Raw genomic sequence first — 43077 nt, 5'->3', positions numbered from 1 at the left:
CTCGCGGGCCTGACGGTCGTGGACCATGCGCACGGCACGGTCACGGAGCTCTGGGCTGAACTTCTTGGGCATACTCCGATTCTCCTTCGTGAGACTCGGAACGGAACCCAGGGCGCTTCAATGAATGCCGTGACCACATGCGCGATACCGGCCCCCAATGTCCGCTGCAGCACTAGCGAGACCACCGAGGTGTATGCCTGGGAGTCCTGGTCGAGCATCTCCCGCCAATCCACCACTCCCAGCACACCGATCTGCAGCGCCAGGTAGATCGCCATGATCGCGACCACGGAGACCACGATGGAGACGGGGATCGTCCGCGACGGACGGCGCATCTCGGCCCCCATGTACGAGGACGTGTTGTAACCCAGGTAGTCGTAGATCCCGATGGTCAGACCCGAGATGAAACCGACCCAGAACCCGCCGTGGGTGATGTCGAAGGCGTGCGCCGGGAAGTCGACCACCTGTGCACCGTGGAAGTGCGTGAAGCACGCGAGGATCACCGTGATCACGGTCGCGATCATGATGACCCAGAGGGCGACCGTCAGCTTGCCGAGGGATTCGATGCGGCGCCAGAGCACCACCACGATCAATGCGATAAGCCCGAGCCCGACGAGTGTTCCCGCCCCCTTCCCCATTCCGGGCGCGAGGTATCCCAGGTACTGCACGAACCCGATCACGCCTGTCGACATCGTGAGAGGGATGAACAGCACTGCCGACCACACGAAGAGGAACGGCATCAGACGACCCGTGCGCCGGGAGAACGCCTCACGGAGATAGACGTAGGTGCCGCCCGACCCGGGCATGGCCGCACCGAGCTCGGCCCACACGAATCCATCCGCCAGGGCGAGGATCGCTCCGGCGATCCACCCCACGATCGCCTGCGGTCCGCCGAACGCGACGATCATCGTCGGAATCGTGATGAACGGGCCGATGCCCACCATCTGCGACATGTTCATCGTCGTCGCCTGGAACGGGCCGATGCGCCGCCTCAGGCTCGGGACCCCCGTGCTCGTCTCCTGCATGGTCGCCTCCTCGCCACCGTGCACCACCCGACCGGTGGATGCGCGGTGCGAGCCTAAAAGAAAAGTCTTTTCTTAACAAGAGCTCACGCGACCCGCGGGCGTGCGCGCATCTCCATCGCCGACCCGCTCCTGGAAGAGCTCCCGCCTAGACCACGGGAGTGACGGCATCGCGCTCGAGCTCGCCGAGCAAGCTCGTGCGCGCGAGTTCTCGCGCTCGAATCGCCGCACCGCGCAGGACGGCATCCCGACCCACGGCGCTCACGCGGACCTCGGGAGGGGGGAAGGGGAGCGAGCACGAGAGCTGTTCCTGGATCTGCGTCGCGAGCACCTCGCCCCCCGCCAGACCCACGCTGCCGGTCAGGACGACGACCTTCGGGTCGACGCCGAGGATGAGAGCCTCGATGCCGCAGGTAAGCAGCCACCCCTCCATGCGGACGACCTCATGCGCAAGCGGGTCTCCCTCACGCGCAGCCCGCATCAGCGACTCCACATCGCTGTGCGGCGCGCCCCGCGACTCCGCGGCCGCGAGAAGTCCCGTGCTCGATGCCGCATCCTCGAGTGTGAGGCGCTCCGGATCATCGGATGGCGCGCGCATGGTTCCCGACCCGTCAGCATCCTCCCCGACTCCGGGGACGGTGACAGTGAGGTACCCGATCTCGCCTGCGACATCCCGATGCCCCCTCCTCAGCTCACCTTCGAGGACGATCGCGGCGCCCACTCCTCTGTCGATGGTGAGCACGACGAAGTCGCCCTGCACGCCCGGAGCAAGGACCTCGGCCTCGGCACGTGCGGCGAGATGCACATCCTTCTCGATCTCCAGTCCCTCACCGAGCAGATCGCGCAGCGCATCGACGACTCCCCCTCCGGACCAGCCGAGGAGGTTCGGGGCGAGGTCGATTCCACCGTGCCCAGCTTCGACGACGCCAGGGGAACCGAGCACCACCGCACACAGGTCACTGACCTCCAAGCCGGTGTGTTCGCGATACACCTGCACGCAGCGGCTGATGGCGTCGAGCGTCGATCCGGCGCTCGGCTCCTCTGTGGGCTCCTCGTGATGGAGGATGACCTCTCCATCGGCCCGATCGACCTGGATACGGATCTCGCGCGCTGCGACATCGACACTCATCACCACGCCCGCCGTCTCCGCGATCCCCCAGACCATGGGCGGCTTTCCGGGACCGCCCGACCGTCTGCCGCGGGACTCGACCAACCCTGCGCTCACGAGCTTGCGGAGCCCCGCGGCGACGGTCGGCGGAGTCATTCCTGTCGCGCTCGCGATCTCGCGCGACGACTGCGGCCCGCCATCCAGGAGCCGAGAGAGGACTGCCCGGTCGTTAGAGACACGGACGTCCCGAGCCCGAACCCCCCGGACAGACGTCGACATGCTGCGACCTTCTCCCACTCCCGACTTCACGCCCCGCGCGACTCCTCGTCGCCGACGACGCCCTTGCGGATCATGATGCAGCCGTACTTGCGGACCTCGGCTGTGCGGATGACGGCGAACATCGAGCCCGCGCGCTCGTAGAAGGCGAAGCGGTCGATCCACTCGAAGCGATCCTCGCTCGGCGCGGCGATCGCTTCTTTGAGCTGCTTCTGGACCTCCTCGCCTGTGCCGGGCTCGGGGTTCATGAGCGTGGCCGACGGACCCGCGTAGAGGTCCAGGGGCAGTACGGTGCGGATCGCGCGCACGGCCTCGGGCGAGGTCACGGGCAGGTCGATGACCGGCGCCCCCGAGCGGTACGAGGGGTAGTGCGCGTCGGCGACCAGCAGGGTGTCGTCGTGGCCCATGTGGTCGAGCAGGCGCAGCAGGTCGCCGCTGAGCAGGGGGTCGATTCCGGTGAGCATCTTCGCGTCCTTCCGTGGGTGGAGACTCGAGCGTAGCGACCTCTCAGCCGTCGATCACGTCGGTGATCGTCTTCGCATCCGACGTGATGTCGTCGCTGCTGACCAGGTCGCTCGCGTCCTTTGTCAGCAGCGAGGACAGCGCCTTCACCCGCGCGGTCGCGTCGCCGGAGGTATAGACGGCCTTGCGCACCGACGCGAGCGTCGACTCGTAGAGGTCGGAGAAGGTGTCGTCGTCCATGAAGCGCTCGGCGAGGATGTTCCCGCCCATGCCACCGCCGCCTGCGCCGCTGCCCTGGCCCCCGCCCTGGGGCATCTCGCCCTGGTCGGGCTTCTGGCCGCCGGCCGCGTCGTCGCTGTCGCTGGCGTCGTCCCCGCCTCCGTCGCTGGCCGCGGCGCTGTCCCCGGCGCCGTCCCCGCCGGGCGCACCGCCTCCGCCGCCCATGCCCATGCCTCCGAAGGAGAGGTTCTGGTCCCAGGCGACCACCGACCACTTCTTCGACGAGGGGTCGTAGTGGAGGTAGGAGTTGTTGCCCGGGCCGTCGATGTCGTCGGTGTTCTGCACGAGTTCCTGGACCGCGAGGTAGGTCGCGAAGCCGTCGACGTCGAACCTGTCGTCCAGGCCGGAGGCGAACTCATCGTCCTCGGAGTCGTTGACGAACGTGAGGAAGCTGCCGAGCGCGGCGAACACGTCGTCCTCGTCGAGGTCGTCGGCCACGAACTTCGCGTCGAAGGCGTCCTCGTAGTCGTCGGCCGTGTCCCCGCGGTAGGAGTAGTCGCCCTCGGAGTCGGCCTTGAGGGTCGCGCCGGTGCCGTCGAAGGCGTCGTCGTTCCACTGGTCGTCGTCCGGGACGTCGAGCACGAGGCGCAGCTGCGCGTCGGCCCCGTTGGCGCTGAACCGCGTGAAGGCGTACTTCTCGGCGGGGACCTCGGCGAGCGCGAGCACGTCCAGCGCGACCGCCTCGTTCATCGAGGTCTCCGTGTTGTTGCCGCGCACCACGAAGCGGCTGCGGCCGCTGTAGCTCTGGCCGTCCGTGTACTTGTCCAGGCGGATCATCCAGGGCAGCCCAGTCGGATCGTCCTTCGAGATGCTGCCGTCGCCCTCGTCGCCGCCGGGCGCGCCTCCGGCCGCGGCGCCGCCGCCGTCGGACGCGGAGTCGCCGCCTCCGTCGGACGCGGCGGCTCCGCCGGGCCCGCCGCCCTGCCCCTGCCCGCCGGCGAGGCTGCGCAGGCTGGAGTTGCCCTTGAGCTTCATGCCGGCCTTCGTGAAGACCTTGCCGTCGATCTCGACGTCGGCCTCGATCCAGTTCTTCTCCTGGCTCGAGACGTAGGCCTCGATCATCTCGTCGTAGTCGTCCTCGTCGAAGACGACGGACAGCGTGTGAATGCTCTTCTCGTCCCAGAAGTCGCCGTCCACGGCGCCGCTGACGGAGTCGCCGTCGAGCGTCGCGGCCGCGGTGGAGGACGACGAGCCCCTGCAGCCGGCGGCGAGGAGCGCGATGCCGCCGATCCCGCCGGCGGCGAGCAGGCCGCGCCGGGTGGGCCGGGTGAGGGACGTGGTGAGACGAGGCGTCGAGGTGCTGGAGCGGTGTGAAGACATGACGGCGACGCTACGGAGCCCCCTTAGCCCTCCCGCAGGGCCGCGCTGTGCGTCGGCTGTGCCTGCGCAGACTCCCCCGACGAGCGCCGACGTCCCCAGCACCTCACCCCAGCGCGCGCACGGCGTCGACCACGAGCCGCCAGAATCCTTCCGCGTCGAGCACGGTCGCGACCTGCGTATGGCATCCCGCGAGGTCTGTGCCGGGTCGCAGGTCGGCGACGGTCATGCCGCGGGTGAGGTCCCCGCGGGTCTCGACGTGCAGGGGTGCGCGGCGCGTCTGCACCACGGCGGGGTCGATGAGGTAGGCGATCGTGCAGGCATCGTGCACGGGCGGGTCGTCGAAGCCCTGGTTCTCCTGGTAGGCGCGGCGGAAGAACGCCATCAGCCCCAGGAAGAACGCGGCGAGGTCGGTGCCGATCTCCGCGATCCGCTGCTCGACGTCGGCGGTGGCGAGGGCCTGATGCGTGAGATCGAGGCCCACCATGGTGAGCTCCCAGCCGGCGTCGACCACGATCGCCGCGGCCTCCGGATCGGCCCAGATGTTGAACTCGGCCACCGGCGTCACGTTGCCTTCGTGATAGCCGCCGCCCATGATCACGACCTCGCGTACGCGGTCGATGATCGCGGGCTCGAGTCGCGCGGCGAGCGCGAGGTTGGTGAGCGGACCGGTGCCGACGACGGTGATCTCCCCGGGCTCGGACTCCATCACGGTCTGCACGATGAACTCGACCGCGCGCTGCGCGGCGACGGGCACCGTGGGCTCGGGCAGCTCCACGCCGTCCAGGCCGCTCTCGCCGTGGATGTCACCCGCGACGTGCACCTCGCGCAGCAGAGGCCGGGCGCTCCCCCGGTGCACGGGCACGTCCTGGCGCCGGCACGCCTCGAGCACGCTCTGGGCGTTGCGCGTGATCTTCTCGACCGTCTGGTTCCCGCCGACGGTCGTGACGCCGAGCAGCTCTATCGCCGGGGAGCCGAGCGCGAGCATGATCGCGACGGCGTCGTCGTGGCCGGGGTCGCAGTCCAGGATGATCCTGCGGGGGTGGTCGGTCATGGACAGGGCTCCTTCGTCGTCGGGCGCGTGCTCCGGACGATTCTCCCCCGGCTCCGCCGGTCGCTCAGCCCCGTGGCGCGATCAGCCCAGCCGGTCGATCGCCGCTTCGACCGTCGGGCGCAGGACCTCCTGGTCGACCATCGTCTGGAAGGCGTCCATGTCGCTGCCGATGGTGACGTCCTCGCCGTCGACCGTGTACCGGCTCTCCGCCTCGTGGAGGTACTGGCCGTAGGGGCGGGCGTCGAGGGAGATCGTGAAGGCGATGTTCTCCAGCGTGCACTGGTACTCCAGGCCGTTCGGGGGCCTCCAGCAGGTCGCGTCCCCGATCGTCTCCTTCTGCCCGCCGTGGCTGCCCGCATTGCGCGAGACGAACTCCTCCGAGCCGGCGGAATCGATCGTGCTGCGGAAGGCGAAGGTCACGTCGCCCTGCCCGATCCCCATCTCCTCGGGGAAGCCGACGCCGGTGGCGCACTCGGCGTCGGGGATCGTGACCTCGTCCTCGCCCTCGTCCTCCCCGCCGCCGAAGCCCATGGACAGCAGGCTCACGTCGCGGTCCTGCGTGCCCACGGACAGCTGGTCGACCTGCGGGAGGATTCCGGAGATGGTCGCCTCATCGGTGAGTTCGCAGGCCGACGGCCACTTCTCGGGCTCGAACATCCCCGAGTCGTGCAGAGGCCGATCCAGGTCGATCGGCTTCCCTGTCGATTCCGGGTCCGAGACGATCTCGATGCTCTGCGGCGCATCCTTCTCCTCCGCCCCGGAGCCGACACTGCCTCCCGACGAGCAGCCTGCGAGGGTGATCGCAAGGCCTCCGGCGCTCACCGCGACGACTGCCCGCGCCCTGGACGTTCCACTCCGCATTCCCCTCATGCGGATGAACCCTAGAGGAACTCGACCCACGTCTCCATCGACGACTGCTCCGCGGCTCCTGACGCCTCTCGACAGCGATGTGAGCGCTGCTTACACTGGCCGTGCAGTCGAGCGCCCCGCCGTCCGGCGAGCGCGAGGCGCCACGACCGGAAGGGGCCACCTGGTGCAGACGATCCTCGGAGCGAGCGGACAGATCGGCACGGAGCTCGCCCGCGCCCTCCATGACGACTTCACGACGGACCTGCGCCTGGTCAGCAGGCATCCGAAGCCGCTCCACGAGACCGACTCGACCCTCGCCGCCGATCTTCGGGACGCCGAGCAGACCGACCGTGCCGTCGCCGGCAGCGAGATCGCCTATTTCACGGCCGGTCTGCCACCGGACGGGAAGGTGTGGGCGGAGCAGCTGCCGGTGATGATGCGCCACGTGATCGATGCGTGCGCCGCCCATGGCACGAAGCTCGTCTTCTTCGACAACACGTACATGTACCCCAAGACCTCGACCCCGCAGACCGAGGAGACGCCGTTCCGGCCCGTCGGCCGCAAGGCAGTGGTCCGCGCGAGGATCGCCGACATGCTGCTCGAGGCCATCGACGAGGAGAGGGTCGAGGGCGTCATCTGCCGGGCCCCAGAGTTCTACGGCCCCGGCAGGACCCAGTCCTTCACGACGTCCCTGGTCTTCGACCGGATCGCTGAGGGCACGACGCCGCGCGCGCCGCTGACCGACGACACCCTGCGCACCCTCATCTGGACGCCCGACGCGAGTCGCGGCATGGCCCTGATCGGGAACACGCCCTCGGCCTTCGGTCGCACCTGGCACCTGCCCGTCGACCCCGCGCCGCTGACCTACCGCACTCTCATCGCGGACCTCAGCGCGAAGGCCTGGGGCCGCGACATCGACTATGCGGTGATGCCGGCCTGGCAGTTCCGCCTCGCCGGCCTCGTCTCGAAGCCCGTGCGGGAGATCTGGGAGCTGCTCCCCCGCTACGCGGTGAACAACATCTTTCTGTCCGACGCGTTCCGCAGCGCCTTCCCCGACTTCCGCACCACTACCTACGCCGAGGGCGTGCAGATCCTCGCCGAGGCCACCACCTCCGCCTCCGCCCGCAGCTCGTCGGCCACTGAAAGGACCTCCCGATGACCTCCGTTCTCATGGTGCTCTCCGGCACCGACCACTGGACCCTGCGCGACGGCACCGAGCACCCGACGGGGGTGTGGGCGGAGGAGTTCGCCGTCCCCTACGAGACCTTCCGGGACCAGGGCTTCGACGTCACCGTCGCGACGCCCGACGCGAGAGTCCCGACGATCGACCGGCTCAGTCTGGGCATCTCCGGCGGGATGCCGTGGACCACGAAGAGGATCGCGCAGAAGATCGAGGCTCTCCGCCCCGTCCTGGACGCGCCGGCGAACCTCTACGAGGTCGATCCAGACGCCTTCGACCTGCTGTTCTACTCGGGTGGGCACGGTCCGATGGAGGACCTCGCGCACGACGCGGCCGACGGGCTGATCCTCACCCGCCGCCTCGCGCAGAACCGCCCGCTCGCGCTGCTCTGCCATGCCCCCGCCGCGATGCTCGCCGCCAGGAGCGAGGACGGCTCGTGGCCGTTCGCGGGCCGTCGCCTCACCGCCCTCTCGAACACGGAGGAGCGCCTGAACCCCTTCGCCCGGAAGGCGACCTGGTGGCTCGAGACCCGGCTGAAGGAGAAGGGCGCCGATTACTCGGCGGGGCTCCCCCTGCGTCCCCACGTGGTGGAGGACCGCAGCCTGCTGACCGGCCAGAACCCGCAGAGCTCGCGGCGCCTGGCCGAGCGCTGCATCGAGATGCTCGGCCGCTGAGCCGACCGACGACCGACGACCGACGACGCACGATCCACAACGCGCACCGCGCACCGCGCACATCGCAGAGGAGACACGATGTCGAACCTTCCCGATCCGATCACTCCCGTCCTCGAGCCCGAGGCGGCGCAGCTGAGCGCCGGCACGGATCCCCACCCGCGCATCTACGAGGTCCCGCCGGAGCAGGGGCGCGCGATCCTCGCCGACCTGCAGAGCGGCGAGGGCGTCGAGCGGCCCGACGTCGAGGAGGAGTGGGTCGAGGTCGATGCCGGGCAGTGGGGCACGGTCCGCACCCGGATCATCCGCCCCGCCGGGGCCACGGGCGATCTGCCGGTGCTGTTCTACATCCACGGCGCGGGGTGGGTGTTCGGCGACGAGCACACCCACGACCGCCTGTTCCGGGAGCTCACCGTGGGTGCGAACGCCGTGGGCGTCTTCCCCGTCTACGACCGGGCGCCCGAGGCGAAGTACCCCACGCAGGTCGAGCAGAACTATGCCGTGGGCCAGTGGGTCCTCGCGCACGGCGCCGAGCACGGCATGGACACCTCGCGGATCGCCGTGACCGGCGAGTCCGTGGGCGGATGCATGTCCACCGTGTTCGCGCTGATGAACGCCGAGCGCGGCGGCATCGACCTGAGGGCCCAGTGCCTGCTCTACCCGGTCACGGACGCGGACTTCGACACCCCCTCGTACTTGCAGTTCGCCGAGGGCTACTACCTGACCCGCGAGGGCATGCAGTGGTTCTGGGACCAGTACACGACCGATCCCGCTCAGCGCACCGAGAAGTTCGCCGCGCCCCTGCGGGCGCCGGGCGAGGACCTCGCCCGCCTGCCCCGCACGCTCGTCATCACCGATGAGGCCGACGTGCTGCGCGACGAGGGCGAGAAGTACGCGAACCGTCTGCGCGAGGTCGGCGTCGACGTCACCTCGGTGCGCGTGGCCGGCATGGTCCACGACTTCCTGCTCCTGGACAGCCTGCGCGACACCAGGGCGGCGAACGTGGCCCGGGGCCTCGCGATCGACTTCCTGCGCGACGCGCTCGCGGAGTCCTGAGGGCGGGCGACCCCTGCTCGCCTGATCAGCGGGTGCGCACGCCGACGGTCGCGGCGACCGTCGTGCGCACCCGCTCGGCGATCTCGTCGTCCGTCGCAGGGACCAGGTTGCCGTACAGATACAGGCAGGCCATGCCGTGGACGAGCGACCAGAGCCCCGTCGTCACCGGGGCCGGGTCGTCCACGCCGAAGACCCTCTGCACGGCCGCGTCGAGATGCGCGTGGATCTGGTCGGTGATCCGACGTCGGGCGGGTTCGGTGCGTCCGCCCTCCCCCAGGAACATGACGCGGAAGAGGCCCGGGCGGCCGAGTGCGAAGCGGACATAGGCCACGGCGCCGTCGGCCAGCTGCGAGGCGTCCTCGGGCTGGGGGTGCTCGGCGGTCAGCGCCGCCATCAGGTCCTCGAAGCCGACCGCGGAGACCGCGTCGAGCAGGGCACGCCGATCCGGGAAATGCCGGTACGGCGCGGCGCTCGAGACGCCCGCCTCGCGGGCGACGGCGCGCAGCGACAGGTGGGTGTCGCCGTCGGCGTCGAGCATCGCGATCGCCGTGCGCACGAGCGTGGCCGGCAGATCACCGTGGTGGTACCTGGGCTGATGCTGCGCTGCCGAACCTTCACTCACGGCTGGAGGGTACCAAGGGCCGGGCGCCGGGATCCGGGGAGAGCGTCCTGTCGACTCACCATGACCCGCGCGAGGCCGCCGCGTGGAAGTCGGCGCGCACACGCTCGAAGCCACGGGGCTCGCGCGTCGGGTGCACGCGATTGGTCAGGAGACAGAACCAGCGGTCCCGGCTCGGGTCGATCATCAGGCTGGTGCCCGTGAAGCCGGTGTGGCCGTACGCGCTCTCGTCGAACGTGCCGTCGAGGAAGCTGCAGCGCTCGCGCGGCCACCACCCCAGAGGGCGACCATCCCTCCGCCCGGTCATCGCGTCCTGCAGCGCAGGCTCGAGCAGACTCCCCCGCAGCAGGGCCGCGCCGAGTCTCCCCAGGTCCTCGGCCGTGCCGAACAGGCCGGCGTGACCGGCGACGCCGCCCAGCATCTCTGCGTTCTCGTCGTGCACCGTCCCGCGCACGAGCCGTCCGCGCCACGGGCAGGCTTCGGTGGCGACGGCATCGCCCCGATCCACCGGACCGTAGCGGGTGTCACGCATCCCGAGCGGACCCGTGATCTCGCGATGCACCAGATCGTCCAGTCCCGCTCCGCCCACTCGCTCCGCCACGAGTCCCAGGGCGATGAAACCCATCGAGGAATAGCACCACTGTCCCGGGGCCGTGAACTCCAGACGCGCGAGGGCGTGCAGCAGGGACTCCCGGTCGCCGTGCTCGCGGAACAGAGGAGTCGGTCCCGGTGCTCCTGAGGTATGCGTGAGAAGCGATCGGAGATCGGCATGCGCCATCGGCCCGTCCGGCCAGTCCAGGAGCACCTCGCCCACGGTCGTATCCAGGGCGACGAGACCGCGGTCCACGAGCCGCAGCAGGGTGAGTCCCACGATCGGCTTGGTCACCGACGCGAGGTCGAAGAGGGTGCGCGGGCCGATCCCGACCTCGTCGCTCTCACTCGGCGTGCCGAGCACGCAGCTGCCGAGCGTACTCGTCGACGATCCGACCGCCCATGAGGCGGCGCTGAACTGCCCCTCGGAGCGAGCGCTGTCGAGGAGGGACTCCAGCTCCGCGGCGGTGTCAGCCGGCATCGCGAGCCCGCGATCCGATGTCCCGCAGTGTTCTCGCGTGCGCGGCCAGGAGGTCGGAGGCGCTCGCGCTCTGCGGGCGCATGAAGGCGAGCCCCACGAGCGCGAGCCGCTCCTGTCCCTGGTCGTCGATGGGAGCGCTGAGCATCCACAGGGAGCGGGACGGGTACTCGTCCACCGGATCGGCCTGCTGCCGCCCTCCGCCCCCGTCGGCCCAGATCCGATGTGCAGGGAGCTCCTCCCCCACCTGGACGCCGAGCGGGATGTTCTGGGGATTCTCGTAATCCAGGACCACGGCCCGTTCGTCGATGACGCTGACGCGCAGCGCGATGTGTCCAGTGGCGCGGGCGAGGGCGCCGAGCGATTCCCGGATCACGCCTCCCATCCGGTCGCCGCGCACCACGGCGGCCGCGAGACCCTGCAGTCGCGGGCCCACCGCGTACATGCCGCGCCGCGGAGAACGCACGTATCCCTGGGTGCTCAGGTCCAGCAGCAGTCGTCGGCACGTCGACTTGCTCGTGCCGCTCGCGGCCGTCAGCGCAGCGAGACTCATCGGTTCTTCGGCGGCGCCCACGGCGCGCAGGAGCGCCGTCACCTTGTCCGCGACGGACCGCGCCGCTTCGTTGACCTCTTGACCCATGACAACTATGGTAATCGACATTCGTGCCACTGAGTGGAACAACCGCACCGTTGAATGGCATTCCTCATCGAGGAGGGATCTGCGAGCCATGAGCATGACCGCCCCACCCATGACCACCCGGCGCACCGCGCTGCGCCTCGGTGCGGCCGGTTCGCTGCTGGGCGCCGTCGGGCTCACGGCAGGATGCGGCTCCGCAGCGGATTCGGAGGGAACCGGCGCCCTGAGGATCGCCCAGCCGAGCGAGCCCACGGGACTCGACCCCCACCTGGAGAGCGGCCTGGACGGCATGAACGTGCTCATCAACATCTTCGACACGCTCACCATGCGCGACACGAAGAACAAGCTGGTCCCTCGGCTGGCCACCCACTGGGAGGCCACGGACGAGCACCACTGGAGGTTCCGCCTCCGCAAGGGCGTCACCTTCCACAACGGCGAGCCCTTCGACGCCCGCAGCGTGAAGTTCTCGATCGAGCGACTCATCGACCCGGACACCGGCTCCACGATCGTCGAGCTGCGCTCCGTGGACCACGTCGAGATCATCGACGACCACACCGTCGACATCGTGATGGCCGAGCCGGACCCGGTCATCCCCGAGAAGGTCTCTCTCTTCGGAGGGGTGATGCTGCCCGCGGACCACTTCGCCCACGTGGGTGCGAAGGGATTCGCCGCGCACCCCATCGGCACGGGGCCCTTCCGCTTCGTCTCCTGGCGCAAGGCCCAGCTGCTCCGCCTCGCCGCCTACGCGGACCACTGGAACGGCAGGCCCGCGTTCGACGAGCTCCACTTCACCGCGATGCCCAACCCGGCCTCCGCACTCGCGGGCATCCAGAGCGACGCCGTCGACCTGGTCTCCGCCCTCGATCCCGAGGCGGCCCTCCAGCTCGAGGGCTACAAGGACGTCTCCCTCACCACGCACCCGGGGATCCGCATGTACTTCGTCGTGCTCGACACCGAGCACGATGTCCTGAAGGACGCCCGCGTTCGACGCGCCCTGAACCACGCCGTGGACGTTCCTCTGCTCATCAGCGCGGTGCTCAACGACTCAGGGCGAGAGGCCGCCACGATCGTGCCGCGGGAGGCGTTCGGCTACGACCCGGACGTGAAGCCACCGAAGAGGGACCCCGACGAGGCCAGGAGGCTGCTCGCGGACGCCGGCCATGCCGACGGCCTCACACTGAGCTTCACCGCCTCGAACAAGGACCAGCTCGTCAGTCAGGCACTCGCCGGAATGCTCGAGGACGTCGGCGTGACGCTCGAGCTCGAGATCCTCGAGCCCGGCACCTTCGCCGAACGGCTCGCCTCGGACGATCCCTCCTCGCTCGGATCCATGTATCTCACCGGAAGCACGGGCTGGACGCTCGACGGAGAGGCCACCATGCAGTCGTACATCCGCTCGGATCGCAAACGCAGCAGGATCCGCTCGCCGGAGGCCGACGAGATGATCGACGCGCTCGAGCAGACCATCGACCCGGACGCCCGCCTGAAGACGTTCCGCCGCATGCAGGAATGGCTGCACGACGAAGCACCCTTCCTGTTCCTGTACCAGGCGGATCAGAACTTCGCCTCGAACAAGCGCATCGAGTGGACACCCAATGTGAACGGCACGCTCGCGATGGAGACCGCCCGATGAGCCGCGGCCGGACCCTGCTGCTGCGCGCCGCCGTCACCCGTCTGCTCTCCTCCCTCCTGGTGCTCTGGGCCGCCGTCACGGTCGTGTTCGTGCTCTCGCGCGCCTCCGGCGATCCGGTGGCGCTGCTCCTGCCCGACGATGCGAGCGCCGATCAGGTGGCGCAGATGAAGCAGACGCTCGGACTCGATCGCCCGCTGCCCCTGCAGTACCTGGACTTCCTGGGTGGCCTCATCCATCTCGACCTCGGCGACTCGCTGGTCTACAAGGAGCCCGTGACCTCGTTGATCATCGAGCGGATCCCGGCCACAGCACTGCTCGCCGCCACCGCTCTGCTGATCACCGTCGTGGTCTCCTTCCTCGCCGGCAGCATCGGCGCCATGCGCCGCGGCACCGCCCTGGACAGGGTCGTCATGAGCGGGGTGCTGGTCGGACAGTCCACCCCCGCGTTCTGGGTGGGGATCCTGCTGGTCCTGCTCTTCGGCGTCACGCTGCGAGTCCTGCCCGCCGCCGGCTACGGCACACCCGCGCACCTCATACTCCCCGCGACGACGCTCGCGATCTTCTCGGTCGCCGTGGTCTCCCGGCTCCTGCGGTCCTCGCTGATCGAGGTGATGGGGCAGGACCATGTGCGCACGGCGCGCGCCAAAGGCGCGAGCGAGGCCCGGGTGCTGATGAGTCATTCGCTGCGCAACGCGTCCATGCCCGTCATCACCGTGCTCGGGCTGGAGCTCGGCTCCCTGCTGGGCGGGGCGATCCTCACCGAGCAGATCTTCAACTGGCCCGGCATCGGCCGCCTCACGATCGACGCCATCAGCGCCCGCGACTTCCCCCTGGTCCAGGGCACCGTCGTGCTGTTCGCGGTCACCTTCATCGTGGTGAACCTGCTCGTCGATCTGTCCTACGCGATCATCGATCCTCGAGTCCGGAGTCACGCATGAGCTCCCCGCAGATCTCCCTGACCACCGCAGAGCCCGCGGACGCCTCCTCCGACGCCCCTGGACGCCGTCGCCTGGACATCACTCTGGTGCTGTCCGCCGGGTTCCTCGGCCTCGTCGTCCTCCTCGCCCTCTTCGGGCCGCTGCTGGTCGGCGATCCCGAGGAGCAGAACCTGCTGCAGCGACTGGCGCCGCCCGGATCAGCGGGCCACCTGCTGGGCACGGACCAACTGGGACGGGACGTGCTCGCCCGGCTCGTCGTGGGCAGCCGCGTCTCGGTCCTCGTCGGGATCACCGCGGCGCTGCTGTCCGGCGTCATCGGGTCCGTGATCGGGATCGTCGCCGGATACACGGGCGGGTGGACGGATCGCGTGCTCATGCGCCTGACGGACGTCCAGCTGGCCTTTCCCACCCTGCTGCTCGCTCTCGCAGTCATCGGCTTCGTGGGCCCGGGCCTGTGGAACGTGATCCTGGTGCTCGGCATCACCGGCTGGGTCTCCTACGCCCGCGTGCTCCGCTCCGAGGTGATCTCGCTGCGCACCCGGGAATTCGTCGAGGCCGCACGCGTGATGGGCGTGCCGGGGCACCGGATCATGGTGCGCCACATGCTGCCCAACGTCACCGGTCCCCTGGTGACCATCCTGACGCTGCAGGTGGGGACGGTGATCCTCGCCGAGGCCGCCCTGAGCTTCCTGGGGCTCGGTGTGCCTTCGAGCATCGCGACGTGGGGCTCGATGCTCTCGGACGGGCAGCTCTACATGGGCACCGCCTGGTGGCTCGCCGTCCTGCCCGGCTCCGCCCTGCTGCTGACCGTGCTGTCGATCAACGTCGCCGGGGATGCCGTCCGCGACCGGTGGGATCCGAGGACGTACACCTCATGAACGCACTGCTCACGATCGAGGACCTCCACATCTCCTTCGCCTCTCGCCGCGGCCGGGTCGCCGCCGTGCAGGGCATCGACCTGACCGTCCACGAGGGGCGCACCCTCGCGCTCGTCGGCGAATCGGGATCCGGGAAGTCCAGCACCGCACTGTCCGTGCTGCGACTGAACCCCGAGCCGCCCGCCGTCTACCCTCACGGCCGCATCCTGCTCGACGACCGCGACCTGCTGCGTCTCACACCCCGACAGCTGCGCGCCGTGCGGGGGCGCGACATCTCGATGGTCTTCCAGGACCCGATGACCACGCTCAACCCCATGCGCACGATCGGCAGCCAGCTCATGGAGGTCATGGCGATCCACCGCACGGGATCCCGCGCAGATCGCAGACGGCGTGCTCTCGAGGCGCTCGAGCAGGCACGGGTTCCCGACCCGGAGCTGCGATCCCGGCAGTTCCCCCACCAGCTCTCCGGCGGCCTGCGACAGCGCGCGATGCTCGCGATGGCGCTGATGAGCCGGCCGCGGCTGCTGATCGCCGACGAGCCGACGACGGCACTGGACGTGACCACCCAGGCCGAGATCCTGGCCCTGTTCCGCACGGTCCAGGAGGAGACGGGCATGGGGATCCTGCTGATCACGCACGATCTGGGAGTCGTCGCCTCCATCGCCGACCAGGTGGCGGTGATGCACGAGGGCCGGCTGGTCGAGCAGGGCGAGGTGCTGCAGGTCTTCGAGCAGCCTCGCGACGACTACACCCGCACGCTGCTCGAGGCCACCCCTCGGCTGACGACAGGACAGCCCGCATGAGCGCGCAGAGCACCGAGCCCCTCGCCCCCGAGGCCCCTGTGGTGACCCTGCGGGGCATCTCCAAGACGTATCGACAGCGCCGCAGCCAGAACGTCGTTCTCGATGCCGTGGACCTCGACATCCTCCCGGGCGAGACCCTTGCCCTGGTCGGTGAGTCCGGATCCGGCAAGACGACCCTGGCGCGCGTCGTCGTGGGGCTCACCGATCCGGACGCGGGTCGCATCCTCACGCTGGGCAAAGACCTCGACCGTCGTGACAAGCAGGCGGCCGCAGCACGGGCGCAGCTGGTCCAGATGGTCTTCCAAGACCCCTACGCGAGCATGAACCCGCGCATGCGCATCCGCGATGTGGTCGCCGAGCCGCTGCGCACGCACCGGCGCACCGCCCTGGGGGCAGCGGGCATCCGGCGTCGCGTCGACGAGCTCCTGGAGAGCGTCGATCTCGAACCGTCGATCGCGCAGCGGTATCCGCACGAGTGCTCGGGCGGACAGCGCCAGCGCATTGCGATCGCCCGAGCACTCGCCCTCGAGCCGCGGCTGCTGGTGCTGGACGAGCCCACGAGCGCACTCGACGTCTCGGTGCAGGCGAAGATCCTGGACCTGCTGGCCGAACTCCAGGAGCGCACCGGAGTGGCTCTGCTGTTCGTCAGCCACGATCTGGCGGTGGTCTCCGGGATCGCCGACCGGATCGCGGTGATGGCCGATGGCCGTCTGCAGGAGGTCGGGCCCTGCCGTGAGGTGCTGACCTCCCCGTCCTCCGAGGTCACGCGACGGCTCCTGGACTCGGTCGCCCATCCGGATCCGCGCCGTGCGAATCCGCGGCTCACCGAGCGGGCCGGCAGGCGGCGCGCATGATCGTCGTCCCGCCCAGGTCAGGACGCGGGCAGGATCCCGCGGTGCAGCAGGTAGGCGACGCCGCCCAGCAGCGTCGCGTCGTCCTCCGGGATCGGGTTCGTCCTCAGACGCGGCTGCGTCTCCCCGCCCGTGCGCGAGAGGTCCCGCAGCGTCGCAAGGATGCGTGCGCGGAAGCCGTCGGTCGCCTGCGCCGCCTCCCCGTGCAGCACGAACAGGCCCGGCGTGCACAGCTGCTGGATGTTGGCGAGGCCCACCGCGATGTTCTCCGCGTACTCGCCGACGACGGCCGCTGCGCGCGGGTCCTCCGCCGCGTATCGCTCCCACTCCGCCAGCCCGGTAGCGGGAATGCCCAGTTCTTCGGCGCGCTCGTCGAGCCAGGCCGTGGTGGCGATGGTGCGCCAGCAGCCCCGCTTGCCGCAGCTGCACGTCGACTGCCCGCGCGCGACGGTCATGTGGGCGCCGCTGCGCCCGCCGTCGGGCGCGAGGATCGTCCCTCGGTAGAGGATGCCGACGCCCAGGGTCGAGCCGGTGGCGACGGAAGCGAAGGTCTCCTCGCCCTGACCTGCACCGAAGTAGTGGTCCCCGTGCACCTGGAGGCGCGCACGGTGCTCGAGCAGGGTCTGCGCGCCGATGAGCTCCCTAAGCCGCGAGGCGATCTCGCATCCCTCGAGGGAGGGCATGTCCACGACCTGGAGCATCCGCCCGCCCACGGTGTCCAGGACGCCACCGGCCGAGACGACGCAGCCGCTCAGCATGCTGCCGCGTGCGAGCACCAGGGCCACCCGGTCCACCTGCGCGAGGATCTGCTCTCGCCCGGCCGACGGGTCGAAGGCGAGTTCCCGTCGAGTGCGGAACCTGCCGGTCGCGTCGATGAGCGCACCCTGCACGCGTCCGGGCAGCAGCTCGAGAGCCAGGAACGAACCCTCGCGAGAAGCAGGGGGTTCGAAAGGCAGCACGCGAGCGGTCATCCTGTCACAGTAGCGAGACCGATCGCACCAGGGGAACGCGCACGGACGGCGGCGCCCGCCCGCACGAGAGAGACCGCCACGACGCAGGAGGAGAGCCCATGCCACGACTCGCCGAGATGACACGGGAGCAGGTCGCCGACCTCGCTGCGCACGGTGTCGCCGTGCTTCCCATAGGTTCCCTCGAGCAGCACGGGGACCACCTCCCGCTGGGCACCGACTCGCTGCTCCTCCAGGAGGTCGTCGAGAGGGCCCTGGACGATCGCGCGGACGTGGCGGTGTGCCCCGCACTCCCCTTCGGATTCAGCGGTCACCACCAGTTCGCGGTGGCGCTCAGCCTCCCGCCGAAGACGCTGCTGGACGTGCTCACAGCGCTCCTGGACTCCCTGGTCGCCGCTGGGTTCCGCCGGGTCCTCGTGGTCAACGGCCACGGCGGGAACACCGAGATGATGAGCCAGGCCGTCAAGCTCGCCGCTCTGGAGCACGCGATCCTCGCGGCCTGCTGCAGCTACTGGGAGCTGCTCGATCCCCGCCCCGGAGCTCCGGGACACGCGGGCTCCTTCGAGACCTCCCTCATGGCCTCCGCGCATCCAGCGCTCGTGCGCCCGTCGATGGAGGGGCCCGGGGAGCTGCCGCTGTTCGATCGCCGGCTGGTTCGCGGGCTCCATGTGGAGAGGCACGGCGAATGGCCGCGCTCGGGAGGCATCACGGACGACCCCGGCGACGGAGATGCCGCCGCGGGGGCCGCCGCGCTCGCGGAGGCGGCGGCACGCCTCGGGGAGTGCGTGGACGCCCTCCTCGACCTGGACCTCCCCTTCGACGACCCGACCCCCGACACCCCTGAAGGAGCTGCCCGATGAAGATCGTCGACCTCGAGGTCCACGTGGTGAACCTTCCGATGAAACAGGGATTCACCTCCTCGTTCGAGACCAAGCGCGGCGAGACCCGCACCATCGTTCGACTGCGCACCGACGAGGGCGTCGTCGGCTGGGGCGAGACCATGTGGGGCGCACCCGTGGCGCGCCTCGTGCGCCAGCTGGCCGATGACGTGATCGGCACCGACCCGCGCGAGCTCGAGGCCTTCCACGCGCGCCACCGCATGCTGCCGTTCTTCCACGGATACCTCGGCTACGCGGCTCTGGCCGCGGTCGACGTCGCCTGCTGGGACGCCATCGGCAAGGCCGCCGGGATGGGCGTGGTGGACCTGCTGGGCGGCCGGGTGCGCGAGAAGGTGCCGCTCACGGCGCTGATCACCCGGTCCGACGGCGATGCCCGCGACTATCCGGGCTCGCTGGCGGACGCGACCGAGCGGATCGTCGCGGAGAACAGCTTCACGGCGGTGAAGCTCAAGGGCAGCACCGATGCCCGGGCCGACGTGGCGATCATGGAGGCGCTGCGCGAGCGCCTGCCCGAGGTCGAGCTGCGCGTGGACCCGAACGCCGCGTGGAGCGTCCCCGAGTCCGTGAGAGCCGGCCACGCGCTGGAGCCGCTGGGACTGGAGTACCTCGAGGACCCCTGCCAGGGACTCGAGCAGATGGCCCAGGTGGCGCGAGCCGTCCGGATCCCCCTGTGCACGAACATGTGCGTGGTCCGCTGGGAGGATCTCGCCCCGGCCGTGCGGCTGGACGCCGTGCAGGTGATCCACGGGGACGTGTACAAGTGGGGCGGCATGGCGATCACCAAGCATCTCGCCGCCCATTGCGAGGCCTTCGGCCTCGGCATGAACCTGCACAGCGGCGGCGAGATGGGCATCGCCACCGCGGCCCACCTCGCGATCGCCGCGAGCACCCCTGTGCTCTCCGGCGCGATCGACTCGATGTACTACCTGCACGACGACGACATCATCGACCCGCTGCTCTTCGAGGACGGATGCCTGCGCGTGCCGGACGGTCCCGGCCTCGGAGTGGTCGTGGACGAGGACAAGCTCGCGCACTACGCGGAGCTCAACGCGCGCGAGGGGGACTTCACGGGATGACACGCGATCCGTCCCTGCGCTCGCTCCTGGCCTCGCTGCTCGTCGTCGGATGGGATTCTCCGGAGCTCACTCCTGCGATGGAGCGTCTGCTCGATCAGGGGCTGGGAGGGGTCATCCTCCACAGCCGCAACGTGCGTTCGGCGGGGCAGCTCCGCCGCACCCTCGCCACGATGCGGGAGCACCAGGGCGATCTCGTGGTCGGCGTGGACCAGGAGGGAGGGCGCATCAGCCATCTCACGAGGGCCGACTGCCCGGAGTCACCGGGGGCGGCTGCGCTCGGAGTCGTGGACGACGTGCGGATGACGCGCGATTGCGCGCGGGAGCTCGCCGCGCATCTCGCGGGACTGGGCATCGACGCCAGCTACTCGCCGGTGGTCGACGTCCAGAGCGATCCGGAGAACCCCATCATCCGCACGCGCTCGTTCGGGGCGGATCCCGCGCTGGTCTCCCGTCACGCCGTCGCCTGGATCGAGGGGACCCAGGAGTGCGGCGTCGCCGCCTGCGCGAAGCATTTCCCGGGACACGGCGCGACAGCAGTCGACTCCCACCTCGGCGATGCCGTCGATCGACGGGACTGGAAGCAGATCGAGGAGATCGACCTCGCACCGTTCCGCGCAGCGATCGACGCGCGCGTCGCCCAGATCATGACCAGTCACGTCCGGTTCCCCGCGCTCGATGACACGCCGACCACCCTCAGCAGGCGCCTGGTCACGGATATCGCCCGCACCGAGCTCGGCTTCACGGGCGTGATCATCAGCGACGCGCTGGAGATGGCCGCGATCGCGGGCCGTGTCGGTGTGGCCGAGGGCGCGGCACAGGCTCTCGCCGCCGGCGTGGACCAGCTCTGCATCGCCGAGCCCGACCCCGCTCTGCACGACCGGGTGCTCGACCGGCTCGAGGAGGCCGTGGGGAGCGGAGAACTGGACGTCGCGGCGCTCGAGACTTCCTCGGAGCGCGTACGAGCGATGCACCGTGCAGCGCGCAGCGTCCGGGAGAGCGCGAACGAAGGATCTCCCCCGGCACCACGCGTCTCGGAGGACGGTGCAGGCATGACCGCTGCACGGCGCGCGGTCGACTCGACCGATGCGCTGTCGACGCTGACGCGGCCCGTCGTGGTCGACCTCTATCGGCGTCCGAAGGCGGCGCTCGAATGGGACGGCTGGGACCTCGCGACCCTGGTGCGCGATCGGTGCGACGGGGCCGACGGGCTCAGCACCACGACGAGCGAGGACCTGGACATCGAGAGCGCTCTCGAGCTCGCCACGGGCCGCAGCCTGGTGCTCGCCGTCCAAGACCCCTTCCTGAACTCCTGGCAGCGGCCGATCGCCGAGGAGATCCGCCGTCAAAGGCCTGATCTGACGCTGGTCTCCACCGGGCTTCCCGACCCGGGGGCACGGCTGTGCAGCTTCGGGCGAGGCTCCTCCAACCTGGTCGCAGCGGCCGAAGCCATCAGCAGGGCGTGCCGTCCCGGCACTGAGCACCCTGCGTGATCGTCACCTGCGCCTCCTAGGAGGTCGCCCGTTCGCAGCCGATCACGGGCTTCGCCCGGCGCCCGGCGCATCCTTCGACGCCTGGATCAGACCGAGAACGTGTTCCGCCTGCACCTCGAGCGTTCCCTCGGGGTTGCGCGTGTGAGCGCTGCTCCCCGGCAGCAGCGCGAGGAGCCAGAACACGGCCCACAGCACGCGGTGCTCGGCGAGGTCTGTGCGCTCATCCCCCGTGAGGCCGACGGCTCGCGACAGTTGCGCTTCGTCGTACAGGTTCCGAGTCCTAGCCGAAAGGTGCTCGAGGTGATCGGCCAGGTCGAAGGCTGGTGTGGTCAGCCCGCCATCCTCGAAATCGACCAACCTGCACCTGTGACCGTCCCAGAGGACATTGGCCGGGTTGAGGTCCGCGATCCCGACCGCAGTGGAGCGGGGATTCGGAGCGTCCTGAACGCTCGAGACGCGGTCACGAGCAGCCTGCAGTGCTCTCCGCACGACATCGGGGTGGATGCACGCATCGTCGTCGATCTGGTCGTGCAGTGCGTTCCGAAGATGTGCCATGAGGTCCCTGGGTCCGAGTCGCCGTTCCGGCACCCCCGATTTCAGGGCCGCATTCACCGGCACCTCGAACAGCAGGTGGAGTGCGTGTCCCAGTGCCTCGTGCTGAACGCTCGTCAGAGACGATCCCCCCAGCGGTTGCCCCGGCAGCTTCTCCATGACGATGACCGGAGCACCTGCCTCGCAGAATCGTTCGAGCGGTCGCGGCGCGAGTCCGGGCGCGTGTTCGGCCAGCAGCCTCAAGCACGCCCATTCGCGGCGTGCCTCATCATCCGCCCAGGTGGAGAACTTCTTGCTCACCGTCGAGCGTCCCATCGTGACCTCGTGCGCGTGCGGGCCCATGTCCTGACGCTATCCCCGAGCTGCGCGACCACGCCCGGCTCCGCCCCGCGACACCCCCTTGCCCACGAACCCCGCCTCCTCTACGATCACCGAATCTGACCACTGGTCAGTTTTGACTCGAGGAGGCGTCAATGCCCGAAGCACCCCTGCCCACGCAGGCACCGTCCGCCCCGGCCTCGCGCACGACGGGCGACGCGGATCCCGCCCGTCGCACCCGTCCGCCCGGCACGAACCCCGCCGGCACGGTCGCCGGACCGCTCGGCGGCGTGACGGCGTCCGTCGGCGGCGAGCTCGCCGGGCAGCAGCCCGCGGCCGGCACAGGAGCGGCATCCGAGCCGCCGCGCGTGGGGATCGCCTATTTCGTGGGGATGTTCCTCGCGCAGTTCGGCATCTGCGCCGCCCTGATCACGCCGGTCATGGTGACCATGCAGCTGAAGGCGCAGGAGATCTCCCCGGAGAACCCGGCCGCGGTGATCGGTGCGGTGCTGCCCGTCGGCGCGATCGGCGCCCTCGTGGCGAACCCGCTCGCCGGGGCGCTCAGCGATCGCACCCGCACCCGCTGGGGACGCCGCCGGCCGTGGCTGGTCGGCGGGATCGTCGGCCTGACGCTGGCACTGGTGGGCGTGGCGCTGTCCACGAGCGTCCTCGCGCTCACAGTGTTCTGGCTGATCGCACAGGTCGTGGCCAACGCGACCCTCGCCGCGCTCGTCGCGAGCTTCGCCGACAACGTGCCGTCCGTGCAGCGAGGCCGCGGCTCGAGCATCATCAACATCGGCCAGAACGTCGCCATCCTCGCGGGCACCTATCTCTCCGTCGGCCTCGTCGATCACCTGGCCATCCTGTTCATCGCACCCGGCGTGCTGGGCATCGTGCTGGTCGCGATCTACGCCGCCGTCTCCCGTGACGAGCTGCCCGCCGAGCGCCCCGCGCCGCTGCGCATTCGCACCCTCATCGCCTCGTTCTGGACCAACCCGATCAGGCACAGGGACTTCGGCCTCGCCTGGTGGTCGCGGTTCTTCATCATCCTGGGCTCGTTCATGTTCACCACGTTCCGCCTGCTGTACATGCAGCAGCACCTGGGGCTGGACGCCGCCCACGCGACCCGGGCGGTCGCCCTGGGCGTGCTGCTCTACACGATCGCCCTGCTGGTCGCGACGTCCTTCGTGGGGGCCGCCTCCGACAAGCTGGGCAGGCGCAAGATCTTCGTGATCGGCTCCGCCCTGCTGTTCGCCGCGGGGATCCTGGTGCTCGCCTTCGCGGGGGACGTCGCCCACTTCTACCTCGCGGAGATCATCCTCGGCTTCGCCTACGGGATGTACATGGCCGTGGACGTCGCCCTCGTGGTCGACGTGCTGCCCGACCCCGAGAAGCCGGGCAAGGACCTGGGCGTCATCAACATCGCCAATGCCCTCCCGCAGTCCTTCGCCTCCCCGTTCGCCCTGCTCTTCCTGGGGCTCGGGGTCTCCGGCACGGACAACTACACGGCGATGCTGATCGCCGCGGCCGTGGTCACGGTGCTCGGCGCGCTCGCGATCGTGCCGATCCGGAAGGTGCGCTGAGCGCTCGGAACGGCAGCGCCGCGGCGCCAGGACACGCGGCCCTGAGTGCCGCGGCACTCGGAGCCGCGGCACTCAGGGCCGCAGCATCGGGCCGAACATCTCGAGGGTGCGCTCCAGGTCGATCCCGGGCTCGAGGAGCCACTGGATCTGCAGGCCGTCCGAGGCGGCGATCAGCAGGGAGGCGATCCCGTCGGCATCGAGATCGGCGCGGATCTCCCCCTCGGCCTGTCGGGCGCGGACCATGTCGGCGACATAGGACCGCACCTCGGCGAAGCGAGCCGTGAAGAAGTCCCTGCTCGGGGACTCCTCGCCCTGCAGCGAGCCCGCCAGCAGGGTCGAGTAGAGCTGGACCATCCCGGGCACGTGGGCGTTCTTCGTCGCCGCGTCGACCATCGTGCCCACCGGTCCGAGCTCGTCGTCCATTCCGCGCCGCGCCTCGGCGTGCGCGTAGACCGCGAGCAGCAGCTCCTCGCGCGAGGCGAAGTAGTGCAGCAGCGTCGCGTGCGAGACGCCGATCGTCTCGGCGATCCGCCGCAGCGAAGTGCCCTCGTCGCCGCGATCCTGGAACACCTCCAGGGCGCGGTCCAGGATCTCCTGACGTCGGGCGACGCCCTTGGCGTACGAGCCGCGGCGCCGGCCGACGGCCGGATCGTCGCCGGTGGCGGGGCTGGTCTCAGGCATTGCTGCAGTCTACGGAGACTTCTCTCCCCTGTTCTCGTGCGACAGCGGACTCCGAGCTCTCAGCACTCCGGCCCCGGGATCCCGACCGCTGCGAGGCAGTCAAGGATCACCCCGATGTCCCCGGCGTCGGAGAGGACGCCGATGCACCCGTCCGGCCTGATGAGCACCCGCGTGCGGTCCGTGGGCGCGTAGGCCGTCGCGAGCGTCCCGTCGCCGTCCGCGATCTCCCCCTCGCCCCGCGGTTCGTCGACGACCCGCAGAACACGGATCCCGTCGGCCTGCTCCCCCTGCCCGGGTGCACCGCCGAACTCGAGCAGCGTGAAGACCCCTCCGCCGATCAGGTCGAACAGCCGGTGGGGCCCGTCGACCGCGATCAGTCCCGTGGCATCGGGAGCGCGATCGCCCGCGCGCAGGTCCGAGGATTCATCGCGGTCGTCGACGGAGAGCCGGGAGCCGCGGCATCCCACGTCCAACTGGATCGTGCTCTCGTCCCGCTTCACGGAGAACTCCCGGGTCCTCTGCGTCTCGGCGAGGCGCGCGTCGGTGAAGGCGAGGACATGCTGGGCGACGGGCCTGCGCTCGGCCTCGTAGGTGTCGATGAGCGACTCCGGGGCGCCGTCGGCGAGCACCGCGGCGAGCTTCCAGCCCAGGTTGCAGGCGTCCTGGACGCCGGTGTTCATGCCCTGTCCGCCCGCCGGGGAGTGGATGTGCGCGGCGTCGCCCATCAGCAGCACCCGGCCCGCACGATAGTGCGCGGCGAGGCGGACGTTCGCCCTCCACACCGAGGTCCAGACCGGCTCGCCCAGGCGGATGTCCGTCCGGCCCGACCGCTGCTCGAGCACCTCCTGGAGGTGCTCGGTCTCCAGCCGGGGCTCCTCCCCCGGTGCGAGGGTCGCCGTGCACTGGAACAGATCGGTGGACGGCAGCGGGCACAGGCTCACGATGCCCCGGGGATGCTGCCAGGTCCGCCAGCGCTCGCGATCGATCCCGGTCAGCGGCAGATCGGCGATGACGAGCCGGACATCCTCCCTGGTCTCCCCCTCGAAGGCGATCCCGGCCAGCTTGCGCGCCGCGCTGTGGCCGCCGTCCGCGCCGATGAGCCACCGGGCCGACACCACGTGCGTCGCGCCGCCGGCAGTCACCTGGGCGAGGACGCCCTCCGCGGTCTGATGGAGGTCGACCAGCCGGGTCCCGAACTCGACGTGCCGGCCGTACCGGGCGAGCTGCTCGCGCAGAGCGTCCTCGACCCGCCATTCCGGCGTGATGACGCTCGCGGGGTACGGGATGTCGGGGCGGTCCGCGAGCGCGGCCGGGACATCCCCGCCGCGTCGGACCCCGCCGTCCGCCGAGATCATGTCCATCGGCATCGCCATCCGCCCCTGCGCCAGGATCCGGCCGACGATGCCCAGGTCGGCGAAGGCTTCGAGAGTCCGCGGCTGCACGCCCTTCCCTCGTGACCCGGGTCGCGGCCCGTCCTCGCTCTCGATGATCCGGAAGGGAACGCCGCGACGCGCGAGCACGAGTGCCAGCGTCAGGCCGGAGGGGCCGGCGCCCACGATGAGCACGTCGGTCGACGGCCCTCCGCCCGAGGGCGACTCCACCCGCTCACTCCGTCCGTTCCCGCCCACCACGTTCTCGCCCACCACGTTCTCGCCCACGACGTTCTCGCTCATCGAGCACCTCCAAGAAAGCATCTGCTTTCTTGGACGGTACGTCCGGTTGCGAAGAAAGGCAATACTTTCTAATCTCTCGCCATGGGAGCCGTGAGCAGAGGCGCGTCCGCGTCGAACGTCGACACCGACACCGACACCGACACCGACACCGACACCGACCAGAGTGCTGCGGCACCGGCCTCGGGCCGCCGTCGCGGGGCGGAGCTCGAGGCGGCGATCCTTGAGGCGGCTTGGGACGAGCTCGTCGAATCAGGCCTTGCCCGGCTGACCATGCGTGCCGTGGCGGCTCGCGCGCGGACCAGCGAGCCCGTCCTCTACCGGCGCTGGGACGACAAGAATCAGCTGGTGCTCGCCGCGCTCATCCACCATCGGGACCAGCGTCCGGTGGACGCGCCCGACACCGGGGATCTGCGCACCGACCTCGTGGAATACCTGACGGCGGTCGGCACCGTGCGCTCCGCGTTCTTCGCCGTCGCCGCGGCGGCAGCGTTCTCCGGCCTGCTCGACGCCACCGGTATGACGCCCGAGCTGTTCCGCGAGCGCATCATCGGCACCCACCTGAATGCGCAGGCGCGAGAGATCTTCGACCGCGCCGAGGCCCGTGGCGAGCTCGATGCGGCTGCGGTGCCGCAGAGCGTGCTCGCGGTCCCCTTCGACCTCGTGCGGCTCGAGCTGCTGATGTCCCTGCGCCCGGTGCCCGCCGAGCGCATCGCGCAGATCGTCGACGAGATCTTCCTGCCGCTCGTGGCACGCGGCCTCAGCCGCGACCCCGCACCAGCGCCACCGCCTCCCGCCGCTCGGACACCCCGAGCTTCGCGAAGATCGCGTTGACGTGGGACTTCACCGTGGAGACGCCCAGGAACAGCCGTTCGGCGATCTCCGGGTTCGTGGCTCCGTTGGCCATCAGCTCGAGCACCTCGGCCTCGCGGGCGGTGAGGTCCGGGAACCGCTCGCGCACGCTCGTCGGCTGCGCCTCGGGGAGTCCCGCGACCACACGCCCGGCGATCCGGGAGTCCAGCGGGGTGCCTCCTTCGGCGGCCGCCCGGATCGCCGCGACCATCTCCTCGCGGCCCGCGTCCTTGGTGAGATAGCCGGCGGCGCCCGCGCGCAGCGCGGCGTCGATGCTCGCGTCGTCCGCGAAGGTGGTGAGGACCAGGACGCGCACGGCCGGGGCGCTGCGCGCGAGCGCGGCGGTCGCCTCGGCGCCGCCCATCCCGGGCATGCGCAGGTCCATGAGGACCACGTCGGGCGAGACCTCCTCGGCGAGCGCGACCGCACGGGCGCCGTCCTCCGCCTCGCCGAGCACGTCGATGCCCTCCGCGAGCGAGAGCACGGTGACGATGCCGTCGCGCACGAGGGCTTGGTCGTCGGCCACCAGGATGCGGATACTCATGGTCTCGTCTCCTCGGGTTCCGGTCCGGGATCGGCCGACGGATGCGCCATCGACTCGGCCGCGGAGAGCGGGACGCTCGCGGTCGTCTCGAAGGTGCCGCCGCTCAGCAGACGGGCGCTCGCGCCGCCGCCCACGGCCTCACAGCGCTCGCGCATGCCCAGCAGACCGAAGCCGCCGCCGGGGCTGCCCGCCCGCGGCGCCTGTCCGATGAGATCAGTGGTTCCCGCAGCATCGCCGTCGCCATGCCTGTCTGCGGTCCGCACCCGGCAGCGCAGCACCGCTCTCCCATCGCGGGCCTCGAGATCGAGGTCGGCCGCCCGTCCGGGTGCGTGGCGCCGTGCGTTCGTGAGCATCTCCTGTGCCGCGCGCAGGAGCGCATCCGCGCGTGCGGGATCCAGGGAGCGCAGCGCACCGGCACCCGCTCCGCGGTCCGAGGACGTCGTGGCCCCCTGAGCGAGCTGCTCAGAGGCGGCCGACGCAGGGGCGAGCAGCCCGTCCAGGTGCACCTCTCCGCCGCTGTCGCGGTGCGCGGCCGCGGCGTCCTCGATCCCGGCGATCACCTCTCGCGGCGTCTCGCGGAGCGCGGAGACCGCGTCACGTGACTCCGCGAGGCCGTCGGCGGCCAGCCCCCGTGCCCGGCGCAGACGGGTCTCGAGCTCGTCGAAGCGCCCGGCCTCGGCGAGCGCCACGGCGGCGTCGAGCTGGAGGGTGAGGGCACCGAGGGAGTGCGCGAGGACGTCGTGCAGGTCGCGCGCTATGCGGGCCCGCTCCACGAGTGCCGCGTTCTCCGCGCGCTCGCGCTGGGCGGCGATCTGCTCCTGCAGAAGGACGCGCTCCCTGTCCGCCGAGCGGACGCGCTGGGCGCGGAAGCGGCCGATCAGCGCCGCTCCCCCGCACACCAGCAGGAAGATGATCAGCAGCTCGGGCGTGGCCCCGGAGACGAGCGCCGAGCCGACGAGGGCGAGCGCATCCGCGGCGAGGACGACGGCCATCACGTCCGTGCGCCGCTCGGGCCTGCGCACCAGGCGCACGATGCCCGCGATCGCGACGGGCAGCAGCGCGCTGCCGGTGGTGAAGGCGAGCGCGCACGCCGCGATCTGGGAGACGGAGACGACGACCGTCGCGGCTCGGATCGTGCGCGGGTCCGCCTGTCGGTACTGGTCGGTGAGGGCGCCCAGCACCATCTCCGCAGACCACAGCACGACCACCCCGATGGCCGCCGCGCGCAGCCCAGGGGTCTCGACCTGCCACGCGGTCAGCATGAAGAAGACCGCGAGGGCGAGGGCGAGCACCATCGTCAGCCCATCGATGCGGCGCTCACGGCCCGGTGTCGCGGGTTCGACGGACCGCGCAGGACCGGCCGACGGCGCAGCAGCGCTCGTCGGCCGGGATCCATGCGGTGTCGAGATCACCCGCGCGATCCTATGACCTGGTCGCCGCGTGCACGACCGTGAGGTCCTGGGCGCGGCGGGGGCGGTGCGTCGCCACGGCCGCGCTGACCAGGCGGGCGAGGCCGACCGACAGCAGGATCATGCCTGTGGTCCGGGAGCTCTGCGCCCCGGACAGGGCGACGACGGCGAAGGACATCCCCACACGCACCGCGATGTAGGCGATCCAGAGCGCGAGGCCCCACCAGCCGCCGCGCATCTCGAGCGAGCCGTCGGCACCGGTCCGCACGGTGCTGACCAGGCCCATCACGAGCCCGGCGCCGACGGCGAAGACGGCCGTCAGCACGAGGTATCCGAGCGTGACCGGGTCGATCAGCGACTGCCGCAGCTGCTGGAGCACCAGCACCGCGCCGACCACGCTGAGGATCCCGCCGAGCCGCTGCATCCTGGCGACCTCTCGCCACTGCAGCTGCCGGTACAGGATGAGGCCCAGCGCGGCGAGGACGATGAGGCCCTCGAGCAGGGCGTTCCAGGGGATGGACGAGGCGTTCATGATCTCCTCCGAGGATCGGGTGGCCGGCCTCCGCGGGCCGATGCCTCGATGCTTCGGCACAGGCCGCCCTGGGCGAACCGCCCGCGGGTGGAGAACAGGGTGGAGATGCGGAGGGAGCGAGCGGCGAGGGGCCGGGCCGCCGGGACCTCTCTCACGTCTCCGCGGCCTCCAGGGCGAGCTCCGCGGCGCGCACGTCGGTGATCACGACATGGGCGAGCCCTGATCGGAGGGTCGCGAGCACTGCTCGGTGCTTGCCCTCTCCCCCGCCGATGGCGACGCGCAGCGGCACCCGTCGCAGCTGGTCCTCGGGGATGCCGGTGAACCGCTCCCCGAGGCCGCCGACGCTGGTCCCGTCGATGTCGAGCAGGCTGGTGCCGATCTCGGCGACGACCCCGAGCTTCTCGAACCGCTCGCGCTCGCCCTTCTCCTCGAGGATCCTCGCCAGCAGCGAGGAGTCGGGCCAGCCGCCGATGGTCAGGAACGCCTTCTGAACATGTGCGAAGCGACGCTGCACCTGCTGGATCATGGGATGCCGGAGGATCGCGATCTCCTCGGGCTCGATGAGGATCGGGACGTACAGCGGGTACGTCGCTCCGCCGGTCGCGCGGCCGATGTTGGAGATCACCTCGACGCCGTCCCCGAGCCGCGGCCAGCCGACGCCCGTCAGCTGGACCACGTCGGCGCTGGGGAGCTCCTCCACCTGCTGAGAGGCCTGCACGAGCGTGCGCCCGGGGGTGAATCCCAGCACGTCGTCCTCCTGGACCGTCTCCCGGATGAAGCGCGCCGCGACCGCGGCGATCGCCTCCCGCGCCTCGGGATCCCGGTCCGAGTGCGTCGCGACGACCAGCGCGGACCGGAGCCCGTAGCGCTGGGCGAGCCGCGCGGAGAGGGCGACGTCGATCGGGTCGGGGACCGCCGCACGGACCTCGACCAGGCCCAGATCCCGTGCGCGCCGGACCATGCGTGCGGTGACGAAGCGGGACTTCCCGATCTCCTCGGCGATCTCATTGACCGTCCGACCCTGCGCGAGGTTCTGCAGGGCGACGTACACGTGCAGGATCTGCTGGTCCAGCGGCATCGTGGAGGCCGACGCGGCCTGCCGCTCCGGCGGAGAACCGCTCACGAGCCCGGTGCCCGTCCCGCCGGCTCCTGCCGGTCCGCCGACGCCTGCTCGTTCTGCACCTCGCGCAGCCACTGCATCGCCAGCGCGGGATCGTCCGAGGTGGTGCCGTCGGCCTGCAGACGCACCGCGTCCCGCATGTTCTCCAGCGTGCGCATCGGCCACACGTGCAGCTCCAGTCCCTGGTCGCGGATCTGCGCGGCGGTGTCCTCCGTGAGCCCCTCGAGGCCGACGGCGAGTCGCTGGGCGCGGGTGTGCTCGACCAAGCCCTGCCAGCCGCCGGGGAAGCCTTCGGCCGTCGCGAGGTCCTTGCGGATCACCCCACGCCGCACCTGCGGCATCAGCCGCGCCGCCTCGCGCAGGGCGTCCTCCTGGAAGCTCATGAGCACGGTCCGCTCGGCGTCGGCCCGGTGTTCCGCGAAGTACCGGGCGAGATGGGGCACTGTCTCCGGCGCCTTGATCTCGAGCTGGATGCCGGTGCTGGTGGCGTCGTACATCTCCGCGAGGGAGGCCACCCCGCGTCCCGAATCGAGCACCGCCGCCTGCAACTGCGCCATGGTCAGCTCGCCGGCGGGCCCGAGGCCCCTGGCGGAGTCCGCGCCCGCCGTGCGGTCGAGCGTGGCGTCGTGCAGCAGGAACAGCTGCTCGTCCGCGCTCAGGCGGACATCGAGCTCGATCTCGTCGACCCCCGCCTCCTCCGCGAGCGCGTAGGACTCCAGGCTGTTCTCCGGGGCGTGGGCCATCGCGCCGCGATGGCCCACGATCAGCATGCCGGTCATGTATCCGTCCCCACTCTCCGTTCGAACTTCTCTCGAACCCTGTCGATCGCGGGCTCGAGCTCCTTCTCCATCCGCGTCAGCACCTTCTCGGCGCTCTCGCCGGCCGAGTAGACCGACTGGATGGCGTTCTTGGCCTCGACCAGGGTCTCGGGCACGTAGCGGCGCACGATGTCGGGCTCGCGGGAGATCTCCAACTGATCGAGGGCGACCTTGTATCGCGGATCCTGCGCGGCGAGCTTCGCGACCTCGTCGGACTCGATCGCATCCTTCGTGCAGGGCACGTACCCGCTGCCCAGGGTCCAGTCGATCGTGCGCTGCCCGGTGCTGAGGAACTTGATGACCTCCCACGCGGCCTGCTTCCGCTCGGCCGAGGCATAGCGCAGGATCGACAGGCCCCCGCCTCCCGTCGGCACTCCCGCGTCCTTCTCCCGAGGGAGGAACCCGCATCCGAAGTCGAAGGTCGCCGCCTCCTTGATGCCGGACAGGGATCCGGTGGACTGCATCGCGGTGGCACAGGCTCCGGAGGAGAAGTCGCCCGTCGCGTCCGCCGCCAGGTACCCGGAGCCGTCGTCATGGATGAAGGCGCGGTCGTACTCGAGCGCAGCGATGGAGGCGTCGGTGATCAGGCGCATGTCGAGCCCGTCGGAGTACGCACCGCCGAATGCCCAGATGGACCCCTGGAAGTACCAGTCGTCCCCGCCGACGTAGGCGCGCATCGGGACCTTCTTCCCCTTGTACTCGACCTCGCCGACCGCCTTCCCCCAGTCGCGGTACTCGCTGAAGGTCTCGGGGGCGCGATCCGGCAGACCGGCGGCCTCGAAGATCTCCCGGTTGTAGTAGAACAGCGGGGTCGAGCGGCCGAAGGGCAGCCACCAGACCTCGTCCTTGACCGTGCCCTCCTTCAGGAAGCGCTCGTCGAAGCTGTCGGTGCCGAAGCCCTCGTCGAAGTAGGCGCCCAGGGGCTCGAGCGCCTCGGCCAGGTAGAAGCGGTTCCAGACCACGTCGCTGAAGACGGCGATGTCGGGGACCTGGCGCGCCTGCATGCTCGCAGCGAGCTTCGACTCGACGCCGTCGTAGCTGTCGAAGATCTGGACCTCCGCGAAGATGTCGTCCTGCGCCTCGTGGAAGGCATCGAGGTTCGCCTGGATCACCTCGGCGTTGTGCGCCGTGTAGGCGCTCCAGATGACGACGCGCTGACGGTCGCGGTACTTCTCGGGGACATCGCCCGCCGGCTGCTCGAGCACGAGTCCGTCGGTCTCCCCGAGGCCGAAGCAGCCCGAGAGGAGCGGGATCGTCCCGCCCAGCAGGCCGGCGCCCAGCAGGGCCCGACGGGACGGGGCGGGTCGGCGGAGGCCGCGGCGAGGGGCGCGGCTCGCTGGATGGATCGGCATGTCTCTCCTTCGACGATCGGTTCCGGCTCAGCGCCCGTTGCCGGCGGCGGCACCGGTGAGGCCGGTGACGATGTAGCGCTGCGCGCACAGGAACACCAGGAGCATCGGCAGGACGACGATGAGGGTGCCGGACATGAGCACGCCCCAGTTGGTCACGCCGTCGTTCGACTTCAGGTACATCAGGCCGATCGGCAGGGTGCGCATGTTCACCGAGTTCGTGATGATCAGCGGCCACACGAAGTTGTTCCACTCGTCGATCACGGCGACCAGCGCGACGGTGGCGACGGCGGGCACGGACATCGGCAGCACGAAGGAGACCAGCCGGCGCAGATGACCGCAGCCGTCGACCTCCGCCGCTTCGAACACCTCGTCCGGCAGCGACATGAAGTGCTGACGCAGCAGGAAGGTGCCGAACGCCGAGGCCACGCCGGGGAGGATCAGGCCCGCGTAAGTGTTGATCAGATGCAGGTTGCCCATGGTCAGGTAGTTGACCAGCAGGGTCACGTGCCCGGGGACCATGAGGGCGCCGAGCATCACCACGAACAGCCACTTCTTGCCGGGGAACGGGAGGAAGGCGAAGGCGTAGGCCGCGAAGATCGCGAGCACCACCTTCAGCACGGCCCCGACCACCGTCACGATCAGCGAGTTCTTGATGAAGGCGCCGAAGGGCGCGATGCGCCAGGCCTCGCGCAGATTCTCGAACGTGAGGCTGCGGGGCAGCCACTTCATGGGCCAGGTGTAGATGTCGCTGTTCGCCTTGAAGGACGTGGACAGCAGCATGTACAGCGGGATCAGGAAGACCAGACCGACGGCGATCAGCAGCAGGTAGCCCCACCAGTTGCGCCTGAAGGACCCGCGACGTCGGCGCGGCGACCGCTTCCGGCCGACGGAGCCGGGGGCCGAGGGATCCTGCGCGGCGGAGGGGTCGAGATCCCCGGACGCGGTCCGGGAGGACACGGAGGTCGACATCAGTAGTGCACCTTCCTCTCGACGAATCGGAACTGGAAGGCCGTGATGATCATCAGCAGGATGAACATGATGGTCCCCGCAGCCGCGGAGAGGCCGACGTTCGAGCGCAGGAACGCCTGCTCGTAGATGAACCAGCTCAGGGTGGTGGTCGAGGACGCCGGCCCGCCGCTGGTCATCACCGCGATCAGGTCGAAGGCCTGGAATGCCCCGATGGTCTGCGTGATGACCAGGAAGAACGTCGTGGGCGAGAGCAGCGGCAGGATCACCCGCGTGAAGGATTGGAACGCGCTCGCGCCGTCGAGCTTCGCGGCCTCGAGCACGTCCGAGGGGAGCCCCTGGATGCCTGCCAGGTACACGATCGAGACGAAGCCGACGCCCTTCCAGATCGAGACGATCAGCAGGGCGGGCAGCGCCCAGTGGGCATCGGTGGTCCAGCTGGGCGACTGGGCGCCGAAGAGGTCGAAGACGACCCGGGCGAGCCCGTAGTTGGGGTCGAAGATGAACAGCCACACCACCGCGATCGCCGCGCCGGAGACCACGTGCGGCGCGAACACCACACCGGTGACGACCGGGGTGCCTCGCAGCTTCCTGGAGAACAGCGCGGCAAGCAGCACACCGAGCAGCAGGCTGATCCCCACGACCACCACGACCCACACCACGGAGACCCACAGCACCTTGTGGAACGAGGGCGAGGCGAGCATCGACGTGTAGTTCGTCAGCCCGATGAACAGCGGCTGGGGCGAGATGAAGTCCCAGTCGGTGAGGCTGAGGTAGAGGTTCGCGATGATCGGCCAGTAGGCGAAGACCGCGATCAGCGCGAGATTCGGGAAGGCGAACAGCGCGAACAGCGCGTAGCCGCGGCGCCTGCGCCGTCGACGGGCGGCCAGTCGCTGCGGCGGGAGCGGGCGGAGCCCGGATGCCGCCGAACCTGGGGCGCGATCAGCGGGGAGAGCGGGGGCTTCGAGGCTCATCTCAGAGTGGTTCCTCTCCGTGGAGCTCCATCGTTCGTGCGCGACTGCGCGCCGCGGATCCGCGGGTCTCGCAGTGACCGTCGTCACGGTAGCAACGGCGCTCGCTTGTGCGAGGGGACTGCACATAAGTGCGGGCCGAGTTCATCGGATCGCCACCTCGTGTTCGTCGCCCGACCCCGCCCTCGCGCCACCTGGCCTACTCTCGAAAGAGGTCCGCCGTCGGGCCGACGGCGGACCACGATCTCTGGAGGGCAGCATCGTGGACAGCACTCGAGCGCAGACCGTCGCGCACCAGCTCATCGCGTCCCATCTCGTCGAGGGAGATATGGACCCCGGCAGCGAGATCGGCCTGAGGGTCGACCAGACGCTCACCCAGGACGCGACCGGAACCATGGTCATGCTCGAGCTCGAGGCCATGGGTCTGGACCGGATTTGCACCGAGCTCTCCGTGCAGTACGTGGACCACAACCTGCTGCAGACGGACGAGAAGAACCCCGACGACCACCTGTTCCTGCTCTCGGCCGCGCGGCGCTTCGGCCTCTGGTTCTCCAAGGCGGGCAACGGCGTCTCCCATCCGGTGCACCAGGCCCACTTCGGCCGCCCGGGGGCGACGCTGATCGGCTCGGACTCCCACACCTGCGCCGCGGGCGCGCTCGGCATGCTCGCGATCGGCGTGGGCGGCCTGGAGATCGCGATGGCGATGGCCGGCCAGCCGCTCTACGTCGCCATGCCCGAGGTCTGGGGCGTCGAGCTCACCGGCGAGCTGCCGGACTGGGTGAGCGCGAAGGACGTGGTGCTGGAGATGCTGCGCCGCCACGGCGTCAGCGGCGGCGTCGGCCGCATCATCGAGTACCACGGCGAGGGCCTCGCCCAGCTGACCGCGATGGACCGGCACGTGATCGCGAACATGGGCGCCGAGCTCGGCGCGACCGCGACCGTCTTCCCCGCCGACGACGCGGTCCGCGACTACCTGCGGGCCGTCGGCCGCAGTGACGAGTTCACCCGTCTCGAAGCCGACGAGGGCGCGCAGTACGACGTCACCGAGCACATCGACCTGAGCGCCCTCGAACCCCTGATCGCCGCGCCCTCCTCCCCCGGCAACGTGCGCCCCGTCGCCGAGGTCGAGGACGAGGACGTGTTCCAGGTGGTCGTCGGCTCCTCGGCGAACCCCGGACTGCGGGACTTCGCCGCGTTCGCCGAGACCCTGCGGGGCCGCCAGGCGCACGAGGCCGTCTCCGTGGACGTGAACCCGACCTCCCGCGAGGTGCTCGCCGACCTGATCAGCGGCGGCTGGCTCACCGATCTGGTGGCCTCCGGGGCGCGCATCCACCAGTCCGGATGCCTCGGCTGCATCGGGATGGGCCAGGCCCCCGCGAGCGGCCGCAACTCGCTGCGGACCATGCCCCGCAACTTCCCGGGCCGCTCGGGCACCGAGGAGGACTCGGTGTGGCTGTGCTCGCCGGAGACCGCGGCCGCAGCGGCGCTGACCGGGCGGATCACCGATCCGCGCACGCTCACGGACTCGCTCGGGATCCCGGCCCCGCGCCCGCAGCTCCCCACGGAGTTCGCGCGCATCGAGGACATGCTGCAGCCGCCGCTGCCGCTCGAGGAGGCCCGTGAGGTCGAGCTCGTGAAGGGCCCGAACATCTCCTCGCTGCCCGAGTTCGCGCCGATCGACGACGATCTGCGGTCCCCCGTGATCCTGGTGATGGGCGACGACGTCTCGACCGACGAGATCATGCCCGCCGGCTCGCGCGTGCTCCCCTTCCGCTCGAACATCCCGAGGATCTCCGAGTTCACCTTCACCCGCATCGACCCCGACTATCCCGCGAACGCCGCGGAGGCGAAGGACGCGGGAGGCCACGTGGTGGTCGCCGGGAAGAACTACGGGCAGGGCTCCTCGCGCGAGCACGCCGTGATCGCTCCCCGCTACCTGGGGCTGAAGGCGGTCATCGCGGTGTCCTTCGCCCGCATCCACTGGCAGAACCTCGCGAACTTCGGGATCCTCGCCCTCGAGTTCGACGACCCGGAGGACCACGACAGGATCTCCACGGGCGATCTCGTCGAGATCGACGGCATCCACGCGGCGCTCGAGGCCGGCACGGACCTCACCGCACGGATCGGGGACCGAGAGGTCCCCGTGCACCATCGGCTCTCGCCGCGCCAGGTGGAGATGGTGCTCGCGGGCGGACGGATCCCGCTCGCCGCGCGCGAGGCGTGAGTCGCGCATCGTGAGGCGTGGGTCCCCAGGGACGACAATGGCCCCATGATCGACTGGGACCTCATCTGGCGCGACTACGTCGGGATCAGCGGCAGCGCGGTCCTCGGCGTCGTCGCCTCGACCATCGTGCTGTACGGCTTCTTCTCCCTGCTCATGCAGGCGATCGGTCCGCGCCTGATGGCCCGCCCCAGCGCCGGCAGCTTCGTGGTCCTGGCCGTCGTCGGCGGCATCACCGCCCGCGCGACCCTCGGCGAATCGCCGACCATGCTCGGCGCGGTGGTCGTCCTGAGCACCCTGGTGGTCCTCGAGTACGTGACGGGCAGGTTCCGCCGCGTCCCTCTGCTGCTGCGGCGCACGCGCCCGATCGTGGTCATGCTCGGCGGGGAGCCGGTCGCGGCCGGCCTGCAGCGCAGCAGGCTGACCCGCGCCATGCTGCTGGATCGCCTGCGCGTGAGCGGGGTGCTCGACCTCGACGAGGTGGAGCTGGTGATCCTCGAGGTCCGCGGCACGCTCACGATCGTCCGGCGCGGCAGCCGGATCGACCGCGATCTCGTGTCCCAGGTCGTCGGTCGCGACCGGATCCCCGAGCGCCTGCTGTCGGACCCCGAGAGCGTCTGAGGTCCGGCCTGCTCACTCCATGACGGCCAGCGCGAGCGACGCCAGGGGCACCGTGATCACCACTGCGACCGCGCCGAGCACCATGAAGCGCGTCCAGGGGATCCGCACGCCCATCGCCTGCATCCGCTGATGCCACAGGAGGGTGGCCAACGATGCCCACGGGGTGATCAGGGGCCCCACGTCCACGCCGATCAGCAGGGCCATGGCCGACGCGGGATCGTCCGCCGCAGAGCGCTCGAGGAGGAGGAACGCGGGGAGGTTGTCGAGCACGTTCGCCGCGAGCGCCGAGGTCCCGGCGGTGCGCAGCAGGCCCGTCGGCCCCGCGCCGCCGTCGGCCGCACGGAGCACGAACGACGTCGCGCCCTGCACGTGCGCGGTCTCGACCAGCACGAAGAGGGCGAGGGCGATCGCGAGCGGGCGCCAGGGCACCAGGTGCACTCCGATCGCCTCGCGGCGCCGCAGCGCGAAGGCGAGCAGCAGCACGAGCGCCGCCGCGCCCGCCGGGATCCACACCGCCGGCACCAGCACGAGCAGGGGCAGCAGCACCACGACCACGCACCCGCTCACCCTCAGCAGGACGCGGTCGCGGATCTGCGGGGCGGGCGAGGTCCGGAAGCGGCCCCGCAAGTCCCGGCGATGGACGATCGCCAGCAGGACCACCGGCACCGCGACCGCGATCAGGGTGGGCACGGCGCTGCGGGCGAGGAACGCCGCCGTGCCCCCGCCCAGGGCACCCCTGGCCAGCAGGTTCGTGAGGTTCGAGACCGGCAGCAGCAGTGACGCCGTGTTCGCGAGCCACACGGTGGCCAGGGCGAAGGGCACCGCGGGCACGTCGACGCGCCGGGCCGTGAGCACGACCACCGGGGTCATGATCAGCGCCGTCGTGTCCAGGGAGAAGAAGGCCGTGCACACCACGGCGAGAGCGCACACGGCGCACCACAGCACGGCGGTGCGCCCGCGGGCGAGGACGGTGAGGCCGTGGGCGATCACGTCCAGGAGTCCTGCCTCGCGCGCCAGCTCGGCGAGCACCGCGATCGCGACGACGAATCCCAGCACCGGCGCGACCCGCTCCAGCAGCGCCGCGAGATCCTGCGGGGGCAGCCCGCCGCCGAGGACGCACAGCACGGCGACCAGGACCAGCGCCCCGATCGCGAGCGCACCGGCGCGCCTGCGCAGGAGTCCGAGCATGCTGCGAAGCGTAGACCGCGGGGCCTGCCCACGGGGCCCGTGGCTCCCACGGCGCGGGACGGCCTCGTCCGATGCGCGCGGCGGCGCTACCCTCGCACGTGCACGGGGTGCCCTGACCAGGGCTGAGAACACACCCGCTGAACCTGATCGAGCTCGTACTCGCGGAGGGATCGCCACCATGACACCTGCCCCACGTCCGTCCACCGAGGACGCCGCCTTCACGGCGTCCCTGCGCCTCCAGCACGCCCCGGCGTGGGAGCGCGCCGTCGGCCACCGCTTCGTGCGCGAGCTGCACGCGGGAACCGTCCCGGACGAGGTGATGGCGCGCTACCTGGTGCAGGACCATCGCTTCCTCGACGCCTTCCTGCAGCTGATCGGCGCCGCGCTGGCCACCGCCCGCACCCCCGCCGCCCGGCTGCGATTCGCGCGCTTCGCCGGGGAGGTCGCCGGTGACGAGAACACGTACTTCCTGCGCGCCCTCGACGCGCTCGGGGTGAGCGAGGAGGAGCGCGCGCGGATCCCGAACACGGCGGCCACCGACGGTTTCCTCGACGTGTTCCGGGAGGCGGCGGAGACCCGCGACCACGCCGCGATCCTCGCGGTCCTGCTGGTCACCGAGTGGCTCTACCTGGACTGGGCGAGCCGGGCGCCCTCTCCCCGGCCCGAGAGCTTCGTCCACGCCGAGTGGATCGCCCTGCACGACGGCCCCGGCTTCCGCGATCTCGTGGACTTCCTGCGCACCGAGCTCGACGCCGCAGATGTGCAGGACCCCGAGCGCGTGCGCGCCTTCTTCGCGCGCACCGTCCAGCTCGAGAACGAGTTCTTCGACTCGGCCTACGAGGCCGACGGCGAGGTGGCGACGGCATGAGCGCCTCCGTGCTGTTCGACCAGCTCAAGGCCTCCGCCGCCGAGGACTGGGACGCCTACGTCCACCACACCTTCGTCACGCGGCTGGGCGAGGGCACGCTCCCCCTGGCCGCCTTCCAGGACTACCTGGTCCAGGACTACCTGTTCCTCCTCCAGTTCGCACGGGCCAACGCCCTGGCGGCGTACAAGGCCGACAGCCTCGAGGGCATCCGCTCCGCCGCGGACTCGCTGACCGCGATCCTCACCGAGACCGCTCTGCACGTGCGGCTCACGGCCTCCTGGGGCATCGACCGCGAGTCCCTCGAGTCGGCCGACGAGAAGACCGGCACCGTCGCCTACACGCGCTTCGTCCTGGACGCCGGCATGGCCGGGGACGCCCTGGACCTGCAGGTCGCCCTCGCGCCCTGCGCGATCGGCTACGCGGAGATCGGGACCGCGCTCGCGCCGCGCCTCGCCGAGGGCGCCGAGCACCCCTACGGCGAGTGGATCGCCGAGTACGCGGGGCAGGAGTTCCAGGCGAGCGCCGCCGAGGCCGGTGCGCGGCTCGACGAGCTCGCGGGCGACCATCTGCCCGCCCGCCGGCGGGCACGGCTCGAGCGGATCTTCCGCACGGCCACCCGCATGGAGGCCGCGTTCTGGCAGCAGGCGCTGGACTGATCGCGGGCGTGCATTCCCCGAGCGCACGGGGGCCGCGCGTGCAAGCATGAAGCGGTGAGCACGCCTCCGTCCTCCCCGAGTCCGTCCGCAGCGCGGCGCGTCGAGAACCACCAGCCCTTCCTCCACGATCTCGCCGTGGTGCTGCGCGCCCCGCTGCAGGCATGGTCGGCGCCCGACGGCACGATCATGGGCGTCGGCGCCCAGGGCGTCTATCTCGGCGACACCCGCGTCGTCTCCGACCTGACCTGCGAGGTCGAGGAACGGCCCGAGAACGAGCACGTCGAGCGCCCTGCCCTCTCGCCCCTGTCCGCCGAGGTGCGCAGCGCGCAGGAGGTCGTGTTCCGCCGGCTCGTCACCGCGCCCGATCTGCCCGGCGACCCGCTCGTCATCCTCGAGCGCACGCGCGCCGCATCCGGCCGCGGCATCCGCGAGACGCTGCGCCTGCGCAACGACGACGACCATCCGCGCACCCTGCCCCTGCGTCTCGGGCTCGTCACCGACGGCGCGACGATGTCGCAGGTCAAGGACCCGCGACTGATGCTCGCGCAGGATCCCGGGCGACCAGGCGCCCACGTCGAGGAGGGCGCGGCGCGGTGGTCGATCGGTGAGCGGGGCGAGGCCGTGCTCCGCGCGAGCACCGGCACCAGCACCAGCACCAGCACCAGCACCAGCACCAGCCCGATCGTCCCGGAGGCCGACGGGCCCGTCGTCACCTGGCGCTGCATCCTCGAGGCACCGGCGCGCGGCGCGGCCGAGGCGAGCTGGGAGCTCGAGCTCGCCGACCCGGACGTCCCCTTCGAGGCCGCCGATCCCCGCCACCTCCTGCCCGCGGTCGAGCAGGACGCGGACCCCGAGCGCCGCGCCGCCCGCGATCTCCTGGCCCGCTCCCTCGCGGACCTCGACGCGCTGCGCCTGCAGGTGCCGGGCGATCCGGCGCGCAGCTTCGCCGCCGCCGGCGCCCCGTGGTTCTTCACGCTCTTCGGACGCGATTCGCTGATCGCCGCCTCGCTCGCCCTGCCCGTCGACACCACGCTCGCCGAGGGCACCCTGCGCACGCTCGCGAGCATGCAGGGCACCCGCATCGTCACCGCCACGGCCGAGCAGCCCGGCAAGATCCTCCACGAGGTCCGCGCGCAGGGCATGGAGATGGCCGCGAGCCATCTGCCGCCGGTCTACTTCGGCACGATCGACGCGACGCCGCTGTGGATCGAGCTCCTGCATGACGCGCTCGACGCGGGCCTCGACCCCGGTGTGCTCGCCGAGCTGCGCCCGCGCCTCGAGGCCGCCGCCCACTGGCTCCTCGAGCATGCGGACGCCGACGGCGACGGTCTGCTCGAGTACATCGACGAGAGCGGGCACGGCCTGACCAACCAGGGCTGGAAGGACTCCGACGACTCGATCCGCCGCGCGGACGGCTCCCTCGCGAGCGGCGCGATCGCCCTCGCCGAGGTCCAGGGATACGCCTATGCAGCCGCCCTGCACGCCGCCGACCTGCTCGAACGCGGCGGCCCGACGGGCCCGTCGTCCGCGGAGCTCCCCGCCCGACTGCGCGCCTTCGCGACCCGCCTGCACGAGGCGTTCCACGCGCGCTTCTGGTGCGAGGACGAGCGCGGCCGGTATCCCGCGATCGCCCTCGACGGCGCAGAGCGCCCGGTCGACGGCGTGGCCTCGAACATGGGGCACCTGCTGGGGACCGGCCTGCTGGACGCGGAGCAGGAGCGCCTGGTCGCGGACCGCCTCATGGATCCCACCCTGTTCTCGGGCTTCGGCATCCGCACCCTCTGCACCGACAACGGCGGCTACGGACCGCTGCGCTATCACGGCGGCAGCGTGTGGACGCACGACACCGGATACATCCTGCGCGGCATGCTCCGCGCCGGCTTCGAGGACGAGGCGCGCGTCTTGGCGCGAGGCCTGGTGCGGGCCGCGGACTCCTTCGACCAGCGTCTCCCCGAGCTGTTCGGCGGGCAGAGCGCCGACGAGGTCTCCGCGCCCCTCCCCTATCCGGCCTCGTGCCGTCCGCAGGCGTGGGCCGCGGCGAGCGCCGTCCCGATCGCCCGGGCGCTCGGGCTGCTCTAGCCCTTCCGGTCGACGAGCGGAAGACCTCGCAGCATGCCCTGCAGGGCCATCACCTGCCGCGGGATGTACTCGGCGATCGTCAGCCCCACCACGTCGCAGGCATCGCCGATGTCGGCGATCACCCGGTGGACCTGCGCGCTGGTGAGACCGTCCGGGACCTCGCCGAGCCCGAAGGTGATCTCCTCGCTGTCGACGGTGTCGACGTCGAGGTGGATGGCGACCTTCGTCGCGCCCGTCGAGGCCAGCCATGCGAGCAGCGCGTCGCTCGATGCGCGCAGCTGATCGGGGCCGATGGTCGTGAGCCCCCAGGCGGGCACGTTCGCCAGGGCGTCGGGCTCGCCGGCGTGCAGGCCGGCGTAGGCGAAGCGGGAGGGGGCGATCGTGGCGGGCAGGCGGTCGAGGATCTCGGCGTCCCCGTGCCCGGTGAGGACGGACGCCGCCATCGCGTGGTACCCGTCGTACCCGGTCTGCGGGGTGTCCGCATCGGGGTGCGCGTCGATCCACACCACGGCGAGGTCCTCGCCGTAGCGCTCGGCGAGCGCAGCGAACGGGGCGACGCTCACGGAGCACTCGCCGCCGAGCGTGAGGATCCGCGCGGCGTCGTGCCGGGCGATCGCCTCCTGGGCGGCGGCGAGGGAGGCCAGGATGCTCGCGCGCGATTCGATGCCGCCCGTCGGCCCCTCCTCGGGCTCGGCCATGTCGACCGGGACGTGCTCGGTGGGACCGTCGTGCGCAGGGATGATCGCGTCGAGGATCCGGGAGCCGACGGCGTAGCCGTGGCGGGCGACGGGGCCGGAGAACTCGGGCAGGAGGGATGCGACGTTCTCGCGTCCGGCGCCCTGCCACTGGGGCCAGACGAGGCGCAGGGTGTCGGAGCTGTCGGGATGCGTCATGGGGATCATGTGCCTTTCCGGATGGCGGGGTGGTCGGTCATGGGGCGGCGG

41 protein-coding genes, 1 pseudogene and 1 riboswitch are annotated in these 43077 nt (G+C 70.8%); of the genes and pseudogenes, 18 read left to right on the top strand and 24 right to left on the bottom strand.

Annotated features, from left to right (window positions below; all coding sequences use genetic code 11):
- The 7 genes and pseudogenes from MHY49_RS11825 to MHY49_RS11800 all read right to left on the bottom strand — a co-directional run.
- On the bottom strand, positions 1 to 1022 hold a 1022-nt coding region (locus MHY49_RS11825; RefSeq protein ID WP_239204339.1), incomplete at its 3' end, for an APC family permease.
- A gap of 145 nt (positions 1023 to 1167) precedes the next feature.
- A complete protein-coding gene (locus tag MHY49_RS11820) occupies positions 1168 to 2184 on the bottom strand; it encodes an ROK family protein (protein WP_239204337.1) in 1017 nt (338 codons plus the stop codon).
- 48 nt (positions 2185 to 2232) lie between these two features.
- Positions 2233 to 2406 (bottom strand): annotated as a pseudogene (locus MHY49_RS19370) (winged helix-turn-helix domain-containing protein); the annotation flags it as partial.
- 26 nt (positions 2407 to 2432) lie between these two features.
- The gene (locus MHY49_RS11815; protein ID WP_239204335.1) at positions 2433 to 2867 is read right to left on the bottom strand and encodes an RbsD/FucU family protein; all 435 of its coding nucleotides are present in this window, start codon (positions 2865 to 2867) and stop codon (positions 2433 to 2435) included.
- Positions 2868 to 2910: 43 nt separating this feature from the next.
- On the bottom strand, positions 2911 to 4464 hold the full coding sequence (locus tag MHY49_RS11810) for a CotH kinase family protein (protein ID WP_239204333.1): 1554 nt from the start codon (positions 4462 to 4464) through the stop codon (positions 2911 to 2913).
- A 103-nt stretch (positions 4465 to 4567) separates the two neighbouring features.
- Entirely contained in the window at positions 4568 to 5515 is a 948-nt protein-coding gene (locus tag MHY49_RS11805; RefSeq protein ID WP_239204331.1) for a nucleoside hydrolase, read from the bottom strand.
- 81 nt (positions 5516 to 5596) lie between these two features.
- The gene (locus tag MHY49_RS11800) at positions 5597 to 6337 is read right to left on the bottom strand and encodes a hypothetical protein (protein ID WP_239204329.1); all 741 of its coding nucleotides are present in this window, start codon (positions 6335 to 6337) and stop codon (positions 5597 to 5599) included.
- A 211-nt stretch (positions 6338 to 6548) separates the two neighbouring features.
- Between MHY49_RS11800 and MHY49_RS11795 the strand changes: the two genes are divergently transcribed.
- The 3 genes from MHY49_RS11795 to MHY49_RS11785 all read left to right on the top strand — a co-directional run bounded on the left by MHY49_RS11795 (position 6549) and on the right by MHY49_RS11785 (position 9271).
- Positions 6549 to 7523: an NAD-dependent epimerase/dehydratase family protein gene (locus MHY49_RS11795; protein WP_239204327.1), complete on the top strand. Its 975-nt coding sequence runs from the start codon at positions 6549 to 6551 to the stop codon at positions 7521 to 7523.
- A complete protein-coding gene (locus tag MHY49_RS11790) occupies positions 7520 to 8218 on the top strand; it encodes a type 1 glutamine amidotransferase domain-containing protein (protein ID WP_239204325.1) in 699 nt (232 codons plus the stop codon). The genes MHY49_RS11795 and MHY49_RS11790 overlap by 4 nt, the downstream gene beginning before the upstream one ends.
- 78 nt (positions 8219 to 8296) lie before the next feature.
- The gene (locus MHY49_RS11785; protein WP_239204323.1) at positions 8297 to 9271 is read left to right on the top strand and encodes an alpha/beta hydrolase; all 975 of its coding nucleotides are present in this window, start codon (positions 8297 to 8299) and stop codon (positions 9269 to 9271) included.
- Between the two features lie 25 nt (positions 9272 to 9296).
- Here MHY49_RS11785 and MHY49_RS11780 read toward each other — a convergent pair whose 3' ends face one another.
- From MHY49_RS11780 to MHY49_RS11770, 3 genes are read right to left on the bottom strand one after another with little or no spacing between them, the layout of a single operon-like run.
- Positions 9297 to 9893 (bottom strand): TetR/AcrR family transcriptional regulator, encoded by a 597-nt coding sequence (locus MHY49_RS11780; RefSeq protein ID WP_239204321.1) that lies wholly within the window; start codon positions 9891 to 9893, stop codon positions 9297 to 9299.
- A 55-nt stretch (positions 9894 to 9948) separates the two neighbouring features.
- Complete coding sequence (locus MHY49_RS11775; protein WP_239204319.1) at positions 9949 to 10962, bottom strand: serine hydrolase; 1014 nt, start codon at positions 10960 to 10962, stop codon at positions 9949 to 9951.
- Complete coding sequence (locus MHY49_RS11770) at positions 10952 to 11599, bottom strand: helix-turn-helix domain-containing protein (protein ID WP_239204317.1); 648 nt, start codon at positions 11597 to 11599, stop codon at positions 10952 to 10954. The genes MHY49_RS11775 and MHY49_RS11770 overlap by 11 nt, the downstream gene beginning before the upstream one ends.
- A gap of 88 nt (positions 11600 to 11687) precedes the next feature.
- On the opposite strand from MHY49_RS11770, the gene MHY49_RS11765 reads away from it, so the two are divergent.
- The 5 genes from MHY49_RS11765 to MHY49_RS11745 are packed head-to-tail and all read left to right on the top strand — an operon-like array spanning position 11688 to position 16702.
- Positions 11688 to 13229: an ABC transporter substrate-binding protein gene (locus tag MHY49_RS11765; RefSeq protein ID WP_239204315.1), complete on the top strand. Its 1542-nt coding sequence runs from the start codon at positions 11688 to 11690 to the stop codon at positions 13227 to 13229.
- Positions 13226 to 14167: an ABC transporter permease gene (locus MHY49_RS11760; RefSeq protein ID WP_239204313.1), complete on the top strand. Its 942-nt coding sequence runs from the start codon at positions 13226 to 13228 to the stop codon at positions 14165 to 14167. The genes MHY49_RS11765 and MHY49_RS11760 overlap by 4 nt, the downstream gene beginning before the upstream one ends.
- A complete protein-coding gene (locus MHY49_RS11755) occupies positions 14164 to 15045 on the top strand; it encodes an ABC transporter permease (RefSeq protein ID WP_239204311.1) in 882 nt (293 codons plus the stop codon). The genes MHY49_RS11760 and MHY49_RS11755 overlap by 4 nt, the downstream gene beginning before the upstream one ends.
- Complete coding sequence (locus tag MHY49_RS11750; RefSeq protein WP_239204309.1) at positions 15042 to 15848, top strand: ABC transporter ATP-binding protein; 807 nt, start codon at positions 15042 to 15044, stop codon at positions 15846 to 15848. Before MHY49_RS11755 ends, MHY49_RS11750 begins: the two co-directional genes overlap by 4 nt.
- Entirely contained in the window at positions 15845 to 16702 is an 858-nt protein-coding gene (locus MHY49_RS11745) for an ABC transporter ATP-binding protein (protein ID WP_239204307.1), read from the top strand. The genes MHY49_RS11750 and MHY49_RS11745 overlap by 4 nt, the downstream gene beginning before the upstream one ends.
- A gap of 17 nt (positions 16703 to 16719) precedes the next feature.
- Here MHY49_RS11745 and MHY49_RS11740 read toward each other — a convergent pair whose 3' ends face one another.
- Complete coding sequence (locus tag MHY49_RS11740) at positions 16720 to 17670, bottom strand: ROK family protein (RefSeq protein WP_239204305.1); 951 nt, start codon at positions 17668 to 17670, stop codon at positions 16720 to 16722.
- A 98-nt stretch (positions 17671 to 17768) separates the two neighbouring features.
- Here MHY49_RS11740 and MHY49_RS11735 point away from each other — a divergent pair, with 98 nt between their 5' ends.
- From MHY49_RS11735 to nagZ, 3 genes are read left to right on the top strand one after another with little or no spacing between them, the layout of a single operon-like run.
- A complete protein-coding gene (locus MHY49_RS11735; protein ID WP_239204303.1) occupies positions 17769 to 18527 on the top strand; it encodes a creatininase family protein in 759 nt (252 codons plus the stop codon).
- Positions 18524 to 19642: a mandelate racemase/muconate lactonizing enzyme family protein gene (locus MHY49_RS11730; RefSeq protein ID WP_239204301.1), complete on the top strand. Its 1119-nt coding sequence runs from the start codon at positions 18524 to 18526 to the stop codon at positions 19640 to 19642. The genes MHY49_RS11735 and MHY49_RS11730 overlap by 4 nt, the downstream gene beginning before the upstream one ends.
- Positions 19639 to 21132, top strand: coding sequence for a beta-N-acetylhexosaminidase (gene nagZ, locus MHY49_RS11725; protein ID WP_239204299.1), 1494 nt, complete (start codon positions 19639 to 19641; stop codon positions 21130 to 21132). Before MHY49_RS11730 ends, nagZ begins: the two co-directional genes overlap by 4 nt.
- 42 nt (positions 21133 to 21174) lie before the next feature.
- Here nagZ and MHY49_RS11720 read toward each other — a convergent pair whose 3' ends face one another.
- Positions 21175 to 22026, bottom strand: coding sequence for an aminoglycoside phosphotransferase family protein (locus tag MHY49_RS11720; protein WP_239204297.1), 852 nt, complete (start codon positions 22024 to 22026; stop codon positions 21175 to 21177).
- Between the two features lie 131 nt (positions 22027 to 22157).
- Here MHY49_RS11720 and MHY49_RS11715 point away from each other — a divergent pair, with 131 nt between their 5' ends.
- Positions 22158 to 23585, top strand: a complete 1428-nt coding sequence (locus MHY49_RS11715; RefSeq protein ID WP_239204295.1) for an MFS transporter — start codon at positions 22158 to 22160, stop codon at positions 23583 to 23585.
- A gap of 72 nt (positions 23586 to 23657) precedes the next feature.
- On the opposite strand, the gene MHY49_RS11710 is transcribed toward MHY49_RS11715, so the two are convergent.
- Positions 23658 to 24266, bottom strand: coding sequence for a TetR/AcrR family transcriptional regulator (locus MHY49_RS11710; RefSeq protein ID WP_239204293.1), 609 nt, complete (start codon positions 24264 to 24266; stop codon positions 23658 to 23660).
- 59 nt (positions 24267 to 24325) lie between these two features.
- A complete protein-coding gene (locus MHY49_RS11705; protein WP_239204291.1) occupies positions 24326 to 25939 on the bottom strand; it encodes an FAD-dependent monooxygenase in 1614 nt (537 codons plus the stop codon).
- Between the two features lie 81 nt (positions 25940 to 26020).
- On the opposite strand from MHY49_RS11705, the gene MHY49_RS11700 reads away from it, so the two are divergent.
- A complete protein-coding gene (locus MHY49_RS11700; RefSeq protein WP_239204289.1) occupies positions 26021 to 26770 on the top strand; it encodes a TetR/AcrR family transcriptional regulator in 750 nt (249 codons plus the stop codon).
- Here the strand turns inward: MHY49_RS11700 and MHY49_RS11695 are convergent.
- From MHY49_RS11695 to MHY49_RS11660, 8 genes are all read right to left on the bottom strand, one after another.
- A complete protein-coding gene (locus MHY49_RS11695; protein ID WP_239204287.1) occupies positions 26697 to 27332 on the bottom strand; it encodes a response regulator transcription factor in 636 nt (211 codons plus the stop codon). The genes MHY49_RS11700 and MHY49_RS11695 overlap by 74 nt on opposite strands.
- On the bottom strand, positions 27329 to 28744 hold the full coding sequence (locus MHY49_RS11690; RefSeq protein WP_239204285.1) for a histidine kinase: 1416 nt from the start codon (positions 28742 to 28744) through the stop codon (positions 27329 to 27331). The genes MHY49_RS11695 and MHY49_RS11690 overlap by 4 nt, the downstream gene beginning before the upstream one ends.
- A 10-nt stretch (positions 28745 to 28754) precedes the next feature.
- Positions 28755 to 29273, bottom strand: coding sequence for a hypothetical protein (locus tag MHY49_RS11685; protein ID WP_239204283.1), 519 nt, complete (start codon positions 29271 to 29273; stop codon positions 28755 to 28757).
- Between the two features lie 151 nt (positions 29274 to 29424).
- Positions 29425 to 30396: a sugar-binding domain-containing protein gene (locus tag MHY49_RS11680; RefSeq protein ID WP_239204281.1), complete on the bottom strand. Its 972-nt coding sequence runs from the start codon at positions 30394 to 30396 to the stop codon at positions 29425 to 29427.
- Positions 30393 to 31172 carry a glycerophosphodiester phosphodiesterase gene (locus MHY49_RS11675; RefSeq protein WP_239204279.1) on the bottom strand — a complete coding sequence of 260 codons (780 nt, stop codon included), beginning with the start codon at positions 31170 to 31172 and terminating at the stop codon, positions 30393 to 30395. The genes MHY49_RS11680 and MHY49_RS11675 overlap by 4 nt, the downstream gene beginning before the upstream one ends.
- Positions 31169 to 32563, bottom strand: a complete 1395-nt coding sequence (locus tag MHY49_RS11670) for an ABC transporter substrate-binding protein (protein WP_239204277.1) — start codon at positions 32561 to 32563, stop codon at positions 31169 to 31171. The genes MHY49_RS11675 and MHY49_RS11670 overlap by 4 nt, the downstream gene beginning before the upstream one ends.
- Positions 32564 to 32590: 27 nt before the next feature.
- Positions 32591 to 33532, bottom strand: coding sequence for a carbohydrate ABC transporter permease (locus MHY49_RS11665; RefSeq protein ID WP_239204275.1), 942 nt, complete (start codon positions 33530 to 33532; stop codon positions 32591 to 32593).
- Entirely contained in the window at positions 33532 to 34503 is a 972-nt protein-coding gene (locus MHY49_RS11660) for a carbohydrate ABC transporter permease (RefSeq protein WP_239204273.1), read from the bottom strand. Before MHY49_RS11660 ends, MHY49_RS11665 begins: the two co-directional genes overlap by 1 nt.
- Positions 34504 to 34762: 259 nt before the next feature.
- On the opposite strand from MHY49_RS11660, the gene MHY49_RS11655 reads away from it, so the two are divergent.
- A complete protein-coding gene (locus MHY49_RS11655) occupies positions 34763 to 36724 on the top strand; it encodes an aconitate hydratase (protein ID WP_239204271.1) in 1962 nt (653 codons plus the stop codon).
- Positions 36725 to 36769: 45 nt separating this feature from the next.
- Complete coding sequence (locus MHY49_RS11650) at positions 36770 to 37342, top strand: YetF domain-containing protein (protein ID WP_239204269.1); 573 nt, start codon at positions 36770 to 36772, stop codon at positions 37340 to 37342.
- A gap of 12 nt (positions 37343 to 37354) precedes the next feature.
- On the opposite strand, the gene MHY49_RS11645 is transcribed toward MHY49_RS11650, so the two are convergent.
- Positions 37355 to 38530 (bottom strand): SLC13 family permease, encoded by a 1176-nt coding sequence (locus MHY49_RS11645; RefSeq protein WP_239204267.1) that lies wholly within the window; start codon positions 38528 to 38530, stop codon positions 37355 to 37357.
- 93 nt (positions 38531 to 38623) lie between these two features.
- Positions 38624 to 38718, top strand: a riboswitch (TPP riboswitch).
- Here MHY49_RS11645 and MHY49_RS11640 point away from each other — a divergent pair.
- The 3 genes from MHY49_RS11640 to MHY49_RS11630 all read left to right on the top strand — a co-directional run bounded on the left by MHY49_RS11640 (position 38709) and on the right by MHY49_RS11630 (position 42133).
- Positions 38709 to 39398, top strand: a complete 690-nt coding sequence (locus MHY49_RS11640; protein WP_239204265.1) for a TenA family protein — start codon at positions 38709 to 38711, stop codon at positions 39396 to 39398. (Overlaps the previous riboswitch by 10 nt.)
- On the top strand, positions 39395 to 40054 hold the full coding sequence (locus tag MHY49_RS11635) for a TenA family protein (protein WP_239204263.1): 660 nt from the start codon (positions 39395 to 39397) through the stop codon (positions 40052 to 40054). The genes MHY49_RS11640 and MHY49_RS11635 overlap by 4 nt, the downstream gene beginning before the upstream one ends.
- A gap of 54 nt (positions 40055 to 40108) precedes the next feature.
- Positions 40109 to 42133 (top strand): glycogen debranching N-terminal domain-containing protein, encoded by a 2025-nt coding sequence (locus MHY49_RS11630; protein WP_239204261.1) that lies wholly within the window; start codon positions 40109 to 40111, stop codon positions 42131 to 42133.
- Here the strand turns inward: MHY49_RS11630 and MHY49_RS11625 are convergent.
- The gene (locus MHY49_RS11625) at positions 42130 to 43026 is read right to left on the bottom strand and encodes an arginase family protein (protein WP_239204259.1); all 897 of its coding nucleotides are present in this window, start codon (positions 43024 to 43026) and stop codon (positions 42130 to 42132) included. The two genes, MHY49_RS11630 and MHY49_RS11625, sit on opposite strands and share 4 nt — an antisense overlap.
- Between the last annotated feature and the right edge of the window lie 51 nt (positions 43027 to 43077).

This window comes from Brachybacterium sp. ACRRE (assembly GCF_022346485.1).
Lineage (GTDB): Bacteria > Actinomycetota > Actinomycetes > Actinomycetales > Dermabacteraceae > Brachybacterium > Brachybacterium halotolerans.
This window is presented reverse-complemented; position numbering and strand designations above follow the sequence as displayed.

Excerpts from the sequence above, each read along its gene's own strand:
- MHY49_RS11820 (WP_239204337.1), bottom strand. The coding sequence starts at position 2,184 with ATGGTCTGGGGGATCGCGGAGACGGCGGGCGTGGTGATGAGTGTCGAT.
- MHY49_RS11815 (WP_239204335.1), bottom strand. The coding sequence starts at position 2,867 with ATGCTCACCGGAATCGACCCCCTGCTCAGCGGCGACCTGCTGCGCCTG.
- MHY49_RS11810 (WP_239204333.1), bottom strand. The coding sequence starts at position 4,464 with ATGTCTTCACACCGCTCCAGCACCTCGACGCCTCGTCTCACCACGTCC.
- MHY49_RS11805 (WP_239204331.1), bottom strand. The coding sequence starts at position 5,515 with ATGACCGACCACCCCCGCAGGATCATCCTGGACTGCGACCCCGGCCAC.
- MHY49_RS11790 (WP_239204325.1), top strand. The coding sequence starts at position 7,520 with ATGACCTCCGTTCTCATGGTGCTCTCCGGCACCGACCACTGGACCCTG.
- MHY49_RS11785 (WP_239204323.1), top strand. The coding sequence starts at position 8,297 with ATGTCGAACCTTCCCGATCCGATCACTCCCGTCCTCGAGCCCGAGGCG.
- MHY49_RS11775 (WP_239204319.1), bottom strand. The coding sequence starts at position 10,962 with ATGCCGGCTGACACCGCCGCGGAGCTGGAGTCCCTCCTCGACAGCGCT.
- MHY49_RS11770 (WP_239204317.1), bottom strand. The coding sequence starts at position 11,599 with ATGGGTCAAGAGGTCAACGAAGCGGCGCGGTCCGTCGCGGACAAGGTG.
- MHY49_RS11765 (WP_239204315.1), top strand. The coding sequence starts at position 11,688 with ATGAGCATGACCGCCCCACCCATGACCACCCGGCGCACCGCGCTGCGC.
- MHY49_RS11760 (WP_239204313.1), top strand. The coding sequence starts at position 13,226 with ATGAGCCGCGGCCGGACCCTGCTGCTGCGCGCCGCCGTCACCCGTCTG.
- MHY49_RS11755 (WP_239204311.1), top strand. The coding sequence starts at position 14,164 with ATGAGCTCCCCGCAGATCTCCCTGACCACCGCAGAGCCCGCGGACGCC.
- MHY49_RS11750 (WP_239204309.1), top strand. The coding sequence starts at position 15,042 with ATGAACGCACTGCTCACGATCGAGGACCTCCACATCTCCTTCGCCTCT.
- MHY49_RS11745 (WP_239204307.1), top strand. The coding sequence starts at position 15,845 with ATGAGCGCGCAGAGCACCGAGCCCCTCGCCCCCGAGGCCCCTGTGGTG.
- MHY49_RS11740 (WP_239204305.1), bottom strand. The coding sequence starts at position 17,670 with ATGACCGCTCGCGTGCTGCCTTTCGAACCCCCTGCTTCTCGCGAGGGT.
- MHY49_RS11735 (WP_239204303.1), top strand. The coding sequence starts at position 17,769 with ATGCCACGACTCGCCGAGATGACACGGGAGCAGGTCGCCGACCTCGCT.
- MHY49_RS11730 (WP_239204301.1), top strand. The coding sequence starts at position 18,524 with ATGAAGATCGTCGACCTCGAGGTCCACGTGGTGAACCTTCCGATGAAA.
- nagZ (WP_239204299.1), top strand. The coding sequence starts at position 19,639 with ATGACACGCGATCCGTCCCTGCGCTCGCTCCTGGCCTCGCTGCTCGTC.
- MHY49_RS11720 (WP_239204297.1), bottom strand. The coding sequence starts at position 22,026 with ATGGGCCCGCACGCGCACGAGGTCACGATGGGACGCTCGACGGTGAGC.
- MHY49_RS11715 (WP_239204295.1), top strand. The coding sequence starts at position 22,158 with ATGCCCGAAGCACCCCTGCCCACGCAGGCACCGTCCGCCCCGGCCTCG.
- MHY49_RS11710 (WP_239204293.1), bottom strand. The coding sequence starts at position 24,266 with ATGCCTGAGACCAGCCCCGCCACCGGCGACGATCCGGCCGTCGGCCGG.
- MHY49_RS11705 (WP_239204291.1), bottom strand. The coding sequence starts at position 25,939 with ATGAGCGAGAACGTCGTGGGCGAGAACGTGGTGGGCGAGAACGTGGTG.
- MHY49_RS11700 (WP_239204289.1), top strand. The coding sequence starts at position 26,021 with ATGGGAGCCGTGAGCAGAGGCGCGTCCGCGTCGAACGTCGACACCGAC.
- MHY49_RS11695 (WP_239204287.1), bottom strand. The coding sequence starts at position 27,332 with ATGAGTATCCGCATCCTGGTGGCCGACGACCAAGCCCTCGTGCGCGAC.
- MHY49_RS11685 (WP_239204283.1), bottom strand. The coding sequence starts at position 29,273 with ATGAACGCCTCGTCCATCCCCTGGAACGCCCTGCTCGAGGGCCTCATC.
- MHY49_RS11675 (WP_239204279.1), bottom strand. The coding sequence starts at position 31,172 with ATGACCGGCATGCTGATCGTGGGCCATCGCGGCGCGATGGCCCACGCC.
- MHY49_RS11670 (WP_239204277.1), bottom strand. The coding sequence starts at position 32,563 with ATGCCGATCCATCCAGCGAGCCGCGCCCCTCGCCGCGGCCTCCGCCGA.
- MHY49_RS11665 (WP_239204275.1), bottom strand. The coding sequence starts at position 33,532 with ATGTCGACCTCCGTGTCCTCCCGGACCGCGTCCGGGGATCTCGACCCC.
- MHY49_RS11660 (WP_239204273.1), bottom strand. The coding sequence starts at position 34,503 with ATGAGCCTCGAAGCCCCCGCTCTCCCCGCTGATCGCGCCCCAGGTTCG.
- MHY49_RS11650 (WP_239204269.1), top strand. The coding sequence starts at position 36,770 with ATGATCGACTGGGACCTCATCTGGCGCGACTACGTCGGGATCAGCGGC.
- MHY49_RS11645 (WP_239204267.1), bottom strand. The coding sequence starts at position 38,530 with ATGCTCGGACTCCTGCGCAGGCGCGCCGGTGCGCTCGCGATCGGGGCG.
- MHY49_RS11640 (WP_239204265.1), top strand. The coding sequence starts at position 38,709 with ATGACACCTGCCCCACGTCCGTCCACCGAGGACGCCGCCTTCACGGCG.
- MHY49_RS11635 (WP_239204263.1), top strand. The coding sequence starts at position 39,395 with ATGAGCGCCTCCGTGCTGTTCGACCAGCTCAAGGCCTCCGCCGCCGAG.
- MHY49_RS11625 (WP_239204259.1), bottom strand. The coding sequence starts at position 43,026 with ATGACGCATCCCGACAGCTCCGACACCCTGCGCCTCGTCTGGCCCCAG.